This window comes from Leptolyngbya sp. CCNP1308, assembly GCF_034932455.1.
GTDB lineage: Bacteria > Cyanobacteriota > Cyanobacteriia > Phormidesmidales > Phormidesmidaceae > Nodosilinea.
Genome location: NZ_JAYGIH010000073.1, coordinates 340,433 through 397,074 on the forward strand (window position 1 = coordinate 340,433; position 56,642 = coordinate 397,074).

The following is a 56,642-nucleotide window of genomic DNA, read 5'->3' on the forward strand; positions in this document are numbered from 1 at the left end:
GCAGCTTGCCCTCGGTGCCCAGGGCGATCGCCCGCGCCTCCCGGTGGGCCAGCATGGCTCGCCGCCCCCCTAAAGACTGGGCGCTGGCCCGCACAAACCGCTGCCACCCCTGGGCCGAGCTGAGCCAGATGTTGGCCTCCTGCAAAAAGCGGTTGCGCTGGGCGATTAGCTGGCTGTAGCGCGATCGCTCCTGGTTCGACAGCTTCACTTTAATCGGCACAATCTGAAACGGGGCCAGGGCATCCCCAGATAAATCTGCCGCTGACTTGGCGTAGACCACTGGCCCCAGCAAATGGGTGAGATCGTCGTGGCGACCATCGGCGCGATCGGGAGTGGCGGTCAACCCCAGCCGGTAGGGCGCGATGGAATATTCAGCAATCACCCGGTTAAAGTCGCTGGGCAGGTGGTGGCACTCGTCGCAGATCAGCAGAGCGTACTGGTTGCCCAGGCTCTCAGCGTGGATGGCAGCACTGTCGTAGGTAGCCACTAAAATTGGCGTGCGATCTTTAGATCCCCCGCCTAAAAGCCCTACCTCCAGATCGGGAAAGGCGGCCTCCAAATGGGCATACCACTGGTGCATCAAATCCAACGTAGGCACGGTAATTAACGTGGGACGAGGCGTGGCCTGCATGGCCATCTGAGCCAGGTAGGTTTTACCGCTGGCGGTGGGCAACACCACGACCCCGCGCCAGCGCTGGTCAATCCACGCCTGGAGGGCTTCTTTTTGGTGGGGATAGGGCTCTAGGCTCAGCCGGGGATCAAGATCCAGCGGAGCAAAAGTCTGGGCCTGGTCATTGAAGGAGATCTGCTCGGCCCGTAGGGTTTCGACGAGGGAGCGGTACTGCTGGGCGGGAATGCGAAATTTCTCAATGCGATCGTCCCAGTGGGCGAAGTCTACCCAGCTTTTGCCTCGTGGCGGTGGATGCAGAATCAGGGTGCCGCGATCGTAGGTGAGGGTGGGTGTGCGCCCCATGGTGGTTGATGGTTACTGGAGCTATTGTAGCGGGAGACTAAACGGAAGGATTCTGGAAAGCTACAATTCAGGCAGTTGACGGTTAGCGAGGGCCATCGCCATGACTGTTACCTCCACCTCAACGGTTGACCCTAGAGCAGTTCTTAACGCTGTCCTACATTGAAGAGTCACCGGCTTGGGAATTTGTGTAGGGAGAGGTCAGCCAAAAACCGATGCCCAGTGGAAAACACAGTCGGATTCAATCGCGGTTGGTTGGTGTTATCAATAACGCCGTTGATTCGCCCGATGAAGCCCTGACCGAACTGCGCTGTACCATTGGTGAGCGCTCCATAGTGCCAGCTATTGCTGTGCTGGAACAAAGCCAAATCCCCGCTGACGAGAATGGTGAGATTGTCAGCACTGGTGTCAACGTCGCTCCAGATTGGATCACCGAGATTCTTTCTCCCCAGCAGAGCCAGATGAAGGTGACTCGCAAAATTTTGCCCAGCCTGTGCCACGGAGGGCAACTCGGCTGGCTGATCGATCCTGAAGAACGGGTGGTGCTGGTTTACCACCCCGATCGCTTGCCCGAAGAATAGACTGAAGATGCTGCGTTGCCAGGCTTAACAGGAATGTCGTTATCGTTGACCCCAGAGCAGCTGTTTAGCTGGCTCCAGATCAACCGTCGCTGAGATCCTAAGGACGAGGCGATCGCGTCCCCATCGATCTACCCCCTTACCCTCGCAGCTCCTCTGTAACTGCCGCCGGGATGTATTGCAAGCAGTCGAGCCGGTTGGCGGGCATGGTCAGGTAGAGCACGTCACCGTCGGTCAGGGTTACGTCGAGCAGGTCGTAGCCGTGGAGCGTGCGATTGGCCGACTCGATGTAGAGGGGTACCAGATGCGCTGTCTGGGCCACGGTCTGAATAGGTTGGTTGTAGAAGGGATGGTGGGGGGTGATTAGCGTTGCGATCGCCACCCACAACAGATCCCCAGACATGCCGTTGCCCAGGATTCTTCCCCCGAGGGCCGCAGCGGCAAAGGTAGGTGCCGCCAGATCCATGGGGCTGAGCACCTGGTCAAACTCAAACACCTGCTGCACCTGCTGGGCAAACTCGGCGTCAAAGATGCGCACGACGGCGGGCACCTGGGGGCCAATGCTGCGGGCCGTCAGGGCAATTTCTAAATTCACCGTATCGTCGCTAGTGACAACGAGCAAAGCCTGGGCCGAGGCCAGGTTCACAGTTTCTAACGTAGAGGTCAGGTTGGCATCGGCGATGATAACCGGAATTTTGAGCGCCTTGACCGCAGGCAGGAAACGGTTGCTGACATCTTGCTCAATCACGGCGACCTTGTACCCGGTCTTGTGCAGGTGGATGGCCGTGCGATAGCCCACGCCCCCCAGCCCGCAAATAATGTAGTGGTGCTGGCGGGGCATGCGGGCCACGCTCCACAGGCTTTGAAAGTGGGATCCCAGTATGAAATCGTTGAGCAGGGCGTAGCAAATGCCGATCACCCCCGCCCCTACCAGCATCATCACCGCGGTGAAGACTTTGATGCTAGCTGAGGAGTCTTCGGCCACCTGTTCTTGGCCCCCGGCTCCGGTGATCATGCCCACTGAGAAATACAGGGCATCGACCCAGCTGGTGTTGAGGTCGTGCCACAGGTAGGTGAAGGTGGCGAGACCAATGGTGATCAGCAGGGCCAAAATCACCAGCAGCGTGGCGCGGGCGCGGCGGCGACCGTGGTCGAGGGTGACCAGCAGCCGTTGCCAAAACTGAGCCACATGGCGAGATTTAAGGATGGGCTGCTGGGGTCGGGTGGCTACTACGATGCGATCGCCCCCCTGCAACACCTCCCCCGTTACCACCGCCGTCACCAGATCGATGGGGCGGCGGGCCGAATGGTAGTGAATTAAGAGCTGCGATCGGTTGTCCCACAAGGTCTTTAGCGGCTTGCCATGCCAGGGGTGGGCGGCATCGATCACCTCCTCGTACATCGGCCAAGTCAAGTCAAACAGGCGCAGTTGCCCGATCGCCCGGTTGCCCCGCGCCGCAAAGGCAAACAGCGGTGCCGCCAGCGCCGCCGAACTGAGGCTGACATGGTGGGGCAGGGTGTGGTCGAGGCGCTCCCCCAGGCTGATGTTAAACAGCCGATTGATGATGCGAATATTGGGGTTGAGAATGCGCGCCTGGGTCAAAATCGCCAAATTCAGGGCGTCGTCAGAGGTAGCCAGCACCAGGGTGTGGGCCTGGTGAATGCCGGCTTGGGTGAGGGTAGCGGGCGATCGCAGCTCCCCCACCACAATCTCGCCCACTACCTCTGGCATGGGATGGTAGCTAATGCCCACCACCTGCGCCCCCTGCTGCCGCAGCAGACTAAAAATCCGCAGTCCCGTGCGCCCCAGCCCACAGACAATGATCTGGGGCCGTTGCAGCGAGGGCAATTCCCGAGGGGTTAAGGATGTTACGGCCATTGCCAGCAACCACAGATACTACGATCTGTTGTCGAGGCTGACGGCAGAGACCGCTGTAGCTTAGGTCACGTTGTCTTAAAAGTTTGGATGGTGAGGATAGAGATAAAGAAATGAATTCAAAATTGAAAATGCAAAATTTTGTAAGTCCTTCGGACTGGCTTTGCCTACGCGCAGCGTCTCCGGAGGAGAAACTTTGCATTTTGCATTCTTCACCTTTCTCACCCGCTCACTCACGCTTCCGGCGGATCTCCAATCTCCTCACTCTTCCCCCGTACCGGCGGCAGCTTTTCCACCAGGCCCATCTCAAAGGCCGTGTCGGGCAGGTCACCCGCAATATACTTCCCCGGTTCAAACACGCGACCGGGGGTAAAGCACATCTGCCGCAGCTCCACGATCTCGGTATTTAAGAACATGGTGCGAGATAAGCGTCGTTCGAGGCCCATAGCTGTCTCCTATTCGTCTAGCTGCCAGAGTTCGCGGTTGTAGTTTTCATCCAGAATGCGCTTGGGCCGCAGAATGAGAATCATTTTGCCCAAGATCGGGGTTTCAATCGGGCTGGCTGACCAAACCAGGGCCAGCTGATCGCCCTCGGTGGTGAGAAAATAGCCGTCGTCGTCCCAGGTGCGATCGCTGCGATCGACCACCACCAGCACCGTGTCATCGGCGGCATCGGCAGGGTAGTTGGGCAACTGCCGGGCCTGGGTGAGAATCCCCACCGGGTCTTCGGCCCGAAAGATTACCTGCCAGCCGGGAACCGCGATCCAGGCGCTGGCCCCGTTGGCGCTGACCATGCTGAAGGGTTCTTCCGCCACCACCACGGGTACGGCTTTGAGGTCATCCACCGTCAGCGGCATCTGCCCCACCACGGGGATCATGCGCGGTAGCTCACTTTCGGTTTCGAGCCGGTAGAGGGGCAGCCGGGGGGCGGGGCGGTCTTTGACGACCGTAAAGTCGGTCAGCAGCTTTTCGATGTGCTGGCGGGCGGTGGGGCTTTGGGCAAAGCGCAGGCCCTGGGCAATCAGGCGCGATCGGTCTTGCAGGTCATCGTTTTGGCGGGCCAGCTTCCAAAAGTGGTAGGCGATCGCATCTCCCGGCCCATCGCCAAAGCCCTGGGGCTTGTCTTTGCGGTAGGCATATTCTTTGATTGGCTTCACCAGATCGCGCACCTCCTCAGAGTCGATGCCGTGCTGACGAATGAAGTCGGCGGTGGCGGCGCGATCGCCCTGGGAGAGCACCCGCAGTTCGTAGAGCGCGTCGCTGCCCCGCTCGGTAAAGTGGGCCACGGTCGCCTCCGCCACCCCCGCCTTAAGAATGGACTGGTAGACCTGCTCCGCCACCATAATCTGGTTCTGGTGGATGGGCTCAAAGCCGGTTTCTTCAAAAATTTGCTGGGGGGTGTACCGCGCCTTTTGCAGCGCCTGGCAGCCCTGGGCCCAGGTGACCCAGGTGCCCTCTTTACGCCGCAGCCGCAGCAAAACATCCTGCACCGCATCGGCATCGGGGGGAGATGAAGAACCAGGATAAACCATTGCCATTGCCACGTGAATACTATCAATCTCCCTGACTCTATCGCGGATGGCTGCCCTTCACCGCTACCGGCAGATAAAACTCACAGGGAAATTTGGGGTTGACGACGGTACCCCCCTTAGGTCACTATTGTTGATGCGCTCAGCGAAAAAGTTGGCGCACAAGGGGCTATAGCTCAGCTGGTAGAGCACTTGCATGGCATGCAAGGGGTCAGCGGTTCGAACCCGCTTAGCTCCATATTTCAAAATCTGTTGTCCATTGTCCATACTCGTCTAGCTAACCGATGTTTCAGCTGAAGCCCAGGTTTCAAAGCTTTGAAGAGTATCTGGCCTACGACGACGGCACAGAAAAGCTATACGAGCTTTTTAATGGAGAATTGATTGAAGTGCCGCCAGAGTCGGGCTTTAACGTTGAGATCGCTAACTTAATTTTTGCCACACTCTTGCCCATAGTTGGCCCCCGGCGTCTGAGGGGACATGGCCTAGAGCTGGAAGTGCGTGGCGAACCCAGAAACCGCTATTCAGACTTTACGGTCATTCACCCCGAGCAAGTTGACCCACTGAAGCGGCGCAACACCCTGCGCCTCTCGATGGGGCCACCGGTCTTGGTCATTGAAATTGTGAGCCCAGGGGAAGTGCAGCGCAACCGAGACTACGTGGCTAAGCGCGGGCAGTACCAAGACCTGGGCATTCCTGAATACTGGATTGTTGACCCACAGAGGGCAACCGTGCTGGTGTTAGCAATGAGGGATGGCGTCTACGAAGAGTCTATGACGTTGAACGGTGGCGATCGCCTGCAATCCCTCCAACTGGGCGCACTCGATATCACAGCGACAGACCTCTTCACCGCCGCCGCTACCGAAAACTAAGGCTAGAACACTACTGCCGCAGGGCAACCAAAAGAAAAGGGATCGGCGGACGTTCCGCCGATCCCTTTATTGCTGGTTTAGAACAGGAGGTCTAAGAACCTAAAAGGTATAGCCTAGACCGACAGAGCCATTGACCTGAGTGGTGTCGTAGAACGATACGTTGACACCACCATTAGCGACGATGCGATCGGTGATGCGGTAGTCAACCCCACCGGTGAGCATAGGGCCAACCGAAGTAGAGCCTTCGGTAGAGACCGACAGGCCACCGCCCAAGTAGGGTAGCAGACGACCGTTGTCGGTAACGGCGTTGAAGTCGTAGGTCACGGGCAGCAGGAAGACGGTTTCACCATCGTCGCCATTGAAGTCGAGGTCGCTGATGACGCCGGGGCGCACCGAGATGTTGTCGGCTACAGTGACCTTGCTGTTGATCGAGAGGCCAATGTCGTCACTGATGCCGACGCCTGCGCCGACGTAGTTGTAGTCAGTGCTGGCGTCTTGGGCGTTAGCGGCCATGGGCATGGCAGCGAGGGAAGCAGCGGTGAGACCTAAGGCGATCGCAGCGATAGAACGGGTTTTCATGGTCATTCTCCAAATGCAAACTGTGTGTTGTTGACTGTCTTTTGTTGAGAAGCCCACCCAAAACGGCCAATGCGATTTATGAGTCGATGCCATTAGGTCGGGATGGGTCTGGCAGAGAAGCGGTTGTCTTCGCTTTCGCCATGACACTGTTGTAACGCTGGAGCCTAGGTACCCCTTAGCGAAGCCATGACACTTTGTGTAGTGGGTGACACTGGCCTAACAGTTTACAAACCGCTCCAAGTTTCTCAAACTCTTGCCTGGCAGGGGATTGCAGCGTTGTCGAAGGATCTGAGGGGCGATCGCGGCCCATCCAGAACCTCACCGTTTCAGCGTTTCAGCAGGCAGGCGACCCAACTGGCACAGCCAACTGGCATAGCACCCCCCAGGCAACCGGGCCTGTCCGCACGCTTCAATCGGCTAACTAAGAGTCAGCGATACAGGCAATCCATGGTCGCAAGAGCGATCGACCCGCGATCGCAGGACTTGGCGGGGTTTCCCAACCTGAGGCTTCCGCAGCCAGGGGGATGAACAAGATCAGGGCGATCTAAGATTAGCCCTGGCTCTGGATCGCCGCGTTGATCTGGTTAAAGATTTCCTCAAATAGCTGCAGGGGTGCACCGCCCGGAATCAGCAGGTCATTCATGATGAAAGAAGGGGTGCCCTGGAGCTGAAGCTGCTCGGCTAGGGCGAGGTCTTGCTCAATGGCAGCGGTAGCTTCGGCACTGGTGCGATCGCGGTTGAACTGATCCATATCGAGCTGCATGGCCTCGGCCAGCTCAATATAGAGATCTTCGCCCAAACGGTTTTGGTTAACAAACAGGCCGTCGTGGTAGAGCCAAAACTGCCCCTGCTGCTGCGCCGCCCAGGCCGCCTTCGCCGACGGCATCGCCTCCGGGTGAATCTGGGTGAGAGGGAAATGCTTGTAGACGTAGAGAATCTCGTCTTCGTGGTTGCCCACAAACTCTTTCATGTAGCCCGCCGCCACCGTGCAGTAGGGGCACTGAAAATCAGAAAACTTAAACAGCACAATCGGCGCGTTGGGGTTGCCCTTCGTGGGCGAAGCGCCAATTAAACTGGCGCGATCGGTGGAGGTGATCACCTCGGTGACAATTTCCTGGTGGGCCTCGGGGCTAGCGGGTGGGCTGGCCTGGTTGCGCCGGGGCACCAGCAGCAACAGGGGAATTGCCATCCCCACCAGCAGCGCACCAATGATGCCCCACAGCAGCAGTTTGGATTTGCGCAGCCGCGCCAAGAGCTTATCCATGGGCTTCCTTCCTGTGCTAGTGCTGTCCCCATCATGCCGTTCTGGGGGTAGCCTAACCAGCTTTTTTTGGCAGAAACCTCACCTATCGTTTGCAGGGCAGCGGCGGCGGGGCCGATGGGTCAATCGATTGCCACACAATGTCGTGCAGGCGGCGCTTGGCCCGCGAGGCCCGCTGCCGCAGTGCTGCTTCTCTGGTGGCGGGCTGCCCCTCGGCGGACAGCCAGGCGCTGATCTGGCTCCACGACCAGCCGCGCACGGTGCGGAGGTAGAGCAGGCAGGTACCGGCTGGGTCTTCCTGATGGAGCAGGTGCAGCGCCTGGTAAAGCAGGTCAAGCTCTTCGCTGAGCATCTGCTGCTGCATTAGATTCAGCCGATAGTCGGGCAGCACCGCCTCCATCACCTGGGGGTCAGTGGCGCTGGTCCGGTGCTTGCGCTTGCGTTCGTAGATGACGTGAAAGGCCGTGGCCTTTAGCCAGGCGTAGGGGTTGCGAATCACCTCGCCGGTCTGGAGCTTGCGCTTGCCTCGCAGGTAGGCCTCGTGCAAAATTTCGTAGGCTTCGAACTGAGCCTCAAGGTGGTACTGCTGGAGGGTTCTCTGAATCGCACTCAGGATGGGGTAAGCATGGGGATTGTCTTGGCCAAGAATTTCACTTAGCGCTTGATCGAACACGTCTGGGGCTGGAGCATCGGCGGGGAGGCGGAACTCGTTAAAACCACTGGTGTCGTCAGGTTGGCTCATATTCCCTAGGGCGTTAGGTAGCGGCATCACTCACTCTTTAAGTGATATAAACTGCTCCACTGTGACAATTTGAATTGCGGAAACTAGCGTCAAAAATAGTCTTTAAAAAAGTTGCCCTTGACCTGTCACAAGCCGAGGGCAAAGGTCACTAATACTGGTGGAGCAATCTCCAGACCCCCGTTGGCCCCGGCTTCGTGTCTGGTGCGCTTAGAGACGCCCGGACTGAGCAGCGGGCGGCGGGCTGAGGCGATCGCGCCGTTCGGCCAGGGGCAGGGGCGGTCTGGGCACCCCAGTTGTTTAGTTGCTTTCTCAACGGAGGCACGCGAGGAGTATGACCCTAGAACACGCGACGGCACCCTTAGACCATTCACTGACGGCAGACGATCTAGGCACCGCCCTAGTCGCTCTCCTAATGAACCGAGGAGAGCATCCCATCGCCGATCTCAGGCAGGCGCTACAGCAGCACCGCGCTACGCTGATTGACTACTGCACCCTGGCGCTTCAGCCCCGCCTGTCTGCCAACGACGAAACCCGCCTGGGCGCAATTTTAGACCAGGCCATCGATGACCCCTGGCTGAGCTTTTGGCTAGACGAGGCCGATGGCTGGGTCGGCGAGCACCTCCAGCTTCTGCCCACAGAGGCCCTGCGCCAGCAGCAGAGCAAGCTGCGGCGCACCCTCAGCCAAACCTGGGTAGATACCTTTTGGCACGATTTGCAGCACCGCACTAAAACGCTTCAGACCTACCTCAAGCGGGTGGGGGTTTACAGCGGTGCCATCGACGGCATTATGGGGCCTACCACCCAGCGCGCGGTAGAATCTCTCAAAACGGCGTACCCCGACGGGCTTCCCCTGGGGTACTTATAGAGATAGGCACAGGGATAGGCGCTATGGGTCAGCAATCGGTAGGTCGACAGCGGCTACGGATAGATTTGGGGGCAGGTTTTCTGCTGGGGGCGATCGCGCTGGTAATGGCCCTGGGTTTGATGCTGGGGGCCAGTGGCGCGATTGCATCCCCCGCCCCGCCAGAAACCATTGCCGTCCATCTGGGCACCGCAGCGGGCGACTTGCGATTTGAGCCCAGCCAGCTCAGCTTTAGGGCGGGCCAGCGCTACCGCCTGGTGCTCGACAACCCTAGCCCCGAGAGGCATTACTTCACCGCCAAAGACTTTGCCGACGGCCTCTGGACTCAGAAGGTGCAGGCGGGCGATGTGGAAGTCAAGGGAGCGATCCACGAGCTGGAACTCAAGCCAGGGGCGATCGCCGAGTGGGTGTTTGTGCCCGAGCGCCCCGGCGTCTATGAGCTGCACTGTGCGATCGCAGGCCATGCCGAGGCCGGTATGGTAGGACAGATTGAGATCGTGGCTGCGGGTTAGGGGTACCCTTTAAATACAGGCATCAGGAGCACGCTAAGGGCCGTGGTTTAATAAATTAAGCCGTTAGGTTGCGGCGCACCGCCGCCCTTCGCCTCATCAGGGCCATCGCGTCTGTGCTACCCCTCAACCGTCAGCGGAGATGACTTTTCAAACCCCTGCGGGCACCACCACGCTGTCCCGTCGCCTCACCATTCAGGCCGCTCTCAATCAGGTGGTGTCCCAAGAGGCCCACCGCAACGAACTCCAGCTGTCCTACGTGCGGATGGGGGTGTTGCTGATCTCCCTACTGCTCGACGTAGCGGTATTTTTGTTTCCCCAGGTGCTGTTGGGCAAAGACCACGTGCCGCCCACGGTGATGATCATTAGCCTCTGCGCCAATCTCGTTGCCCTGGGGCTAGTGGTGATTTTGCGCCAGGGCCTGTCGATGGAGGCGCTGCACCGCTGGCAGGTGATCATCCCCATTTTTGACAATTTGCTGCTGTGGGCCTTTATCACCAATATTTGGCGGGTGCTAGGGGCTACCCAACCGCTGATTGTGACCAACGTGGTGGCTTTTTGCAGCCTGGTGGCCGTATCGGGGGGGCTGCGGCTGAGTCGCCGCGCGGCGCTGCTCACCTCGCTGCTGGCCTTGGGGAACTTTAGCTATGCGGCGGTGCTGTTTCAACTCAACCTAGCCCTGGCTCTGTTTGCCGGCATTACGGTGTTTGGCACCGGCTATTTAGGTATGCGGATGGCGGTCATCGTGCGCCGTCACGTCAAAAATGAGTCTGGGCGCATGCTAATGGCACAGTTTTTACCCAAATCTATTGTTGAAGCCGCCTTCGAGTCGCCATTAGAACTGCTCCAGCAGTCCCAAAAGCGCGATGTTACGGTGGTGGTCACCGATCTGCGCGAGTTTACCCACTTTGCCGAAGCCCTAGAACCCCAGGCGGTGCTGGATTTTCTCAATCGATACCAGGGGTTGCTCGCCACCATTGTGGAACACCACGGTGGCTGGGTAGATAAATTTATGGGGGACGGCATGCTGGCGGTCTTTGGTGCCCCTGACCCGCTCGAAAACCACGCCCGCAGTGCCCTCACCGCCGCCACCGCCATGGTGCGGGAAGTGCCGCAATTTTCTCCCCTGGCCATGGGCGTGGGCGTGCATTCTGGCCCCGTGGTGGCGGGCTGTTTGGGCACCAGCGGTCGTCTTGAGTTTACGGTGATTGGCGATACGGTGAATGTGGCGGCCCGGCTCGAAGCCCTGACCAAAACCTTAGGAAACGGTGTGCTGGTGAGCGATGCTACTCGGCAGCGCGCGGGGACTTGGCCCTTGCAGTCGGTGGGTCTACACCCCATTCGAGGCCGCGCTCAGGAATTAGAACTTTTTACCTTGGCCTAGGAATCTGCCGCCCTAGGGGCCTATGCCCTCAGATAGAGGTTGTTGACATAATATTGTGGCATTTCTAAGGGTAGGGCATTTAGCCTTTTGCTAGCTCAGTTACGATTCTGTAGCTATAGCAAGAGCAAGTCTGATTGAGGCATTTTTCATTTCCCAGATGAACGTATGAACGTTTTTAGGGTTTTTGGATGTCTTATATTGACGTAACTATAGCTATGCAACGCTACGGAAATCCTGACAAGACAAGCCTTGCCAATATTGTTGAACCCGTAATGCCTCCGGACTTTCCCGATGACTCCTTCGCCATCCTGGCTGTAGACGACTCTCCAGACAATTTGTTCCTGATCGAATCGATTCTGGATGACCCCGACTACCGCATGACCTGTGTGGAGAGCGGCCAGGCTGCGTTAGAGGTGGTTCGACAGGCTCCTCCCCCCGATCTGATTTTGCTCGATGTGATGATGCCCGGGCTCGACGGCTATGCCGTGACCCAAAAGATTCGCAGCGACGCTACGCTGCCCTATATTCCTATTTTGCTGATTACGGCCCACGACCAGTCGAGCCTGGTGCAGGGGCTAGATGCCGGGGCCGACGATTTTATTCGCAAGCCGGTGGATGTCAACGAGCTGCGGGCCAGGGTGCGATCGCTGCTTCGCCTCAAGCGCAGTATGGATGGCCAGGCCAGCATGCTGCGCCAGCGGGATGACTTTGTGGCCCGCCTCACCCACGACCTGCGCACCCCCTTGGTGGCCGCCAACCGCATGCTCAAGCTGTGCCAGGGGGATGCCTTTGGCCCCATGCCCGAAGACGGCAAAGAGGCGATCGCCACCATTATCGACAGCAACCGCCACCTGCTCGGCATGGTCAACACGCTGCTTGAGGTATACCGCCACGAGGCCGGCCATAAGGCGCTGACCCTGTCGCCCGTCAATCTCTTGAGTCTGGCCGAAACTGTGGTGACGGAGCTAACCCCCATTGCCGCCGAGAAATCGCTCACGGCTGTGCTGTGTCGGGCTGACCGGGTAGATGCCCCTCGTACTGCTGTCTCTGCCGCTAACGGCACCGGCACCCCAGATGGATTCCCTCGGGGAGAGGGGCTGCCGAACGATGATGCGTTTACCGTAGCGGGCGACCATTTAGAACTGCGCCGGGTGATTACTAACCTGATCGGCAACGCGATCAAATTTACTGACACTGGCAGCGTCACCGTCACGGTGGGCAACGCACCGCACCTGCCGCCTGAGGTTGAGGTGGCCAGTGGTTATGCTCGCGATCGCCCCTGGGTGTGGGTATCGGTGACCGATACCGGCATCGGTATTCCCGACGACGAGCAGCTGGGGGTTTTTGAGTGGTTTCGCCAGGGCAACCACGCCCGCGCGGGCCATGGTCTGGGCCTGCACCTGTCCCAGCGCATTGCCAGGCTCCACGGTGGCACCATTGCCCTCACCTCTGAAGCGGGCCAAGGTAGCTGCTTCACCCTTTATTTGCCTCAGCCCGACAGCGTTGGGTGAAGGAATTCCTTAACCCACAGGGGTTTGCCTTGCCGGGGGTTAGCTAGGATGGGACTACCCTCCCATCTATTCAGGGCGACACTATGCGCATCGGGCTACCCAAAGAAATCAAGGATCAGGAATTTCGCGTCGGTTTGACTCCAGCGGCGGTGCAGAGCCTCTGCCAGCGAGGGCACCAGGTGATGGTGCAAACCGCCGCCGGAGCCGGGTCGGGCTTTGGGGATAGCGACTATGAGGCCGCCGGGGCCACCCTGGTTGCCGACGCGGCCACGGCCTGGAGCCAGGACATGGTGGTCAAGGTCAAAGAGCCCCAGCCCTCGGAGTACGGCTTTTTTCGCCCAGACCTGATGTTGTTTACGTATTTGCACCTGGCCGCCGAGCGATCGCTCACCGAAGCGCTGATGGCCAGCGGTATTGATGCAATCGCCTACGAAACCGTCACCACCGCCGACGGCAGGTTGCCCCTGCTCACCCCCATGAGCGTGATTGCCGGGCGGCTGTCGGTGCAGTTTGGGGCTCGCTATCTGGAGCGTCAGCAGGGCGGGCGGGGCGTGCTGCTGGGGGGCATACCCGGCGTGGCCCCCGGCACCGTGGTGATTTTGGGCGGCGGTGTAGTCGGCACCGAGGCCGCCAAAATGGCGGTGGGCCTGGGGGCCAGGGTGCAAATTATCGATCTCAACGTCGAGCGGCTGGCCTATCTCGAGACCCTGTTTGGTTCCCGCGTTGAGCTGCTCTACAGTAGTTCTGCCCAAATTGCCGCCTCCGTACCCCAGGCCGACCTGCTGATCGGCGCGGTGCTGGTGCCCGGTCGCAAGGCTCCTACCCTGGTTTCAAGGGAACTAGTGGCCACCATGCGCCCCGGCTCGGTGATTATCGACGTAGCTGTGGATCAGGGCGGCTGCATCGAAACCCTGCGCCCCACCTCCCACAGCCAGCCCACCTACGTTGAGCAGGGGGTGGTGCATTTTGGGGTGCCCAATATGCCCGGTGCTGTGCCCTGGACGGCCACCCAGGCTCTCAATAACGCCACCCTGCCCTACGTGCTCAAGCTTGCCCACCACGGGCTAGATGCCCTGGCTCTCGATAGCGGGTTGCAGGGCGGGCTAAACGTCTCTGCCGGAAAACTGATTCACCCAGCTGTGCGCGATGTTTTCCCCGATCTGGCGACTCAACCGGCTGCCCCTCTGGCGGCTATTTAGCGCCTGATCTAGGGTACGAATCATCACATTGACGGCTGCGCAGGGAAGGGGATGGCGGCCCACCTGGGTTAGTTTACGATCGCACTGCCGTGGGCGCGAGGGTCGTCATTGACAGCGCTCTGCCGCGACAGAAAATCCCCCTCAACCTCCGAAGCGCGGCCAAAGGTCTGCTGGTGGGGCAGGGGAGCCTGGGCGATCAGCGCGTCGAGGTTGTCGGTGAGAATTTGCCGGGGCTGTTCGCCAACGGCGGTGGCGATGGGGTGGGCGTCAGCTCCCATGTAGACAAAGTGGGGAATGCCTTCGACCCGATAGGCCAGCATTTCGGGCAGCCACTTGTTGTTGTCGATGTTGAGCATGACAAAGTTGACGCGATCGCCGTACCCATCCCGCAACTCGGCCATATCGCCTGCCATCGCCTGACAGCTGGTGCACCAGTTGGCGTAAAACTCCAGCAGCGTGGGCCTGCCGTTGGTCTGGGCCACCTCGTAGGGCACGGCGCTGGTGGCCAGCTCGGCCAGCGAGGGCGTGGTTGACTGGGTGCGAATGCCCAACACCATGGCGATCGCCAGCCCAATGGCCGCGATCGCGACCACCAGATTGCGGGCGCGGCTGGTCGGGAGTTCCGTAGGGCTAGGGGAATGGTCTGGCATAGGACAATGGCAGTCTCAGCATGGGATGAGGGCGGGATAGCTTGACTCTCCGGTTAGGATAGAAGCAGCCCGCTAGTATTTAGTGTAAAAGAATCGGGGTGTAGAGGCGGCCATGAAAAAACGGGTCAAGCTAATTTTCCCCAAGCGATCGGTGCACATGCCGATTACCTACCGACTGGCTAAAGACTTTAATATTGCCGCCAACATTATTCGCGCCCAGGTGGCCCCCAATCAGATAGGCACCCTGGTGGTCGAGCTATCGGGCGACATCGACCAGCTCAACGACGCCATCGACTGGCTAGAGGTGCAAGATATTGAAGTGTCGAGCGCCAGCGGCGAAATTGTTGTGGACGAAGACCTCTGCGTCCACTGCGGCCTCTGTACCGGGGTTTGCCCCACCCGCGCCCTCACCCTCGACCCAGAGACCTACCGGCTGACCTTTGCGCGATCGCGCTGCATCGTCTGTGAGCAGTGCGTACCCACCTGCCCCGTGCAGGCCATTTCCACCAATCTCTAGCGGCCCAGGCGAGGCAATTGTCATGAAACAAGACCGCACCCTGCGTACCGTGCTCCAGAGCCACTGGCTCTCCTGGACGCTTTTGATCATGGCCTATGCCACCTACGGCGGGTTTTTGCATCACGGCAAGACGTCTCCCCTCGGCTGGGCCGTCAGCGGCCTGCTAGCGATCTGGGGGGCCTGGGCCATTACCCTAGGCTGGCCTAGAATGCGGCAGCTGCTGCTGCTGGGCTTTCAGTCTGATCTGGGATATTTCGTCATGGCGCTTACCATTGCCTCGCTGGCGGTGGCTGCCGTCAGCCAGTTTCAGCGGTTTGCCTACTTTCTCATGCTGATTGCCGTGTCGCTGCTGGCCCGAGTTGACAATTTAATCGCCGGATTTAGGGACGTGGTGGCATTCTTTTGGCTGTCGGCCCTGGCGCTGCTGGGTTTAGCCATTAGCTGGCTCCCTCTGCTGTTGCGATCGGCTACGCTCCATGGCGCGCACCTTTAATCCCCTGATCCCATACCCATAAATATCGGATTACCCCAATCGCAGCGACCCAGAATCGTAATGGTGCCCACCGTCTCGGTACCCCATGGCTGTGTAGGATGGTTAACAGCTCCTTGCCGACTGTATACAATAGCGCCCTGCCGGGCAGATGCTCTCTCTCACAGGACGTATGAACAGGGCTGGGGAGCCATAGTTCTTTTGACGCTAGCTAGAGGGTTAAGGTATGACGGTGGCCACCACGCAATCGATTCCGGCTTTTTGCGAAGGCATTCAGCACTTTGGGGAGCTGCTTCCCGAGTTTGCGGCCTACGGCCAGTCTGCGGCGATCGCCCCAGACCAAACCGCCATCTCGTCCCCCAGCGACCCAGAAGCGGTCTACCAAACCCTGCTAGCCGCCGACGCGCTGCGCTACCTCACCCTGCAAGTCACCGCCAGCAAAGAGTCGGGCCACCCTGGCGGATTTGCCAGCATCACGGAGGCGATCGCCTCTCTGGTCATGCTGGGCCACAAAAATATCATCACCGAAGTCGGCCACCACGCCCCCGGCTTTTACAGCAACGTGTTTTTGGATCGATCCCTGGAGACTATGGGCATTGAGACCGTGCAGCAGCTGTGCGATCGCTTCCGCGAAACCCACGGGTTGCTAGGCCACCTGTCCGGTCAAATCCCCGGCCTGCTCAACCCCGCCGGGCCGCTGGGCCAGGGGCAGCACTTCGCCATGGTGGGGGCCAAGCTGCACCCCGGTGTCCTGTTCCCCGTCACCATCGGCGACGGCGGCTTGGGCGAGCCCTACATCATGAGCAGCTTTGGCCACTTCAACACCGCCTACCCCACCGTCACGAATTTCCTGCCCATCCTGGTGTGGAATGGCTTCAGCCAGGAACACCACAGCATGGTCTCCACCAAGTCCAACCAGGCCATGGTGGATTACTGGCGCGGCAACGGCTTCCGGGAGGTGGTGCTGGTCGACGCCAAAGATTTTGACGATGCCGACCAGCCTGGCGACTACGTAGACAGCACCGCCTTCTCCTTTCCCCAGCGGTTTGCCTTTACCCAGGCCGTGCTCGAAGCCACCGACAAAGCGGCCAAGCTGGCCCTGGGCGGCACCCTCACCGTCCTGATTGTCAAGCAGCTCAAGGGGGCCGGTGTCCACAAGCGCGGGGCTCAATCCCACAACCTCTACCCCGGCGACTCGCTCCAGCGCGACTACATCGTCAGCGCCCTCACCACCCGCGCCCTGCACCCCGACGCCTGGGCTCTGGTGCGCACTAACTACGAGCGCGCTATGGGCGGCCCCGGTGCCAAAACAGCGGTGACAGAATCGGTGCTGCCCCTGGCCGACCTGGGCAACCTGCCCCTCAACGAGTTCCCCGTAGGCGGCGATAAGCAGGTGGCCACCACCGCCATGGGGGCCCTGGTGGGCTACGTGGGCCAGCAAGATACGCAATTTGTTGTCACCAACGCCGACGGCAACGCCGCCTCGGGCATCAACAATATCAACCAGGCGCTAAAGATCATTCACCCCACCACCGACGCCACCTATTTTCAACAGCCCCAGGGTCAGGTGTACGAACCCCTCAGCGAAGACGCCTGCGCCGGGTTTGCCGCCGCCCAGGCCCTCTTCGGTGCCCGCACCCTCTGGTGCTCCTACGAATCCTTTGCCATCAACGGTTTGCCCATATGGCAGACCGTCACCCAAGCGATGGCCGAGCTGCGTCGCCCCACCCCCTCTACCATTGCCCTATTTACCGCTGGGGCCTTAGAACAGGGTCGCAACGGCTGGACCCACCAGCGCCCCGAAGTCGAAAACTACTTTGCGGGCATGATGCGCAACGGCAACGTGTATCCGATCTTTCCCACCGACGCCAACAGCATTCAGGTGTGCTACGACTGGGCCTTGACCACCCGCAATAAGGGTGTGACCATCACGGCTAGCAAGTCGCCGCTGCCCGTTCGCACCACCTTCGAGCAGACCCGCCGCGCCCTGGCCGAGGGGGCAGTAACGTTGGCCCATACCCCCGGCGACAAAACCCTTGTGTTTGCCGTGATCGGTGACATGACCCTGATACCCGTGTTTGAAGCCGCCGAGCAGCTAGCGGATCGGGGCATCGGCAGCCGCATCGTGTCAGTGGTCAATCCGCGCCAGCTCTACCGCCCCACCGATGTCGCCTGGGACATGTGCTCTGAACCCGACAGCAATTTCTTAGACGATGCCGGATTCGAGCGACTCTTCGGTGGCGACGTGCTGATTGGGGTGACCGGTGGCTCTAGCGCTATGCTAGAACCTGTCATGCTGCGCAGCACTGCCCCCCGCGATACCTTCTGCTGGAAACGCGGAGAAACCACCGCTAGCGCTGGCCAGATTATGGCGCTTAACGGAATTACCGCCGACAACTTTGTGGCTAGGGCTACCGCTCTGCTGGGCTAGGCATGATCAGCGAGGGGGGAGGGCGATCGCCCTCCCCCCTCGCTGAGTTAACTATGGGTTTTCCCAAATCCCAATTACTCAGCAGCAGGCTCTGCGTCCTGGGCTCGAATGAAGTCGAGCACCTCCGTCGAAGGAAACAGCCGTACCTGCTGAAGCTGGGCATCCAGCTCAGGATCGCTGTTGCTGGTCATGGTAGCCAGCAGCCACTCTAGCGAAAGCACCTGTACCACGATATCGTCAGCGGCTTCGGCGTTGGACTCCCCGTAGCGATCGAGCAGGGTCTGCAAATCGTTGCGCGAGAAAAACATCGGCAGCGAGGCCTGGCCGTCTTGGTTAATGGTGAGGTAAGGGCCGTCGGCACCCTGACGGGCGATGAACAACGGCACCCCTTGAAAGTTTGACTGGAGCGCGATCGCCGTATCTAGCTCATCGCCAATGGGAAGATACAGCAGCGGCACTTGCGCTTCATCGCCGAGGACTGTTTCTTGGTATAGGGTACCGAGGTCCACCAGAGCTACCTCAGCGCTGGGATCTTCTTCTCGGGCGCGGGTCAAAAACTCTTCGGCCGCCTCACCATCAATGAAAACTACGGGCACTTTCACTTCCTGATCGTCGACCTCTGCAGCGGCAGTCAGGGGCTGACCGTCAGAGTTCAAAATCACAAAGACCGGCACCTGTTCCAGTTTATCGACAATGGCCTCTTCACCCAGGGCTTCAGCGGGTAGAGGCATCGCTAGACCACCTCCCAGCAAGCTGCCACTGACCAAGGCGGTCAACAGGGGAAGGGGCCGTAGAAGGGCAGAAAAGAGGTGTCTCATAGGATGTTTCGTCGTAGCGTAACGGCAAAGGGGCAGGCAAATTGATCGTCAATATCACTGACTATAGATACTACAGACAAGAAGTCTCTGGGATAGCTCCCTGTGACAGTCCTACTATCTGCCTAGGGCAAACCACTATACTCAAAATCGGGATGACAGGATTCGAACCTGCGACATCCTGCTCCCAAAGCAGGCGCGCTACCAAGCTGCGCTACATCCCGTAGACCAACATGTTCATCAGTATAGCCTGCTTTTTTGCCGGTACAGCTGGTTCATGCTCAGACGAATGCCGTTCCTTTCCATGCAGGTTTTCTATGGCTACCCCAGCCTATCGCCTCGATCAGCTGCCGGGGCTCAGCCCCACCCACGCCCAGGGCATGACCCAGCTAGGCTTAACCAGTACTGAACACCTCCGTCGCTATGGGGCCACCGCAGACCACCGCCAAACCCTGGCCAAGAAAATGCAGGTGCCCCTGCGCTACGTCACCAAGTGGGTCATTTTGGCTGAGCTGGCCCGAGTGCCTGCGGTGGGTTGTCAGTTTAACGGGCTGCTACTGCACGCCGGCATTATCTCTGTGGCACAGCTAGCCGACTCTACGGCCCAGGGGCTTTACACTCGCCTGCGTCGGCTGCATGTGGCCACCCTCCAGCGCAATGACCTGTGCCCCACCCCTGACCAGGTTAGCCTCTGGATTCAGCAGGCCAAAGCCCTCGCTCGCTCCGCCTAGGTCAAGGCAGCAGGCTCAGCATTTTGCCTAGATGATTTTTCGATCCACACCCATCTCTAGGGCTTAGTCGGGATACCAGAACATGCCCTTAATGCCTTCAGGGTCGGGCATAAAGCCTAGACCTTTGTAAAACTCAACCACCTGGGGGTCAGCAAACAAGGTGACGTTGCTGATGTCTTCGCTGCGCAGTTTTTTAATGAGCTGGCGCATGAGTTCTTTGCCTAGGCCGCGCCCCTGAAAATCGGGATGTACGACCACATCCCAAATGGTGGCGTTAAAGGCATGGTCAGAGGTGGCGCGCGAAAAACCGACGAGGCGGCGGCGAGCACCGCGCTGCTCCCACATAGTAACGACTAGGTAGCTATGCTGAATGGCTTTTTTAACTTTGCGAATGGGGCGGCGGGCCCAGCCTACGGCGTTACACAACTCTTCGAGTTCGTAGAGATCGAGGTCGCGATCGGTGCTGAACACAATCGTCGACCCTTCACCCTGCTCGGGCAGAGCATCTAAGACAGTACCCGCCGACCTTGTTTCCCCAGACGCAGCGCCATCAGATCCGACAAAAAGACTTTTCCAAAAACCCATGCAGGCCCTGTCTGATAATGAAGTGGCACAACGTTCAGCAGTATAAAGTAAGCCCCCCCTTGGCGCAGCACATTGGCTGCGGCTAAGGGTTAGACTTAAGGTCTGAAGACTATTTACTCATAGTATATCCCCATAAAATCCCTATGCTTCTGGCAAGACTGGAGATTTATGTGGGTCGTTGTAGGGTGGGTTGGCGAGTGGGGGTGGTGACGCGATCGCAGCCTTAGCAAGACTATCGATGTAGCCCCTCAACGATACATCTAAACCCCTCTGCCCTAGCACTTAGGAGGTTTCCCCGACGACAGCCTCCGCCCAACGCGTTAGGACGGAGGTTAGATTCTCGCTTTGGATAGGGTTTCCTGATGCGGCAAATGCTAACGTTACCTCCATGGAGTTCCATCCTTCCCACCATGGCCGCTGGCTTAAACCCCTCAACGGTTGAGCTGTTGAAGCGCTTCAACCGAGCTTTTCCGCAATTTTATGAACAGTTTGTGAGCAGCGAGATTCAGCTGCAAAATCTGCGTTTGGCCTACCAACTCTACAAGCAGCGCAAGGCGGTGCTCGACATCAAGCCCGAAGGCAACAAAAGCGCGCTGCACTTTGTCTACCGCAACCAGTCATTTTTGCTGAGCGACATTTTTGGGGTGCTGGCGGCCTATGGACTGACTATCCACAACCTCAGTCTCTACGGGCAGATATATCCGCCCATGCTGGTGTTTATCAAGCTGGTTGTGTCTCGGGGTGGCAAGGCCCTGAGTCCGAAGACTACCGAAAATGTCTGCAGAGCCATTCAAGAAACGCTGGCGGGGCATTTTGAAGTAGAAGAAATGCTGACGGTGGAGTTCAATCTCAATGCCGGGCTCGAACGCGTAGAGACGGAGTTCTATGTAGATCCGGTTTTTCATCTGCCGGCGCTGCTGATTGAAGCCGACAACCAGCCGGGCCTCTTCTACAAAGTAATGTACGCCATCTGGCAGGAAGACCTGCTAGTCGTCAATGCCAATCTGCTGGTCTGGCGGGGGCGCACCCGACTCATTCTCTACTTGCTAGGCCCCAACGAAAGCCTGATTCCAGACTATCTGGGGCAAAAAATTGCCGATGGCATGCGCTACCGCCTGATGAGCTAGGGTACGATGGTCAAAGACCGGTCTAAGATGCCATTGCCCATGGCCCTGATCACCGTTTTTGGTGTCCCCCACGCCTACCGGCTCACTACCGAGGGCGCAGCCCCACCCCTAGTTTTTATTCACGGCTGGCTGCTCAGCCAGCGCTATTGGCAGCCGATAGTCGATGTCCTAAGCACCGATCACCCCTGTCTGACTTACGATTTGCGGGGCTTTGGTGAGTCGAGCTACGGCCTCGATCGCTACGACCCAGACATCCCTGCGGTAGCCCAAGTCTGGGGGGCTTCAAACTCGCCCTACGGCCTTGGGGCCTATGCCCGCGACCTAGCCGGGCTGCTAGAACAGCTCAACCTCGGCCCGGTTTGGCTAGTGGGTCATTCGCTTGGGGGCAGCATAGCGTTGTGGATGGCCCACTGCTACCCCCAACAGGTGCAAGGGGTGGTGTGTCTCAACGCAGGCGGTGGCATTTACCTAGATCGCGAATTTCAGCAGTTTCGCCAAGCAGGACGGTCTATCGTCGGCTGGCGGCGGCCCTGGCTTGGTCAGATCCCCCTGCTGCCGCTGCTGCTGACTCGCATGATGGTGCACCAGCCGTTGGCCTACCACTGGGGCCGCGATCGCTGCCGCGATCTGCTCCAGGCTGACCCCCAAGCGGCCCTGGGCGCCCTACTAGAATCGACCACCGAAGCCGAAGTGCATCTGCTGCCCAGACTGGTAGCTTCCCTTGAGCAGCCAGTCCACTTTATTGCGGGTTGTCAGGATCAAGTCATGAACCTGCGCTACGTCCACCACCTAGCAGGCTATCGCCGGGCAGCTCGCCACGGCAAAAGTCCGGTGATTGAACTTGAAAACTGCGGCCATCTGGCCATGCTAGAACAGCCCCATAAAGTCACCCAAGCGCTGCGAAGCATTCTAAAAACCCCTTTACTTCAGCCTAAAAAGAGCTGAACACAACCGAGGGAAATATCATCAATTGTGATGGGGCTAGGGTGAAGTGATTTGCCATTGCCCGCATAGTTCCAAAAACCAGATACAAAACAAAAGAGATGCCGACGACTGGCCGTGTTTCGTCTCGGCATCTCTTCTGGTTCGCTCCTCACACAACTTGAATTATAGGCTGACCCTGGAGGAATGTCACCCCCTAAAATCGGTTTGATTGAACAGTTTTACTTATAGGGCTTCGCCCCCTGGCCTGTTCGGTGAGCGATCGCCGGGTCAAGGAGCCCTAGCAAGGTGGCAAATTGAACCGGCTCACCAAGCTGAACTGACAGGAAAATCCAGAGGAAGGTTCCGTACAATGTCGCCGATTCGCTAGAGCCGTTACGAGAAATTACGGGATCTCTGTATTACTATTGGATGGTTTACGTAAAGTTCACGATGACAAATTTACGAAACCCTGATCTGTTTCAGGGTTTCCCCTTGCTAAGGGGCTGTCTGAACTGGAGGGACTGTCTGAACTGGAGACTCAACGTTTCCAGCAACGGGGCCAATAGACGGCAGTCATAACATTGCCTATCCCCAAGGGGGTGGTAATCTACCCTGGGGCTGTTGCCGACGTTGCCCACTTATCCTGAGCGATCGCACCTTTATCCTTTGCCCTATGGTCACGGTTTGTACCGTTTAGCCCAGCTATTGCTATGCAATCATCCCCTCGCTCTGACAATGCCCGACCGTTCTTGACCTGGCAACGCATTACCGACTGGGCCCATGCCCACTATCGATCCAGAACATTTAATAAAGATGAGCGCATCCCCGCTCGATCTGGACTGCTGTACCTGGTTGAGCGGGGCTCCGTGCGCCTGGTGGGCAGCGCCCAGGGGGCTGAGACAGCTCCAGAGTTGGCTAACCCAGAATTGGATGAGCCCGGCGATGACGACACCACCAACGGGTTAGCGGTCGGGTTAAGTGAAGAGGCGTTTTTGGGCTTTGTCGGGGCCGGTCAACCCTTTGAGATTGTGGCTCAGTCGCCCTTCCTGCTGCAGAGCTTTGCCCACGTCGATCAAACCACCGTGATCTGGCTGTACTGGAGCGATCTCGACAACTGGCCCCACTTTCGGCGAGAGGTGCTGGATGCCTTTCGCTATCAGCACCAGCGCAAGCTGCTGTGGCTGAGCACCCTGGGCCAGCGGCGCACCATCGATCGACTGCTCGGATTCCTCACCCTGCTGATTGAAGAATTTGGTGAGCCCTGCGAGTCGGGCTATTATCTGCCCTGGTCTCTCACCCACGCCCAAATTGGCAGCGCCATTGGCTCCACGCGGGTGACCGTCACCCGGCTCATGGGCAAACTGCGCCAGCGCAAGCTAATTCATATCTATAAAGACGGTTTGATTGCGATTCCAGCTGACCCTGCCACCATCCGAGAGGCATAGCTGCTAGTCCTTAGGCAAGCGCCTTCTAGGGACTGAGGTTAAGGGGTTCTGCCGGTGGAGTAGCAGGCGTTGCGGGCTTAACGCCGTTCTTTTCGGCCCCATTTTTTTCGGCGCCGGCAGGCTTAAAGTTAAGGGGCAGGTTAGTAAACTGCGGCAAAATCTCGGTTGTAAAGGCGGCAGCAGCCTTAGATCGGTAGCGATTGGGGTTAAAGATCACCGACAGAGTCCGGTTGACGACCACGGCGTCAATCTTGGCCCGATGCAACACCCCCATCTGCAACTCTTTTTCGATCGCGGAGTTCGACACAAAGGCCACCCCCAGCCCAGACTGCACGGCGGTTTTAATCGCCTCAATGGAGTTGAGCTCCATCTCAATTTTGAGGCGGCGGGTTTCGATGCCGCAGCGGGTCAGCACCTGGTCAATCACTTTGCGAATGGTCGACTGCGAGTCGAGGGCGATGAAGTGCAGCTTGTAGAGGTCTTCCCGCTGAATCACCGCCTGGCTTGCCAACGGGTGATACATCGGCATAATCAGTGCGAGTTCGTCTTCGGCATAGGGCACCCTTTGTAGAGAGTCCTGTAGTTCAGGAGGGAGTTCGCCCCCAATAATCGCTAGGTCTACCTGGCCGTTGGCCACACTCCAGGCGGTGCGGCGGGTGGAATGCACATGGAGCTGCACCGCAACATCGGCATATTTTTGCCGAAACAGGCCAATCATTCGGGGGAGTAAGTAGGTGCCGGTGGTTTGACTCGCGCCGATGATCAGGGTGCCCCCCTGCAAATTTTGCAGATCTTCAATGGCACGGCAGGTTTCTTGGCATAGACTCAGGATGCGATCGCCATAGCTCAGCAGCAAATGCCCAGCTTCGGTGAGCTGTGCCCGTCGCCCTCCCCGATCAAACAGTGGTACATCTAGCTGGCGCTCTAGGTTTTGCACCTGAAGGCTGACCGCCGGCTGAGACACATACAGACTGTCTGCCGCTCGTTTGAAGCTGCCCTCCGCTGCAATGGCCTTGAGAATGCGCAGCTGGTCGAGGGTAAAGGGAAGGTCAGACATGGGCATTAACCCTAATGTACGATAAGCCTGGGCTGCCAATAAATCATGATAGTAATACAGGCCGCTCCCCGTGGTGCCGCCGCACCAGCCCTGGGTAAACTAATGACCCAAGCTCATGCCCCTTACGACTGGTGCTGTAATTAAGTCTGCCATCCCTAGATTACTTGGTTCGGGACACTCAACACCAAAATTTAGAGCGAGACCCCAAAGGATTTATGAAACGTCAGGTGATCCAGAATGTCCTGAATTTACCCGGCATCTCTGGGATGGCGCTGATTGACGGACGTAACCGCCCCTTCTTCTTTGGGCCAGACATTAGCCTCAACTCGCAGCAGCAGGATGCCCTCGCCCAGGGTATTCAGCAGGTGGTCGAAACTACCCCGGCCCATTTCGACACCTTTACCTTTCGCTTTGCCCATCAGCTGGCCCATATCTACAAGCTCGATCAGGGCCTGATTTTGCTGGTGCTGATCAACGACCAAATGCCCCTGACCGACTATCGCACGGCCATTGGTCAGCTCAAGGCCACTCTGGTAGAGGCCCCCCACAATGCAGTGCCGACCTTTCGGCTGCTGGCTGGCTGCGTCACCCTCGGCAGCTCCGTTGGCGCCGCCGAGATCCCTGCCGCCGAGGCTCCTCAGGCTGAGCCAGCCGCCTCCAATCGGGGTACTCTAACGCCAAGCTGCCGTGAGGTGATTGAGAGCCTCAACCACCTCAGTGAGGGTGCCACCCAATACCTGGGAACAACCATGGTGATCAACACCTGGAAGCAATCTCGCCCGGCCCACCCCTGGCTAGAACAGTTTGAGGTTCAAAAAGATGGTCACTTTACTGTTGCTGCCAATAGCGAGATATCGCTGACGGCAGAACAGCACCAGTGGGTCAAAGACTGGGTGACGGCCTTCCTAGGGCGCGGCGGCCGAACTATCCGCAATTTTCAAACTCTGGTTGCGGGTCAAACCCTTACCCCTCAAGAGCAGTTGCTTTTGCTAGGCCCTCCGCCCAGAGCCTAGCTAGGCGCAGCCTAGGCAGGCCTGGCTTCCAGGGCCACCGCTACCCGCTCGGCTATTTCCCCTATTCCTTAACCCCCGTTGCAATCCATGGCCAAAACCGTCCGCCTAGAGCCCATTGCCCAAGAAACCTCCGTTGAAACTAACGGCAACCTGCTGTCGGTGCTGCTGAATAAAGATCTCGATGTGCTGAAGGAGTGCGGCGGGCGCGGCATGTGCGCCACCTGTCACATCTATGTGCAGTCGGGCATGGAGGCTCTGACCCCGATCAACCGCCGTGAGCAGCGCACCCTAGAGGTGATTACCTCCTGCAAGCCCAATTCGCGGTTGGCCTGCCAGGCACGGGTAGTGAGTAATGGCGTGGTGGTCGAGCTACCGCCGGGGATGTACGTCAATTCTCTCCAAGACATTGAAGCACTGATTGGCCGCCGGGCTGACCAAGATCTGCTGCACCCGATTACGGGGGAGGTGCTAGTGGAGCAGGGCAAACTGATTACGCGATCGACGATGGCCCAGCTCGAGAGCACCGCTAGCTTTAGGGTGGGTGAGTTCTTTAGCCAGAGTAAGGATCTGTAGGCGGGGGCCAGTGGTCAGAGATAGCGATGCCGAACCCCAGAAAACATCTGTTATGGTAAGGCAATGCCGTAGTTGAGTTTTATACCAACCCCCCTATGGACCCTGCCCCTTCTCTGAGTGCTCGCCATGAGCAGGTGCTTCAGGCCACCATTCGTCACTACATTGCCACGGCAGAGCCGGTCGGGTCACGGGCCTTAGCTCAGGAATATAACCTGCGGGTGAGCCCAGCTACCGTGCGCAACACCATGGGCCTGCTGGAGAAATATGGGCTGCTCTATCAGCCCCATACCTCGTCAGGGCGCGTGCCCTCTGACTTTGGCTATCGACTCTATGTAGACCGGTTGATGTCGCCATCGGCTCGGGTGGGTCGCCGGGTGGATGCGGCGCTGTCAGAAGAGCTGGACTGGATGGGCCGCAGCCTAGAATCGCTGCTGAAGGAGGCCACCCAGATTTTGGCCCAGATTAGCGGTTACCTGGCCCTTGTGACCGTGCCCCAGGCCAATACGGTGCTGATTCGCCACATTCAGCTGGTGGTGGTGGAGGGAGGCCAGGTGTTGATGGTGGTGCTGCTCGACTCATTGGCGACCCAATCGGTGGTGGTACAGCTGCCAGCGGTGCTGGACTCGGCCACGTCAAAGGCTGCTGCCGAACCCGGTCGCCGAGATCTGGAGATCTTGTCTAACTTTTTGACCCACCACCTGCGGGGGCGGCCCCTGGCCGATGTGACTGCCCTCAATTGGGGCGATCTTGACGCCGAGTTTGAGCATTATGGCGTACTGCTGTGCCAGGCGCTGGGAGATTTGGCGCAGCGATCGCAGGCCGCCGAGACACCCCAGCTGGTGGTTAGCGGCCTGGCTGAGGTGCTGCGCCAGCCCGAGTTCTGCGATGCTCAGCGCATTCAGGCGATTGTGCGCCTGCTAGAAGAAGACCAGTCACAGCTGTGGCCGTTGTTTTTTGCCACCCCTCCCGTGGCCACCCAAACCCTGAAGGGCGTAGACGTTAAAGTGTGGATTGGAGCTGAAAACCCGCTAGAGCCCATGCAGGGCTGTGCCCTGGTGGTGTCTAACTACACCCGCCACGATACCTCCGTTGGCAGTGTGGGGGTGCTAGGACCAACCCGTATGGTCTACGAGAATGCCGTGGCCGTGGTTAAGGCGGCAGCCGATTATCTATCCACTGCCCTAAGCGAATAGGGATATCCCTGGGAGCAGCCCAGACCGGGGAGCAAGCGCCGTGATTATTACAGAACTACTGGCTATCTTGTCGATCGCGGCGGCGACGGGGCTGCGGCTAGCGCTGCCGCTGCTGCTGATTGGCCTGATGTCTGGCCCTCAACTATGGTCAAATGTACCGCTGCTGTCGCGGCTGCCTCCAGCCCTGGTGCTCGGGGTACTGGTGAGCTGGTCGATGGCGGAGCTGATGCTTTCTAAGAGCCGTTACAGCCAGCGGTTTTTTCAGGGGTTGGAGCTGATATTAAGCCCTGGGGTCGGCGCTCTGGCGGGGCTGGGGGTGGCCCGCACCTTTGGCCTAGAGGGTTGGATCTATCCGCTGATTGGACTGATCAGCGCCCTACTGGCTCTGGTAATTCAGCTGTTGCAGATGGGGCTGTTTTTTCGCCCCCGTCGCCCGCCCCTGTGGAGCTTTTTTGTGGTTGACGGGCTGTGCATTGTGCTGGCCGTACTGGCCTTTGATGCCCCCAACCAGGGGGGCATTATTGCGCTGCTGCTGCTGTGGCTAGTGATTCGCACTTCGTACCTGTGGCAGCACTGGCCCCGGCGATCGCGGCCCTAGAGAATACCGACAAAATGCAGCGGGCCGTGCCCACTGACCAGCTCTAGCAGCAGGGCCAAGAAGCCCACCATAGCCAGCCGCCCGTTCCACACCTCGGCAACGGGGGTGAGCCCCCAGGCCGATCGCTCTTGGGGGTAGATTTTGACTTTTTTGTCGGGCTGCACCACATCGGAGAAGAGCTGGCGGGGAGCCTCTAGCGCCTCGGTGACCATATCGGCCATATCGGCGATAAAGCGCGGATGGGTGTTGAGGGCGGGCACGCGGTGAAACCCGTGAATACCGGCTTCCTCGGCGATTTCGCGGTACTCGATGTCGATCTCTTGCAGGGTCTCAATGTGCTCGGAGACAAAGCTGATGGGGACGACCACCAGGTTTTTGACCCCCTGCTGGGCGAGCTGCGCGATCGCATCTTCGGTATAGGGCTGGAGCCACTCCACTGGCCCCACCCGGCTCTGGTAGGCCAGGGTGTGGGGGTTGGGGCGATTGAGCGACTTCATAATCAGCTCGGTGCAGTGCTCGATCTCGCGCTGATAGGGGTCGCCGGCTTCTTCGACGTAGCTGACGGGCACCCCGTGGGCGCTAAAGAAAATGTGGGCTTGGTCGGGGTGTTCCAGCTTGTCGAGTTCTTGGGCGATCAGATCGGCCATGGCCTCACTGTAGCCGGGGCGATCGTACCAGGAGGGAATAGCGGTGTAGACAATGCGCTGGAGAGCCGGATCTTCGAGCCACAGCCGCTCTAGCAGGCGAAAGCTGGAGCCGCTGGTGCTGATCGAAAACTGGGGATACAGGGGCAGCACCACCAGCTTTTCGACCCCGTCGCGCTTGATTTGGGCGACGGCCTCTTCGGTGAAGGGGTACCAGTAGCGCATGCCGATGTAGATATTGGCCTCGGTACCCTGATCGGCCAGCACCTGCTTGAGGGCGTCGGCCTGCTCTTCGGTGATGCGGCGCAGGGGCGAGCCACCGCCAATCTGCTGGTAGTTGGCCTGGGACTGTTTGGCCCGCGAGCTAGAGATCAACCAGGCCAGGGGACGCTGCAGCCAGGGAAAGGGCAGGCGAATAATTTCTGGATCGGCAAACAGGTTGAACAAAAAGGGGCGCACATCATCGGGCTGCTCTGGCCCCCCCAGATTTAGTAATAAGACCCCAACACGACCCATGGCACTGTAGTGGCTCTAAAGTAAGTACTCATACCCCAATTATTCTACAAGCTGGATGAACGGTTTCCGACGTTAATGGCTTCCCCTGCTGCTTTAGATGGCGCGATCGCAGCGCTCAACACCCGCCTCAAAGCCGCCCGCCTGGGGCTCCAGGTCGAGCGCCGAGGCGATCGCCTCAGCCTGCGGGGCACCCTGCCCCCCCGCCCCGACAGCGCCAAAACTCGGCCGCACCAGCAGCGCATTCCCCTCAAGCTGCCCGCCACCCCCGCCGGGCTGAAGCAGATCGAGCGCGAGGCCAAGGTGATTGCCGCTCAGCTGATTGAGCGCCGTTTTAGCTGGGCCAACTATTTATCTCCGGCGGAAGAATCTCCGCCGGAGACAGTGCCCCTGGCGGATCGGGTGGCCCAGTTTGAGGCTCACCTGGGGGCGCGCCCCGCCGTCGATGTCGCCGCTCTGGCCTCGCGCAAAACCACCTGGGACAAGGCCTACGCCCCCTACCTCAAAAAGCTGGTGGCCCATGGGGAACAGCACCCCCAGCAGCCCCTCGAAGCGGCCCTTGTAGCTGTGCTAGAGGAGTTTTCGCCCCACTCCCGCAGTCGTCAGGTTGCCTTGACCGCCTTTAAAGCCTTTGCGGATTTTCAGGGGCTGGCGCTGCCCGAAGACGTTGACAAGCTGGCTGGCACCTACGGCAACAGCAAGGCCAACCGCCGCCATCTGCCCTCCGATGAGGTGATTGTGGAATGGTGCGATCGCATTCCCAACCCGGCCTGGCGCTACGTCTATGGGGTGATGGCCACCTACGGCCTCCGCAACCACGAAGTCTTTTTCTGCGACTACCAGGCCCTGCGCCAGGGCGACCCAGAAGGCCGCATTACGGTGCTCGAAACCACTAAAACCGGCCTCCACGATGTCTGGCCCTTCTACCCAGAATGGATCGAGCGCTTTGACCTGCGCCAGGGCAGCCTACCGCCGATCAGCACCGATCTCGCCTATACAACCCTCCAGCGCATTGGCCAGCAGGTGGCGATTCAGTTTAAGCGCTATGGGGTGCCGTTCTCGCCCTACGACCTGCGCCACGCCTGGGCGGTACGCACCATTCACTTTGGTCTGCCCGACACCGTGGCGGCCCGCATGATGGGGCACTCGGTGGCGATTCACAATCGTACCTACCACCGCTGGATTACCCACCGCGATCAGCGAGCAGCAGTGCAGACGGCTCTACAGCGAGGCCCCCGGCAGCCCCCCCTGTAACCGAGGCAAGTAGAGAAGATCAAGACTTGACGATATGCTAAGAAAAAGTCTAAGCGATTCTTTAACTCTAGGATTGGTTATCAGGCGGGTATAGCCGTAGAGGAATAGTGGTTAATTTTGTTGCTTGTAGTGAATCCACTCCGTCTGCTGACCCGTAACCAGCGCATAGAGCGTACGGGCAGACGCTAACTGGTTTGGCCTCAGTCTGGGTTAGCTCGGTTACTATATCTCAGCATCGGCAGCATCTACTGTTCTAGCTATGCCCCACCGATGAAAATTTTACTTGTTGAGGATGATCCCTCTACCCAAGAACTTTTAGCCTTCCACCTCACTGCGGCGCGCTACACCGTAGAACAGGCCGTTGACGGCATCATCGCCCAGGAGCTAGCCGCCCTGTGGAACTATGACCTGATCGTGCTGGATGTGAATATTCCTCGGCTAGACGGCATTAGCCTATGCCGTCACCTGCGGGGACAGAGGGTGTCTACCCCGATCTTGATGCTGACGGCCCAGGCGGGCGACGAGGATGTGATTACTGGGCTAGACGCCGGGGCCGATGACTATGTGACCAAGCCCTTTGAGGTCTCTCAGGTGCTGGCCCGCATTCGCGCTCTGCTGCGGCGGGGAGTGCGGGCTACGACCATACCGTCGCTGACGTGGGGGCAGCTGTGCCTCGACCCCACCCTGGCCCAGGTGACCTACAGCGGCCAGGTGGTGCCGTTAACCCCCAAGGAATACAGCCTGCTGGAGCTGTTTTTGCGCCATCCCCAGCGGGTGTTTAGCCGCAGCACCATTCTCGACCACCTGTGGACCATTGACGATTCGCCCACCGAAGGGGCGGTGACCAACCTGGTGAAGGACCTGCGCAACCGACTCAAACGCAGCGGCGTAATTGAAAACGTGATTCAGACGGTGTACGGGCTGGGCTATCGCCTTCGCGATCTGCCGCCGAGTCTGGTGGGGCTAGAGACCGCAACGACAGAGCATTCGAGCCCCAATGGCGCCCAGGGCGCTAACGGTAGTGCCCCGGTCGAGCGGCTAGAGCCGGCCTTGGCAACCACGCCAAAGAGTAACCCCCTAGAGGCGATCGCCGCCCGGTTTCAGGCCTCGATTCAGCAGCGGCTGGCGGTGGTAGAAGCGGCGGTGCGATCGCTCCAGGCGGGCGAACTGCCCTCCCAGCAGCGGGCCATTGCCCAGGATGAGGCCCACCGGCTGGCCGGGGGCCTGGGCACCTTTGGCTATGACGAAGGCTCAACCCACGCCCGCCAGATTGAGCAACTGCTGGGCGATCGCCCCCTGCAAACCACAGAAGTTAACCAGCTCTCGCGCCACCTGCTCGACCTCAAGCAGACCCTGGCCCTGGCCCCTAAGCCGCTGGAGCCCGCCCAGGCGATCGCGTCGCTGACTCGCCATTGGGGGGTGGCGCTGGCGGTGGAGCCCAAACTGCTCAATCAGCTCCAAATCGATGCGGCTAGCCACGGCTGGCACCTGGACGGGGCAGCCAGCCTGAGCGAGCTTCTACAGGCCCTGGCCCAGGGGCGGGCCGAGGCAGTGATCCTCACCCTAGACCAGAGCGCCCCCCTGGCCGAAAAATTAGCGCCCCTGCGAGAGGTCAAGCATCGGTTTCCCCAACTGCCGGTGCTGGTCTTGACCTGCCACGACAGTTTAGAAGAGCGGGTGCAGGTGGCTCGCCTCCAGGGCGATCGCTACCTGGTGGCACCGGCTACCCCCAACCAGATTTTTGACACCCTAGACCACCTCTTGCCCACGACCCAAGCGCCCGAGTCGCAGGTGATGGTGGTTGACAACGACCCCGTCACTCGGGGTGCCATCACCGAGCTGCTCACCCCCTGGGGGCTGCAGGTCACCGAGCTGGGCGACCCCAGCCAGTTTTGGGAGGTGCTGCGCCAGGCCCAGCCTGACCTGCTGCTGCTGGCGCTCGAAATGCCCACCTTTAGCGGCATTGACCTGTGTCAAGTCGTGCGCCAAGACTCGCGGTTTGGCAACCTGCCCATCTTGATGGTGGCAGCCCATCCCGACACGGTGACGGTGCGCCAGGTGTTTGAGATGGGGGCCGACGACCTAATTGGCAAGCCCATCGTGGGGCCAGAGCTGGTAACGCGGGTGCTGAGCCGCATTGAGCGATCGCGGCTGCGCCAGCAAATTGAGCAAATGCGCCACCGCCAAGCCCTCTACTGGGCGCAGCAAGACACCACCGACCCCCTCACCCAGGTGGCCAACAGCCTGCACTTCGATGCCTTTTTGCAGCAGCAGTGGGAGCGCCACTGTCAAGACCAGGCCCCGATCTCGCTGATCCTATGCAGCCCTGACAGCCTGCGCACCTACTATCAAATCTACGGCCAGCAGGCGGGCGATGCGGCCCTGCGCCGCATCGCCCGCACCCTACACCGCACCATCAATCCCAACATTGACCTGGTGGCCCGCTGTGGCGACGATGAATTTGCCATTGTGCTGCCCAACACCAACCTGGACGGGGCCCTGCGAGTGGTCTCGCGCCTGCAGCAGGCCGTGACCGATCTCAAAATTCCTCAGCCCACCCCCGCCGGGGGTGATTACATTACCCTCAGCTTGGGGATCGGCGGGACTACGCCCACGGGCAGCCTCTCCAGCGATCTGCTGCTAAAAACCGCCGACCAGGCTTTAAAGGACGCTAAAGTGCGCGGCGGCAATACGTTCTGCCTGTACCCAATGTGCTGAGTTAGCCCGATCTCGCCATGACGTTTTCTCTGCGCAATCTGCTCATCGTTCCGTTCTTGCTGCAGGTAATTGGCATTACAGGGCTGGTGGGCTATCTGTCGTACCGCAGCGGGCAGCGGGCGGTGCAAGATATCGCCCGTCAGATGATGACAGTAACGGGGCAGCGGGCTGAGGAAAACCTCAATGCCTATCTGCAAACCCCTCGCTTTGTGGCCCAGACCCATGTCTATCTACTGGAAACCGGGCAGATAGACAGCACCGACCTAACCGCTCTAGAAGGTCACTTGGTAGCCCAGCTGAACCTGTTCCCCGAGCTGACCGGCATGGCCATTGCCAACGAGGCCGGGGCGTTTCTGAACGTAGCTCGCCAGGCTGAACCGGGCGTGTTCTCCCTGCGGCAGCACAATGTCACCGTGGTCGATAACCGGCTCTACCGCTATCGGGTAAATGCCGCTAGCCAAACTAAAACGCTGCTGCCGCCCATTAGGCAGGGCTACGACCCCCACCGCGACCCGCCCGACAACCCGTGGTATGCAGCCGCCCAGGCTAGCCCTGAGGGGCTATGGCGGCTGGTGGTAAGCCTAGAGCGAGGGGACGATCGGCCCCGTCTGGTGATGGTGCGGTTTATGCCCTTCCAAACTCCCCAGGGTGACTTTGGCGGCGTCTTTAGCAGCGGCATTCTGCTAACGCAGCTGGGGGAGTTTTTGCAAAGTCTGATCCCGAGCGAGGAGGGGCAGCTTTTCTTAATTGAGCCCGACGGCAACCTGGTAGCCACCTCAACCGGGGATCTCCCTTTTGATCAGCAGCCCCGCGCCGATCCGGCACAGAATGTGGCGCTTCAGTCTCGCCGGCTGGCGGTGAGCCAAAGCCGCAATCCCCTCACCCGGGCGGTAGCGGCCAGCCTGATTGCCGACTACGGCAGCCTTGAGAATGTGCGATCGCCGCGTTTTTCTCACCTTCGCTTTGGTCAAAAGCAGTATTTTGTGCAGACTACGCCGCTGCAGGGCGACCTCAACTGGCTGCTGGTCACCGTGGTGCCCACCTCTGAGTTCATGGGCGACATCTACGCCAACACGGCCCGCACGGCCCTGCTCTGCGCCCTGGCACTAATCGGTTCGATCGGGCTGGGAATTTGGACGGCGGAATACATTACCAAGCCGATTTTGTCGCTGCAGCGAGCCACCCGGGCGTTGACCAACGGCCAGGCCGTTGTGCCCCCCACCCAGCCCAGCAATATTCAGGAAGTGGAGGCCCTGCGCGAGGGGTTTGACCGCATGGTGGGCCAGCTAGTGTCGTCGTTTCACGCCCTCAAAGACCGCGAAAATACCCTGGCCACCTTCTTAAACGGGGTGCCCTTGGCCCTGAGCGTCCATGACCAGACGGGGCAGATGCTGTTTCTCAACGCCAAGGGTAAAGAGCTGTTGGTCAACGGCATTACCGACGCCGATGCTGGGCGGCTGGCGGAAACCTACCGGCTCTATCGGGCCGGCAGCAACGAGCTGTACCCCACCGATGAACTGCCGGTGGTACGCGGGCTGCGTGGTGAGACGGCCTACACCGATGACATTGAGGTCGATACCGGCGATCGCCGCATTCCCCTAGAGGTGCACACCATTCCGGTGTTCAACAGCCTGGGGCAGGTGCTCTACAGCATCCATACATTTCAGGACATCACCGAGCGGCGGCAGGTAGAGCGGTTTCGGGTTGACTACCAGCGCGAGCTGGAGCATCAGATGGCGCAGCAAATGGCCTCCCTGGCGGCCAGTGAGGCCACCCAAAAGGCTTTGATCAATGCGATTCCTGACCTGCTGATGCGGCTGAGCCGAGAGGGTCGCCCGCTGGAGATCTACAACCCAGAGGCGGTCAACTGGCTGGGCGATGGCCCCCCAGGGCCGGTCTTTGACCATCGCAGCCGCCTCTACGAGAAGAGCGTGTACGAGAACCTGCCCGCCGCTATTGCCCAGGAGCGCCAGCGCTGCGTTGAGCTGGCCCTGGCCACGGGCACCATTCAGCGGCAGGAGTACGAGTTTGTCTCGGGCGGGCAGATGTGTTACGAGGAAGCGCGGATTATTCCGGTGACCCAGGATGAGGTGCTGGTGGTAGTGCGCGACATCAGCGATCGCTACCGCATCGATCGCCTCAAGGATGAATTTATCTCCATCATCAGCCACGAGCTGCGCACGCCCCTGACCGCCATTCGCGGAGCCCTGGGCATTTTAGAGTCGGGGGTGCTGCACAACCGGCCCCAGAAGACCCAGCAGATGCTGGGCATGGCCCTCAGCAACACCGAACGACTGATTCGACTGGTCAACGATATTCTCGATCTAGAGCGGTTGACCTCGGGCCGCATTGAGCTCAACCTAGAGCCCTGCCGCCTAGATGAGCTGATGGCGCTGGCGGTCAACGGGGTAGAGTCCATCGCCCTGGAAGCCAAGGTCACCCTTCAGGTCGCCGCTCCCGCCGCTACGATCAGGGCCGCCCCCGACGCGGTAGTGCAGACCCTCACCAACCTGCTGGGCAACGCCATTAAGTTTTCTGAAGCAGGGAGCAAAATTTGGCTGGCGGCAGAGCTGGTTTCTCACCCCAGGACTAAGGCTGACCTCAGTGCCCCCCCGGTAGCTCTGCCCGCTTGGGTGCAGATCTCAGTCAAAGATCAGGGGCGGGGCATTCCGGCGGAGCGCCTGGAGATAATTTTTGAGCGTTTTCAGCAAGTGGATGTGTCAGATTCGCGCCAGCGGGGGGGCACTGGCCTGGGGCTCGCGATCTGCAAACAGATTGTGGAACAGCACGGCGGGGAAATCTGGGTAGAGAGCCAGGTGGGCCGGGGCAGTACATTTTTCTTTACGCTGCCGCTGAGGGAGCCATGAGCAAACGCATTTTAGTCATCGACGACGAACTGGACATTCGCGAGGTGGTCTGCCTGTCGTTGGAGGAGTTTGGCGGCTGGCAAACCGCCAGTGCCGGATCGGGGCGGGAGGGCATTCACAAGGCCTCAGCCGCCCCCTGGGACGCGATCCTGCTGGATGTCTCAATGCCCGACATGGACGGCTTTGCGGTCTACGCTCAGCTCCAGGCCAATCATAAAACCCAGGCGATCCCGGTCATTTTGCTCACGGCTAAGGTGCTGACCAGCGATCGCGATCGCTTCTGCACCCTAGGCGTAGCTGGAATAATTGCCAAACCCTTTAACCCTGTAACGGTGTGGCAGCAGGTGGCCCAGATCTTAGACTGGGCCACCTGACCGTACAGTTCAGGGCCGCATTGAGGAGGCGAAGGGATATTCGCCGACATTCGGTCAAGAGCAGCGACCGTTGGCCCCTAGGCTGGGGTAATCATCAGTACCAGGGCTTTTTTGTCGAGGGCCTGGACTTTACCGGCATCGCCGATATCCTTCACGATTCTGTCGAGCAGCTCTCCAGCGCGATCGCGGTGCTGGTGCTCACGCCCCCGCAGGCGCACCAAAAACTTAACCGAGTCTCCCTTCGACAGCCACTCGACCGAGCGCCGAATGCGGAGCTGGTAGTCAGACTCACCCACGTTGGGGCGCAGCTTGACCTCTTTCAAAGACGGCTTAGAGCTTTGCTTCTGCCGCTTACTCTGCTGGTACTGAAGCTTGCCGTAGTCCAAAATTTTGGCCACAGGGGCATCTTTGCCGTTAGAAACCACCACCAGGTCAAGTCCTGCATCCTCGGCGATTGTAAGCGCCTCGCGAGTTTCCATAAGACCCCGGTTTTGGTTCTCTTGGTCGATCAAGAACACCTGAGGTGAGCGAATTTGCCGGTTTACCAGTTGCGTCTTAGAAATAAGTCGTTCCTCTCAAAATTCGACAGCTGGCCGGGGCGATGGCTAAGGACAGACGTGACCTCAGGGCTGCTTGGCCTAGCAACCATACACCTAGAAGGGTATTGTCCATCAGAATAACAATAGAATAGCCTAGCTTTTGAAGCGGTGTTGTGTTGAAATATCCGGTCTTAACAAAACAGTAAATGTCCGGTTGAGTCAGGGTTTGACCCCGCTACTCTGGGCCTTACCGCAGAGTTCCAGCAGAATCCACAGAGGAGGCCCATGGCCGTATATTTTGCCACCGTCGCCCGTGGGCTAGAGGCCCTAGCGGCCACTGAGCTAGAAGATTTGGGGGCTCAGCAGGTCGAGCCGGGGTTTTGCGGGGTGGCCTTTGAGGGCGACCTGGCCCTGCTGTACCGAGTCAACCTCTGGTCGCGGCTGGTCTTTCGGGTCTTGGTCAAGCTGGCCGACTGCCCCTGCCGCGATGCCGAAGATCTCTACCAGGGCATTCAGAGCATCGACTGGCGGCCCTACCTAACCCCTGACCTCACCTTTGCCGTCGATGCCACCGGCAAAAACCGCAGCCTCAACCACAGCCACTTCACCGCCCTGCAGGTGAAAAATGCCGTGGTCGATCAGCAGCGGCAGCACTGGGGCGATCGCTCTACCATCGACACTCAGCACCCCGAGGTGCGGCTCAATGTCCACATTCAAGACGACATGGCCACCGTTAGCCTCGACAGCTCGGGCAGCAGCCTGCACCGCCGTGGCTATCGCCCTGCGGTGGGGGCCGCCCCGCTCAAAGAATCCCTGGCGGCGGCGCTGGTGAAGCTGACGGACTGGCCCGGCGACGTGCCGCTGCTCGACCCCCTCTGTGGATCGGGTACGCTGCCCCTGGAGGCCACCATGGCGGCGCTCAACATTGCCCCAGGGATTTTTCGCGAAGAGTTTGGCTTTCAGACCTGGCCCGACTTTGATGGCGACCTGTGGGATGGCCTGTGGCAGGAGGCAGAATCAGCGCGCAAAGCCGATTTGGGCACCTGGGTGGGGGGGTGCGATCGCGACCCCGACATCATTCACCAGGCCCACCTCAATGCCCAGCGCTGCGACCTGGCCGAGCAGATTAACTTTTGGGCCGCTGACCTGGCTGACCTAGAGGCTCCCGCCGACAGCGGCTTTTTGCTGTGTAACCCGCCCTACGGCGAGCGGCTGGGGGCCGACGCCGATTTAGGAGCCTTCTACAAACTGCTGGGGAACGTGCTGAAGCAGCGCTTCAAGGGCTGGACGGCCTTCGTGCTCAGCGGCAACAAAGCTCTGTCGCAACACATAGGGCTCAAGTCGGCTCAGCGGGTGGCCGTCTACAACGGCACGATCCCCTGCCAGTGGCTCAAGTACGAACTGTACTGAGCCACTGACAGCGAAAAGATGGAGCGATCGCCTCCTAAGACAGCACCCTAGCCAGCAGGTAAAGCATAATAGCGCTGCTCAATGAGGACGCCACCAGCCGAACGCCGTTGTAGCGAATTAATCTGCGCAGGCCAGTGCTATCTGAATAGCCCTGGCGATCGAGTCGGCTATGCACGGGCACGGCAAAAATGAGGCTAATGGCCATAATTGAGGCATTAAGCCCCAGCAGCACCAAGACCCAGCCCAGAGGCACCATGGCTGGACGCATAAAAACCAGCAGCAAAGTACTCACCATCAGCAGGCTATAGGGCATGTAAATGCTGAACGGCAGCCGCCGCTCATACTCTTGGTGAAAGGGCACAAATTCCCCCGGCCCCACCCAGCCAAACAGGGGATAGGACGAAACTTGGGTATACCAATGCAGCGCATTATTAAAAAATGTTGCGAAAACTGCCACGACAAAAACTGTCAATTCCGTGTTCATGATCCTTGAAATCCTTAGGAATAGTGAGCAAAAGAAACTGCCAGTCGAGGCTGTCGAGCGAGTAGACGCTGCTACTGCCCCATGCCCCAACTGTTTGACTGATTCGATAGCGTTCCGAAACTTAATGCGCTGGCAATGCGGCTTTAGAGCGGGCGAGTGGCAATGCGCCGCAGCAGTTCATTGAGAGTATGCTGCTCTGACGGCGTTAGGGCCGAGAAAAATTCGTCTGCCGCAGCTATGGAAGCCTGCTCTGCGGCCTGCAATCGATCGCGGCCAGCCTCTAAAAGATGAATGTTATAGGCGCGGCGATCGCTCGGATGAGGCCGCCGTTCCACTAGCCCCTGAGCCTCTAGGTTGTTTAGCAGCGTCACCATCGTGGCTTTATCAACCCGCAGCTTGTCGCCTAAGCGCGCTTGACGAGTTGGGCCTTCACCAGATATCACCTGAAGAATGCCTACCTGGAGCGGGCTCAACCCCAGCGGAGCTATGGCACGGGCATAGTACTGAGCACCGAGGTCGCTAACCCAGTGGAGGACAAAACCTGTCCAATGCCCCAAACATTCTGGCAATGGCTCCCAATTCAGGGGAGATTCTATAAAGGCAGATTGAGAGCTAGACCCAACATCTAGCTCACCGCTCGCCTGAGCCGTTGGTGAAGAATCCGAAGCGTTTTCCATGACAAAATTTGCTTGTTGAATAAACGTTAGCACAAAAAACGTTTATTCAACAAACAAACTCCTGGCAGCTAAGCTCTGGATGAAGTCAGCCCGTAACAAGCTCTGGTGTCTACGAGCCATCGACGACCGCTGTGCGAGGCGCAGCTTGCCCCCTGGCGCTTAGCTCATCCAACGTGTGGCCCAGCTTGTCGGCAATGCCTTCGATCCAGGCTTCGTCTTGGCGGGTGTAGCTGCGGGGGGCATTGGCCGCCAAGATCAGCGCCCCACCCTGGCCCATAGGCTGGCAGATCACGCCCTGGGTATTTTCGGGCAGATAATCAAATTCCACCCGGCCTGGGTAGATCTTGAGATTCACCAAATACACCGCTTTGCCAGTCTCTAGCACCCGCTTCAAAATTGGGCCGGGAGTGACTTCGGCTTTAGGGGCTAAGATGCCGCGTCGCAGCAGGGTTTTGCCCTGGCGGAAGGCGACGACGGATCGCGTGACGGTGTTGGTGAGCAGCAGGTGAGAAGCCCAGGCCAGTTCGGTTTTGGCGGCATCGGTTAGAGCCTCATCTAGCTCCAACCCCTCTTCGCCAATCAGGGCGACAGCTTCAGGTAGAGTGGGCTGTACCCGCTGCCACAGCAGGCCAGTCAAAATCAGCAGGGCGCTGAGAATCACCCCCATCACATCCGATCGCGCCTGGGATTCAGTCAGGGCAGGGGTCAGCACTCGATTGAGCAGCAGCAGAGTACCGCCCAAGCCGCCAGCTACCAGCGGCAACAGCCGCAGCACTCGGTTGGGGTCATTTTGCGCCATTGATAAACCTGTCCCCTGGGGATGCCTTTTCCTTAATTTTAAGGGGGTTTAGACTTCTAGTGGTGGACGAGAACAGCAGGGTGCAGAGAACTGAATCCCCTGCACCCTGCTGACGGCATGGGCTAGTTATTGCAGCCGCAGCCGGGATGGCCGCAGCCTGCAGACCCTTCAGGGTGGCCATCGGCGCAGGCGTCACTGCAAAAATATTGGCCCTCTTTTTCTAAGGCCTGGCTGGTGTCAACAACGCAGAGACAAGAGTCGCAGGCGCATTTCATCTGGGTAACGGTGGTCATGGCAAGTTTCCTCTTGGGCTAGGTGAACTAAACTGATGTTCAAATACCTGAACACCTGTTCATGGATCAACCATAACATATGAACAAGTGTTCATGGGTTAAATGGTTGCTATTGCTCGCTGTGATGTTTGGGATAGGTCCTTAAATCATGGCTATTCTTCAGAAGCGACTGGTATGGCTGGCGATCGACTATCTATTGATGACCTCCCCTGCAACCACGCTGGCCCGTCGCCCGTGGCAGAAATTTTGAGTGTAGAAAAGGCCCAGCGCATGGCCGAGTTTTTTGGCGTGCTGGGCGATCCCAACCGCTGGCGCATTCTGTCGGCTTTGGCCCTAAGCGAAATGCGGGTGGGGGAACTGGCCGCCGCCGTGGCCATGAGCGAGTCAGCGGTGTCGCATCAGCTGCGGATTTTACGCGCGGCACGCCTGGTCAGCTACCGCAAGCAGGGCCGCAACGTGATCTACTGCCTTAAGGACGATCACGTCTTCAATCTTTACCGGGAAGCATCGGATCACTTAGATGAGCCGCCGGAGGAGTAGATGGGTGAATGGTGGACAGATAGGTGACCTGTTTTTAAAACTTTGAACCCCAAATTCTGAACCCGAAACCCTCCCCACGGAAACGGTAGACTGAGGTATTGCCGGGTTGTCGTACTGCTATGACCATTTCTCCCCTTGCCCAGAATGCTGCCACTCAGCCGCTGCTGGCGATCGCCCAGGCCACTCGCCAGGCGGCTCAAACCCTAGCCAGCCTGTCTGCTGAGGCCAAAAATCGCGCTATTGAGGCCGTGGCTACAGCCCTGGAGGCCAATGCCGATCGCATCGTGGCGGCCAACCAGGCAGACTGCGAAGCCGCCCTGGCCGACAACCTGGCTAAGCCGCTGTACGGGCGGCTCAAGCTAGACGGGGTGAAGCTGGCGGGGGCGATCGCTGGCGTGCGCGACGTGGCCCGCCTGAGCGACCCGGTGGGGACGGTACAAATTCATCGCGAGCTAGACGAGGGACTGGTGCTCAAGCGGCTGACGGTGCCCCTAGGGGTGCTGGGGGTAATCTTTGAGTCGCGCCCCGATGCGGTGATGCAAATTTCGGCCCTGGCGATTAAGTCGGGCAACGGGGTAATTCTCAAAGGGGGCAAAGAGGCGGTGCGATCGTGCACGGCCCTGGTGGAGGCCATTAAGCAGGGGCTTGAGCATGCTGACATAGACCCAGCGGCGGTGCAGTTGCTCACCACTCGGGAAGAAACTCGCGCCCTGCTAGATCTGGAGGGCTATGTAGATTTGATTATTCCACGCGGTTCCAACGCGTTTGTGCGGTTTGTGCAAGAGAATACGCGCATTCCGGTGCTGGGCCATGCCGATGGCATCTGCCATCTGTACATTGACAGCGAGGCCGATGTAGAGCAGGCGATCGCGATCGCCCTCGATGCCAAAACGGCCTATCCCTCGGCCTGCAATGCGATCGAAACCCTGCTGATTCACCAAGACATTGCCGCTCAGGGCTTGCCAATGCTGGCGACGGCGCTGCGGGCGGCCCAAGTGGATCTGCGAGGCGATCGGCAGGCGCGGCAAATTGTGCCCGATTTAATTCCCGCTACAGAGGAAGACTGGGCAACGGAGTACAGCGATCTGATTTTGGCGATCAAAGTTGTGGATTCGGTCGAGGAGGCGATCGCCCACATCAACACCTATGGGTCGCGTCATACGGAGGCGATCGCCACCCGCAACCCCGCCACCGCCGCCCACTTTATGGATCGCGTCGATGCCGCCGGGGTCTACCACAACTGCTCGACCCGCTTTGCCGATGGCTTTCGCTACGGCTTTGGGGCCGAGGTCGGCATTAGCACCCAAAAGATGCCCCCTCGCGGCCCGGTGGGGTTAGAGGGGTTAGTGACTTACAAGTATCAGCTAGTCGGCGCTGGTCACGTTTCTACCACCTACAGCGGCAGCGACGCCAAACCCTTCACCCACCGCGATCTGGCCTAATTGACGCTCCACAGAGTCAGGGAATACTTTCTAGCGGCGACGGTGGGAGAGCCTAAGGCCACTAATTTCCCAACGCCTCGTCCAGCACCTGGCGGGCTAATTCTGCCTGGGCTCTGGCTTCTTTGAACCGCAGGTTGCTCTGGGCAAACGACTTTAAGATCTTGAAGCCATCCTTCAGTTCGGTGAGCTGAGCTTCGGTCATCGGGTCATCGGTAAACAGCAGATCCACCAGGTCACGTACCTGGTGGGCCTCATCGCGGGAGGACTGCACCTTGACCTTGAGCGTAGCCAGCTGGTTCAAAACCTGAATGGCCTCTACGACGGCGTCTTCTTGCTGCTGCACGGATTCTGAGGAGGTAGGGGGCTGCACTTCTACGAGTTGCTCAACGCTGAAGCCATCGGCCAGGACGGTAGGCAATTCGCCATCGTCAAGCATGGCCATGAGCTGATCCATCGCCTTATCGCGAGCTTTGCGAGAGTCTTTACCCGATACCGTCAAAACGACATCTGGGCTTTGGGCCAGGGTGTATTGAACCATTATCGTAGGTCGCATGTACTATACCAGTATACGCGACCTGGCCATGGAACAGACAATTTATTCTTCCATGCCCCCCTGCACTACCGCCCGCAGCCGTTCGTGCAGCTCTGATCTATCGCGGCGGGGCACAAAGGGCTGAATCATGTCGGCCTGGTGCCAGAGGGAAGAGGCCTCGGCGGGCAGCGGGCGAAAATTGGGGATGCCGGGGATGCTGGCAGGGGCGATCGCTGGTTCATCTGAGGCTTCAAGATCTGGTTGACTGGGTTCAGATCCTGCTGTGTTCGCCTCTGGTGGCGAATCGGTTGCAGCGGCGCCGGGGAGCACTGAGCTATAGGGTTCAGAAGGCCCGAGGGATGCGTCAACCTGCGGCGGTTGATCAGCCCCCGACCCCAGGCTGGTCGGTGCGATCGCCGGCAGCGCCCGGCGAATAGATGAAGGCTCTGCGCCATCTCCGTAGCCAGTGGGGCAAAGCAGCGATTGGCCTAAGATAATAGATTCAAACTCGCGGTTGAAGTGGCGAATGGGCTGCCCCCGTCGCTGCCACAGCTTGAGAATTTGGTCGATAGAAATAACTTTATAGCGCCCCTGATACAGGGCTTCGGTAATAGCGTGGCTAACCCAAACCGCACCAAAATCTTCTAGCCAGCCGACAATCATGGCTTCGGTCGGGTAATCTTCGGCATCGAAGCTGTAGCTGGTGAGCAACTGATGAATGGGCTCAACATCTGGAATGTTGTTGGGGTGAGTCATAGTGGTTTGCCTACGCGTTAACCCACATCGGTCAGATCGCTGGAGTAGTCATGCTTCTTCAGCTTAATCTTAAGCCAGGGCAAAGACTACCATCGTAAGGTTTATTACCGTTCGCAGGGCCAGGGGCTACTGCACTATCACATCGCTGGGGGTATCGGGGGGAGAATCGAAAGGAGCGGTGCGCCCCTCCCAGTCAAAGCCGCTGATGCGAAATCCTAAAAATCCGGTCTCTTGGGTGGGGCTGTAGGTCAGCAGCAGACCATAGGCTCGACGACGGTATTCAAAAATTAGATTGCTGTCGATGATGCGGCCGCTATCGACGTTGAGAGAGGTCTGAAAACCGGCTAAAAAAGGGCCATAAAGTTGTTGAATAATGCCCCCAGACAGCACGTTTTGGTCCACTGTTCGATCAAACAGAAAGGGAGAGGTATCGCCGCCAATCAGGGTGCGGCTAAAGCCAATATTGAACTGGGTATAGTCGAAGGTTCTGCGCCGCAGGCGACCCAGCTGACCCGCCAAAACGACTCTGGTTTCCAATGTCTCCTGAAGGTCATTGCTGGTGTAGTAGGTGGCTCCGCCCCGCAGCCCGACCCCCAGCACCAGGTTGGGCACCAGCGGTCGGGGAGAATATCGCAGCCCCTCGGTGGGAGTCGCCGGTAGCGGTTGCCCCTGCCACAGCAAGAAGTTGCGCGTGAAGTTGGCGCTGCTCTGAAAGCGAAACAGGCTGGTCAGGCCGATGCCTTCCCCAGGGTCTAGAAGATCGGCTCGATCGGTGTTGGCGGTAACGTACTGCCCAGAGACCTGATAGGTGAGGTCAATGCCGCTGTTACCTAGGGCTATGACCGGCGACTCCAGCAGAGCACCGATGGTATTTTGTACATCCTGAAACCCTAGGGAGCCGTTGAAGAGGCGATCGCGGTAGCTGTACTCCAGGTTGAGGCGGTGGGTGCCAAGCAATTGCCGGGCCCGAAAGCTGGCCCGCAGCCGCTCGCTGAAGTTAGCCAAGTCAAACCCCGCTAGGCTCAGGGCACCTGTGATCTGGGTGCGTGGCCCCACCGGCCCATCCACCCGGGCGGCCAGACCAAAGTTGGCGGGGTCAGCAATGTTGTAGTTGGAGTCGCCCAGCCAGCGAGAGACAAAAAACTGAGGCGCAATGGTAAGGTTCAGAGGCCCCGCTATATTCAGCGGAATAGGCGCTTCGACATACAGCCCGCCGCGATCGCGGCCATCAATACCAATGCCCGTCGGCAGCGGATTTAGGGCTTCCGCAGGCAGCTGCCCCCGGGTGAGGATAAAGCGATTTCTAAACAGCGGAATTGAGAGACCCTGGTTGAATACCAGGCGAGGGTTCTCAAAGACCAGCTCTTCCTCGACCTCGTTGAGCGGGGTGAGCCGCACGCTATTGGCCCTAAACTCCAGCTCAGGGGGCGAGAAGGGATCGTTCGTCAGCCGCACCTGCTCGGCGTACCAACCATCGGCATCAAAGGACAATTGCCCGGCCTCAAACCGCAGTCGCTCAATGGTGCCCTGCTCCGTCCCCACTAGCAACCGAGAATCACCCGTGGCCAGGCCAATGCCGCCGGGGCTGGTAGCCTGGGAAATGGATGGCTGACTTTGCAGACGATAGTCAAGGGGCAGATTGGCTCCCTGCCCTAGACCAGCCGAATCTGTGGAAAAGTCGTCTTCTAGGGTTGACACCTCTAGCTCGCCTCGGCTTTCGGTGATGGTACCGGCACCCTGCAACAGGTTATAGGTGGCGGTTTCGCCTTCAATAATTTGGTTGTTGCGGTTAAAAAAAACGTTGCCCTCGGCTCGCAGATGGCGATTGACCAAGTTGGCCCAGAGGCGATCGGCGGCCAGCTGACCGGTGCCAAACTGCACCAGTACATCGCCGGTAGCGGTCACAATCTGGCGAAGGGGTTCAAACTCTTGGCGATCGGCCCGCAGCAAAATAGAGCCCACCCCTGCGGCGGGCAGTTCTGTCTCGCCGGGCACATCGGTGTCTTCCAGTTCAGAGCTAGCAGGTTCGGAGTTTTCTGGCTGAGGGTTGGCAAACTCACCGCTTTCAGGCTCAGCTGGCGCAGGGTCAAGCGGTTGCGAATCTACGTCAACCGTCCCCTCACGGCCCTCGGTAGGCGACTCAGCGGGGTCTAGAGGTATTGTGGCGGGTTCGGCCACTAGAGGCTCGGAGCCATCATCGGTGGCTAAAAGCAGCGGCGAGAGCTGGCTCACCCCACGCCAAGATACGGCCCCAGCTGCGGCACTGTCAGCTGGGGCGATTGACCCAAGGCCAGGCTCCGCCAACGCCATTGTCTGCCCCCCTAGCCCTGGCTGGGAGGCCGCTACCGCTGAAACCAGCACGATGTCGGCTGATTGTGGGGGCGAGGGCACAGCGGGCAATATAAGCGGCAGAGGCATGGGCTGGCATCACCAACGCAAAAACAAAGCCCGACAAGCGGGCTTAAGCAGGCCATTGTCACCAGACCACAAAGTCTTGATAGGCAGACCTAGGGCACAGACTGGCGGCCCATAATGGTACCGCCAATTCTCAGACTACTTTTAGCGGTGGAGGTTCCAACGGGTGATTGAGATGGGCAAGCCCCGAAGCAACCTCCTGGGCTTGCCATCAGGTAGATATCAACCTGCCACCAGGGCCGAGCCTAGTCTATATCTTGGCGACCGGGGTTGCGAGAGGGGTCGCCGCTCAAAAAGCCAAATATGAATAGCGAAACAAAGAAGGCGACTACGAGGTAAACCACAATCTTGAGGGTGAGCATGAGTTTAGATCTCCAAACCGGTAGCAGAGTGGGCCCAAGACCTGCCCCAAACAGCAGCCACATTCCAGTGACGGAAACGGCCCCGGTGCAGGACTAAGCTGGGTCTATCATATCGCCAAACGTTCGCCTATCCGACGGCTTTGCTTAATCTACCAGAGCGATCGCAGCCAGGCCCACGCCATTCGCAGCCAGGTTTCAAGCACGTAGAGCACCCAGTCTAACCCCCGCAGCACGGCGACCAGAGGCGGGTCAACGTAGTTGACCTGGGTGACTTTGACATCTAAAGCCTCGAGGGAAGCGAGCTGCTGCGGCCCAGCCCCCTGGGGGGGGGTAGCGCTAAGGGGCAGATCGGAGGGGACGGATTCAAGAGGCCGTGATCCGCGACTTGGGACGTTGGCGGAGCCTGGCCTTTGGTCAATCGCACCCCCATAACCATTTTGGGTCTCTAGAGCAGAGTGATGAGGCCCTCTAGCGGCTACGGCCACCGCTACAGATGTCGCTACCGCCAGCTCAACCGATGTCGTCGCTGGCAGAATTCTCAATGCAGGTCGCCCCCAGAAACGAGGCGGATGGTGATCGTGGAGGTTTTCAGACTCTAGGGCACCAAAGGCCTCGAGTTGAGGCCTTTGGTGCCCAATGGCGCGATGCGTGGTGCGTCTGTGGAGGGCGATCGCAGCGGTCATCGCCGGCTGGCTGGCTTCGCCAAATAAGTTAGTGGCCGCTGCCAGGGGGCTAGTTTGCAGCCACCGCAGGGCAGCGGGCACCCATCTCAGGGGGGGCAGCACCGCCGGATTGGTCTGAGGAAGGGGCAATCCGGGCTGCTGGAGCTGGGAATCTAGGGCGTAGCGGCGGCGCACTCGAGCGTATTCTGCCAGCATCAGCACTAGGGCTTGCGACAGCCGCTGCTGCTGATCCTCAGTTAGCCCAGCAAAAATTCCGTTGTCAACGGTCACTAGCACTAGCTGCCGAGTCGTTAAGTCTGAGGCAATACCGCGAATGGGTTCATTGACAGGCACTAGATGCCACTGTCCGCGGGTTAGCACAGCGCCAGCCTTCGACTGCTTGAGCCATGGCCCATGGACGTTGACCAGCTGTGGCCCGTCAGACCGCACTATTTGCCCGTGATCTACCGGCGGTTGAATGACTGACAGCAAGGCGCGAATCGGCGTGTCTACTGCTACCAGTTCTGGAGGGAGTGCCCCGGTGAGTCTAGCCCAAACCGGCTGCCACGGACGGGTGGCTTGCAGCCGCCGAGAGCCCATTCTCAGCCCCTGCACCGCTGCATAGAGGGGGTAAGCAGCCACTTGCAGTCCCCAAACCGCCGCCGTACGCCCCTGCCGCAGCCACTGCCCGGCGCTGCGGGCCACCTGCCGATATCCCGCCACCAGGCGACCTACGGTCTGGCTTTGAAACGAGCGCGACGAAGTCGCCATAACTCTGCCTACACTGAGGAGACTGCTTTTGATCATACCGGAGCTATGCCCCCCGCCACCGTTCTCCCTATACTGCCGCCGCAAATTTTAGCCCCCCTCGATCGCCTCCGTCATCTGAGCCAACTGGATGTGTTGGGTACCTGGCACCGCTGTCCTGAGGCTGGAGAGAGCCTGGATGTTCCCTTTGGCAGTGCCTGGAAAACCTGGCCGCTAGCAACGCTAAACGATCGCCACCATATCGCCTGGCCCCAGGACAAAGTGCCCCTATGGCTGCACCAGCGATTTACCTGGCCCGCCGACCTCAACGGCTATCCCCTAAAGGGGCTAACGGCACGGCTGGCCCTGCGCTGGTGGGCCGACCAGGCCGATATTTTCGTCAATGGCGAACTGGTGCAAACGGGAGATATTTTCGACTGCTGGACACGGATTGTGTTGACGGACTGCGTTGTGCCGGGAGAATCGGTGGATGTCTCCCTGAAACTGCTGAGCCCAGGGCACGACGAAGGAGCACTGGTGCAGGCGGAACTGGTGTTTGAAGCCATAGAGGGCGACTGCCCTGAACCCAGCTTTGTGGCCGACGAACTGGCGGTGCTGGCCACCTATCTGGCCCAGTTCGAGGCTGAGAAACTTGATATTCTCGCTGGGGCTCTCGGGGGGATTGACTGGAATGGAGTGGGCGATCGCCCCCACTTCCACACCTCCCTTCTGCTCGTGCGGGATGCCCTGAAACATTTTTCTCCCTGGCTCAAACAGCGCACCCTCCACTGCCTGGGCCACGCCCATTTAGATTTAGCCTGGCTCTGGCCCGTGCCCGAGACCTGGAAAGTTGCCGAGAATACGTTTCGCTCGGTGCTGGCCCTGCAACAAGACTTTCCTGAATTGACCTTTACCCACTCCTCCCCAGCGCTGTTTGCCTGGCTAGAGCAGCACCGCCCTGAGCTATTTGCCACCATTCAGCAGCAGGTGAAAGCGGGGCGCTGGGCGATTGATGCAGGGCTGTGGGTTGAGCCTGATCTGAACTTGCCGGGGGGAGAGGCGATCGCCCGACAGATTCTCTACGGCCAGCGCTACTGTGCCGAGAAGTTTGGCGGGGTGAGCGCGATCGCCTGGCTGCCCGACACCTTTGGCTTTTGCTGGCAACTGCCCCAGTTGCTCAGCCAGGGCGACATTCGCTACTTTGCCACCCAAAAACTGCGCTGGAATGACACCAACCCTTTTCCCCACGACCTCTTCCGCTGGCAGGGGCTAGACGGCACCGAGATTACAGGCGTCACCCTGCCCCCCATCGGCACCGACATCACCCCCGTCGATATGGCCCAGTACGCCTGCCAATGGGAAGCCAACACGGGGTTTGTCGAGGCCCTCTGGCTCCCCGGCGTTGGCGACCACGGCGGCGGCCCCACCCGCGACATGCTGCTCAAAGCCCAGCGCTGGGCCGATTCCCCCTTCTTTCCCACCCTCACCTGGGGCCACGCCGCCTCCCTCTTTGACAAGCTCACTGCCCCGTTGTCTTCAATTCAAAATTCAAAATCCAAAATCCAAAATTCTCCCAATCCCACCCCCTCACTCCCCCACCCCCCCACTCCCCGCCTCCCCCCCTGGCACGACGAACTCTACCTCGAACTCCACCGGGGCTGCTACACCACCCACGGCGACCAAAAGCAGTACAACCGTCGCTGCGAAGACCTGCTGTTTCAGGCGGAACTGTTCGCCTCCATCGCCGCGATCTACGGGCTTCAGCCCTATCCTGCCGCCGAGCTAGAAACTGCCTGGAAGCAGGTGCTGTTTAACCAGTTCCACGATATTTTGCCGGGGTCGTCTATCCCTGAAGTATTTGAGCAGGCGAATGCAGAATGGCAAGCGGCTTTGGAGATGGGCGATCGCATTCTGCAAACCTCTCTCCAGTCTCTTGCTGAGCATTGTCCCATCCCTTCGCCTCGGCATCCTGACGCTGTGCCCGTGGTGCTGTTTAACCCGCTGAACTGGGCGCGCAGCGAAGTGGTGGCGATCGCGCTGCCTTCTGCCTTAGCTCAAACGTCCTGGCAAGCGCAGGATGCCGAGGGCCAAACGCTACTCACCCAGCCTGAACAGACTGACTCTCCTTCGCTCTTGGTCTACGTTCCCGCTATTCCCTCTGTGGGCTATCGCCTGATCTGGCTAATTCCTGCTGAGACGGCCCCACGCAATCCAGCCCCCGCCGAGTGGATTTTAGGGAATGCCCACCTGCAAGCCACCATCGACCCAGCCACGGGCGGCATCGCCAGTCTGCTCCAAAAAGCCACCGGCACCGAAACCTTCCACGGCTGTGGAAACCAGCTCCAGGCCTTCAAAGACGAGGGCCAGTATTGGGACGCGTGGAATATTGCCCCTGATTACCAAGACCATCCCCTAGATGCGTTTGTGCTCAAAAGTATGAGCTGGATTGAGTACGGCCCCGTGCGGCAGACCCTCCGGGTAGTCCATCGCTTCAATCAGTCCACCATCATCCAAGACTACCGTTTGGAGGTAAATTCCCCCGTGCTTGTGGTTCACACCGAGGTCGATTGGCAGGAAACCCAGGTAGTGCTGAAGGCGGCGTTTCCGCTGATGGTGTCGGCCGCTGAGGCGACCTACGAAATTCCCTTTGGGGCGATCGCCCGCTCGACCACTCCCGCCACGCCCCAAGACCAGGCCAAGTGGGAAGTGCCCGCCCTGCGCTGGGCTGACCTCAGCGATGGGGAACGCGGCGTGAGCATTCTCACCAATTACAAACACGGGTTTGATGCCACATCCAATCAGCTGCGGCTGACGCTGCTCAAGGCTCCGGTGTGGCCAGATCCGGGGTGCGATCGCGGCCACCAAACCTTCAGCTACGCCATTTATCCCCATGCCCACAGCTGGCAGCACGCCAAAACTGTGCAGGCCGCACGCAACTTCAACCTACCGATTCAGCCCTGTGTGGTGTCATCCTCTGCCTTGGCTGTGGACGCTGAGTCCTCCGCCAGCTTCCTCGATTTAGGAGACACTGCGTTTGTGCTATCCACCTTCAAACAGGCAGAAGGAGCGGCAGATCAATACATTCTGCGCGGCTATGAAAGCACAGGTCTAGAGACGTCTCTAGCGATTCAGGGAGCTATTTTAATCAAGGTGACGGGACAAGTAAATTTGCTAGAAGAACCCTATGAAGCGAAGGGATGGCATGAGGTAGCTCCCTGGCAGATTGTCAGTCTGGCGTTGTCCGTTAGCCCAGCTCGATAAGCTACCCAAAAAGTTTTTGCAGGTTGCTCCCTAGCCATTGCCCGGAGCTATCCCAGTCACCAAAGCGCTGATCGCCGGGGTGATAGCTTGCAGAACGGGCGACAAAATCACTACCGAGGCTGCCGCGATCACAATAGTAGTCGCTAGGCGCATCACCTGATCTGAGGCATTTTGATAGGTATCAAACTTAAAGTTAAGCTTTTCAACATCGGTTTCTACTCTGCCGATATCAGTCTTCACGTTGCTGATATCAGTCTTCACGTTACCGATGTCGGTCTCTACTCGGTCGAGTCGCTGGTTGATCTGCCGCAGCTCTGACAAAATCTGCTGCTGAAATCCATCGGGTGTTTCGCTGGCCTGCATCACCTGATCCAGTGGGTGGATAGTTCTATCATACCTAAGGCTTTACGGTACCAGGACAGTGCGCGGGATTAAGGTTTCCGCCCCAGGGTTGGTGCGTAGCTTACGGGCTTGGGCCAGCAGTTGCCAGGCCTGGGGTGACAGTGCGCCGGGGGCCAACAGAGAGAGTCCAGCCGCGACCTGGCGCTGGCGTAGGGCAACCAAGCCCCAGTGCAGGTGCAGGTATTGGCCAATGGCAGCAAGGGTGGGGATGCGATCGCGATACACCTCATTCACCCGCCCATAAATGCGTTCTTTGATAGTCAAATTCAGCGCCATACGGCGGCTGAGCGACATTTTTTGCTCGTAGCCCCCGGCCCAGATGGTGCGGTAGGCCAAGCACTCATTGACAAACAGCGCATCGCCAAAGTCGGCTAGCTTTACCCAGGCGTCGATATCGTCGTAGTTGGTGGTCATGGTCGTATCCCAGCCGCCTGCCTGCAAAAAAGCGTCACGGCGGGCCGCCACCTGGGCCGGGGTGCCAAAGGGCACCTGATCCATCAGCATGCCGTAGTGGATGGCGCTCTGGGGAATGAAGAACACCTGGCCGGGGCCAGTAGCGGGGGTGCGGCGAATTTCGGTGCCGTGCTCGTCAACCTGAATGGCCTGGCAGGAGCACAGGACGGCCTCGGGATGCTGGGCGATCGCCGCTGCCATCTTCTCAATGCAGTCGGGGGCTAGATAGTCGTCGTCGTCGAGAAACTTGACCCATTCCCCGCTGGCGGCAGCTACGCCATTGTTGACCGTGGCCGCATGGTTAAGGTTTTGGGGATTGCGGTGATAGACGACGCGATCGCCCAAACTGCGCACATACTCCTCAGTGCCGTCGGTGGAGGCATCGTCAGCGACAACGACTTCGCAGGGCACGGTTTGGTTGAGGCCGCAGGCGATCGCCCGCTTCAGCAGCTCCAGTCGGTTGTAGGTGGTAATCACCAGGCTAAATTTCATCGCTGCCTTCTCCAGGTCGACCTACAGGGCTAGCATTCCCTTGAAAGGCAACGACTGACCAAGGCTTACGACAGCTTCAGCACCGCCATAAAGGCTTCCTGGGGCACATCAACGGTACCAACAGCCTTCATGCGCTTCTTACCCTTGGCCTGTTTTTGCAGCAGCTTTTTCTTGCGCGAAATATCGCCGCCGTAGCACTTGGCCAGCACATCTTTGCGCAAGGCCGGAATACTCTCGCTGGCAATAATCCGGCTGCCGATCGCCGCCTGAATCGGGATCTTGAACTGGTGGCGAGGAATTAGCTCCTTCAGCTTTTCGACCAGAGCCTTGCCCACGTAGTAGGCCTTGTCGCGGTGGACGATAGAGGCCAGCGAATCCACCGGGTCGCCGTTGATCAGCACGTCGAGCCGCGACAGGTGGTTTTCTCGGTAGCCAATCAGGTGGTACTCCATGCTGGCGTAGCCCTTGCTGCGCGACTTCATCTGGTCAAAAAAGTCGGTGACGACCTCGGCCAGGGGCACTTCGTAGATCAGGGTGGTGCGGCCCTGGGCCAGGTACTTCATATCTTTGAACTCGCCCCGGCGAGTCTGGCACAGCTCCATCAGCGCCCCGACATATTCTTCGGGGGTGATCATGTCGAGCTGCACGTAGGGTTCTTCGATCTTTTCGCGGGCCTGGGGGTCGGGCAGGGTGCTGGGGTTGTCAATTTCGAGCACCTCACCCTGAATGGTGGTCACCCGGTAGATTACCGAGGGCGCGGTGGTAATCAGGTCGAGGTTATACTCGCGCTCTAGACGCTCCTGCACAATTTCCATGTGCAGCAGGCCCAAAAAGCCGCAGCGGAAGCCAAAGCCCATAGCGCTGGAGGTTTCGGGCTCGTACTGGAGGGCCGCATCACTGAGGCGCAGCTTTTCGAGGGCTTCGCGCAGTTCTTCAAACTGGTCAGACACCGTGGGGAACAGCCCGCAGAAGACCATCGGCTTGGCCTCGGCGTAGCCTGGCAAGGCCTCTGTCGCCGGGTTCTGCACCAGGGTGATGGTGTCACCCACCCGGGCATCTTCGACCGCTTTAATGGAGGCGGCAAAGTATCCTACTTCCCCCGCATGGAGCTGATCCACCTGAATCTGGGTGGGGGCCAGCACGCCCAGTTCATCAATTTCGTACTCTTTACCCGAGGCCATCAGCCGCACTTTGTCTTTGCGACGAATGCTGCCATCCATGACGCGGAAGTAGACAATCACGCCTCGGTAGCTGTCGTAGTAGCTGTCGAAAATCAGCGCCCGCAGGGGTTGATCGACGGTATCGGCGGGGGGCGGCACCAGATAGACGATGGATTCTAAAATTTCGTCAATGCCAATCCCTTGCTTGGCGGAGGCGAGAATGGCACCGCTACAGTCGAGGCCGATAATGTCTTCAATTTCCTGCTTGATGCGCTCGGGCTCGGCCCCAGGCAGGTCAATTTTGTTGAGAACGGGGATAATTTCGAGATCGTTTTCTAACGCCAAATAAACATTGGCCAGGGTTTGGGCTTCGACTCCTTGGGAGGCGTCGACTACCAGCAGTGCGCCTTCGCAGGCGATCAGAGAACGCGACACTTCGTAGGAGAAATCGACGTGCCCTGGGGTGTCGATCAGGTTGAGGACGTAGTCTTTGCCGTCCTGGGCTTTGTAGTTCATGCGGGCGGCCTGGAGCTTGATGGTAATGCCCCGCTCCCGCTCTAGATCCATGCTGTCGAGGAACTGGGCCTTCATTTCGCGATCGCTAACTGTCCCGGTGCGCTGCAACAACCGGTCGGCCAGAGTCGATTTGCCGTGGTCAATGTGGGCAATAATCGAAAAATTGCGAATTTGAGAGACGGGAACCTCTGTCATACAAGGCTTATCCAGCGGCAGTAGTTTACAGACTTTAATATTGTAATCCCTCGTTTGGCGAATGCTCGGGGGAGGCAGGTGGGAGTGGATGGGTAGGTGGGTAGGTGAGTAAGTGGGTGGCAAAGATAAGGAGATAGGGAAGATGAAAGGAGTTAGACTTGTTATGTCAAGAACTTCAGACCTAATCCTGCGGTCGTTCTGGGCGCTAGGGCTAAACCTAACCCACGCCAGGGCTTAGACTAGAGATAGATTAAATTCGTCCCCTACCCGGCAGTTAGGCCACCCTCTATGCAACACTCTGCCTCTCCTTCCGGCGAACGGTCGGCGGAAAAAGTCGACCTCTCGGTACAAATTGATAAAGACCTGCTCGACCAGGTTACCCACCTTTCTCCCGACCCCAGCAAGGTGATCGATGTTGCCCTGCGCCAGTGGCTGCGGGGCGATCGCCGCTACGAAGACGACCTAGTGCGTCACCTGCCCCGCAATCCGGCTGTGCCCCCCAAGGGCGAGTGGAACGACTAGGGAACATCAGGGTTCAAGGTTTAGGGTGTCAGGTTTAAGGCTGGCTCTTTAACCTTATACCTGGCACCCCAAACTTTTCTGATTCCATCTCAACTAGAGCCATCCGTGCGATCGGTTGGTTAACATGGGAGCGTTCTGGCCTCGTACCCCTATGCGATCGCGACCTCCTCTCCCGGCCTTGGCTGCCACCAGCCCGGCGGATGCTATCTCCGCCTGGATCATGGTGCTCAGCCCGGCGGCGGTGGTGGAGTCGATTCAAACCGTGGGGGTTAAAGCGCTGCCAACGGCGCTGACGGCTAACTGGGTGGGGCGATCGCTAGCCGAAATTGTCTCCTTTGCCACCCCCCAAGCCCTGGGTCAGGCGCTCGAAAGTTTGGCTACCCACCACGAACCAGTACAGCTGCCGGGGCGCTGTCCGTTAGGATCCCACAGCATTGATGTGCAGTGGGTGCTACAACCACTCATTGGGCTCAATGGCGAGCTGTTTCGCATTGCCGCTACGGGCTACCTGGCCGACCTGCATGGTTTAGGGGGCATTCCCTGGCTGCAAACCGTGGCGGGCTCGGCGGCAGTTTCGGAGAGTTTGGCTGGGGCCTGTGCCCAGATGCAAACCTATTCGCCCCGGCTCACCCAAATCACCCGCAATGTGCGCTGGACGCTCGATTTAGAAATTATTCGCCAGCAAACCGTTGAGGGACTGGGCGATTTGTTTGGGGTGAATCGCTGCCTGGTGTGCAGCTGCGACGCTGCCCCCAATACAGCTCCTGAAGCCGCTACGGTAGCGGCTGAGCACACCCGAGCGGGCGATCTGCCCAGCTGGCAGGGGCAGGTGTGGCGGCTGGCCGAAACCCCCTGCCTGAGCATGGCGGCCCAGTCGTCGGTGGCGGTGGTGCCGCCTCGGCAGCCCGCTGACCCGTCTATTGTGGCGGTGGCCACCCGCTACCAAAGCACCATCAACGGCTTCATTGTGCTCCACGATCGCCCCGATCGCTCTTGGTCAGACATCGAGCTAAATTTGCTCACTGACTTGGCCGATCAGGTGGGAACGGCGATCGCCCACGCCACCCTATTTGGCGAAAGCCACGCCCTGGCCATCAAGCTGCAGCAGGCCAACGCCAGCCTGATGGAAAAGCAGCTTGAGTTTCAAGCAGCCCGTCGCCAGGCCGAAGAAGCCCGCCAGCAGGCCGAAGAAGCCTCGCGCCTAAAAAGTGAATTTCTGGCCAACACCTCCCACGAGCTGCGCACCCCGCTCAACGGCATGATCGGCTTTCTCAGACTTGTGCTCGACGGCATGGCCGACGACCCCGCCGAACAAGAAGAATTCATCGAAGAGGCCCACAAGTCAGCCATTCACCTCTTGCAGCTGATCAACGACGTGCTCGACATCGCCAAGATCGAAGCGGGCAAAATGCAGATTGATATGGGGCCAATTAGCCTCAAGGAGCTGCTGGCCGATGTGGAAAACTTTGGCTCTACGGGAATGAGTATGCTGATGTAGTCGATACTATACCGAGTCGTTATGGTGCCTCTGCTCACGGAATTACTAGGTCTATCTGGTGTTGATGTCGAGTCTTATGAGGCCACTGAGGACAGCT

52 protein-coding genes, 2 tRNA genes and 1 pseudogene (1 of these 55 cut by a window edge) are annotated in these 56,642 nt (G+C 59.1%); 29 read left to right on the top strand and 26 right to left on the bottom strand.

The genetic code is table 11. From position 1 onward, the window contains the following. Nucleotides 1-973 carry the 5' portion of a DEAD/DEAH box helicase family protein gene (locus VB780_RS18275; RefSeq protein ID WP_323352609.1) on the bottom strand. 521 nt of this gene lie to the left of the window's left edge, so only the first 973 of its 1,494 coding nucleotides appear in the window; its start codon is at nt 971-973; its stop codon lies beyond the left edge, outside the window. Between the two features lie 203 nt (nt 974-1,176). On the opposite strand from VB780_RS18275, the pseudogene VB780_RS18280 reads away from it, so the two are divergent. Next, nucleotides 1,177-1,551: pseudogene (locus VB780_RS18280) on the top strand (Uma2 family endonuclease); the annotation flags it as partial. A gap of 136 nt (nt 1,552-1,687) precedes the next feature. On the opposite strand, the gene VB780_RS18285 reads toward VB780_RS18280, so the two are convergent. The 3 genes from VB780_RS18285 to VB780_RS18295 all read right to left on the bottom strand — a co-directional run bounded on the left by VB780_RS18285 (nt 1,688) and on the right by VB780_RS18295 (nt 4,956). Further along, nucleotides 1,688-3,427 (bottom strand): NAD-binding protein, encoded by a 1,740-nt coding sequence (locus VB780_RS18285; RefSeq protein WP_323352610.1) that lies wholly within the window; start codon nt 3,425-3,427, stop codon nt 1,688-1,690. A gap of 230 nt (nt 3,428-3,657) precedes the next feature. Next, nucleotides 3,658-3,870, bottom strand: coding sequence for a hypothetical protein (locus VB780_RS18290; protein ID WP_190755667.1), 213 nt, complete (start codon nt 3,868-3,870; stop codon nt 3,658-3,660). A gap of 9 nt (nt 3,871-3,879) precedes the next feature. Then, entirely contained in the window at nt 3,880-4,956 is a 1,077-nt protein-coding gene (locus tag VB780_RS18295) for a RuBisCO accumulation factor 1 (RefSeq protein ID WP_323352611.1), read from the bottom strand. Nucleotides 4,957-5,118: 162 nt separating this feature from the next. On the opposite strand from VB780_RS18295, the gene VB780_RS18300 reads away from it, so the two are divergent. Beyond that, a tRNA-Ala gene (locus VB780_RS18300) sits at nt 5,119-5,191 on the top strand. 46 nt (nt 5,192-5,237) lie between these two features. Continuing rightward, nucleotides 5,238-5,822: a Uma2 family endonuclease gene (locus tag VB780_RS18305; protein ID WP_323352612.1), complete on the top strand. Its 585-nt coding sequence runs from the start codon at nt 5,238-5,240 to the stop codon at nt 5,820-5,822. 99 nt (nt 5,823-5,921) lie between these two features. Here the strand turns inward: VB780_RS18305 and VB780_RS18310 are convergent, their stop codons facing one another. The 3 genes from VB780_RS18310 to VB780_RS18320 form a co-directional block, all read right to left on the bottom strand. After that, a complete protein-coding gene (locus VB780_RS18310; protein ID WP_323352613.1) occupies nt 5,922-6,401 on the bottom strand; it encodes a hypothetical protein in 480 nt (159 codons plus the stop codon). Nucleotides 6,402-6,951: 550 nt separating this feature from the next. Further along, on the bottom strand, nt 6,952-7,665 hold the full coding sequence (locus VB780_RS18315; RefSeq protein WP_323352614.1) for a DsbA family protein: 714 nt from the start codon (nt 7,663-7,665) through the stop codon (nt 6,952-6,954). 82 nt (nt 7,666-7,747) lie between these two features. Further along, nucleotides 7,748-8,431, bottom strand: coding sequence for a hypothetical protein (locus VB780_RS18320; RefSeq protein WP_323352615.1), 684 nt, complete (start codon nt 8,429-8,431; stop codon nt 7,748-7,750). Nucleotides 8,432-8,735: 304 nt separating this feature from the next. On the opposite strand from VB780_RS18320, the gene VB780_RS18325 reads away from it, so the two are divergent. From VB780_RS18325 to ald, 5 genes are all read left to right on the top strand, one after another. Beyond that, complete coding sequence (locus VB780_RS18325) at nt 8,736-9,269, top strand: peptidoglycan-binding domain-containing protein (protein WP_323352616.1); 534 nt, start codon at nt 8,736-8,738, stop codon at nt 9,267-9,269. Nucleotides 9,270-9,292: 23 nt separating this feature from the next. Continuing rightward, on the top strand, nt 9,293-9,778 hold the full coding sequence (locus VB780_RS18330) for a plastocyanin/azurin family copper-binding protein (RefSeq protein ID WP_323352617.1): 486 nt from the start codon (nt 9,293-9,295) through the stop codon (nt 9,776-9,778). Nucleotides 9,779-9,917: 139 nt separating this feature from the next. Beyond that, the gene (locus tag VB780_RS18335; RefSeq protein WP_323352618.1) at nt 9,918-11,159 is read left to right on the top strand and encodes an adenylate/guanylate cyclase domain-containing protein; all 1,242 of its coding nucleotides are present in this window, start codon (nt 9,918-9,920) and stop codon (nt 11,157-11,159) included. Between the two features lie 272 nt (nt 11,160-11,431). Continuing rightward, on the top strand, nt 11,432-12,670 hold the full coding sequence (locus VB780_RS18340) for a hybrid sensor histidine kinase/response regulator (protein WP_323352619.1): 1,239 nt from the start codon (nt 11,432-11,434) through the stop codon (nt 12,668-12,670). A gap of 83 nt (nt 12,671-12,753) precedes the next feature. Beyond that, a complete protein-coding gene (gene ald, locus VB780_RS18345; RefSeq protein WP_323352620.1) occupies nt 12,754-13,869 on the top strand; it encodes an alanine dehydrogenase in 1,116 nt (371 codons plus the stop codon). 68 nt (nt 13,870-13,937) lie between these two features. Here the strand turns inward: ald and VB780_RS18350 are convergent, their stop codons facing one another. Further along, nucleotides 13,938-14,519 carry a thioredoxin family protein gene (locus VB780_RS18350; RefSeq protein WP_323352621.1) on the bottom strand — a complete coding sequence of 194 codons (582 nt, stop codon included), beginning with the start codon at nt 14,517-14,519 and terminating at the stop codon, nt 13,938-13,940. A gap of 112 nt (nt 14,520-14,631) precedes the next feature. On the opposite strand from VB780_RS18350, the gene VB780_RS18355 reads away from it, so the two are divergent. The 3 genes from VB780_RS18355 to VB780_RS18365 all read left to right on the top strand — a co-directional run bounded on the left by VB780_RS18355 (nt 14,632) and on the right by VB780_RS18365 (nt 17,957). Then, nucleotides 14,632-15,036, top strand: a complete 405-nt coding sequence (locus tag VB780_RS18355) for an NIL domain-containing protein (protein ID WP_323352622.1) — start codon at nt 14,632-14,634, stop codon at nt 15,034-15,036. Nucleotides 15,037-15,058: 22 nt separating this feature from the next. Further along, a complete protein-coding gene (locus VB780_RS18360) occupies nt 15,059-15,529 on the top strand; it encodes a hypothetical protein (RefSeq protein WP_323352623.1) in 471 nt (156 codons plus the stop codon). A gap of 223 nt (nt 15,530-15,752) precedes the next feature. Beyond that, complete coding sequence (locus tag VB780_RS18365) at nt 15,753-17,957, top strand: phosphoketolase (RefSeq protein WP_323352624.1); 2,205 nt, start codon at nt 15,753-15,755, stop codon at nt 17,955-17,957. A 74-nt stretch (nt 17,958-18,031) separates the two neighbouring features. Here the strand turns inward: VB780_RS18365 and VB780_RS18370 are convergent, their stop codons facing one another. Both VB780_RS18370 and VB780_RS18375 read right to left on the bottom strand, forming a co-directional pair. Beyond that, the gene (locus VB780_RS18370) at nt 18,032-18,775 is read right to left on the bottom strand and encodes a Tic22 family protein (RefSeq protein ID WP_323352625.1); all 744 of its coding nucleotides are present in this window, start codon (nt 18,773-18,775) and stop codon (nt 18,032-18,034) included. A gap of 147 nt (nt 18,776-18,922) precedes the next feature. Beyond that, nucleotides 18,923-18,996: transfer RNA gene (locus VB780_RS18375), tRNA-Pro, on the bottom strand. Nucleotides 18,997-19,089: 93 nt separating this feature from the next. Here VB780_RS18375 and VB780_RS18380 point away from each other — a divergent pair. Continuing rightward, nucleotides 19,090-19,503 (top strand): DUF4332 domain-containing protein, encoded by a 414-nt coding sequence (locus VB780_RS18380; RefSeq protein WP_323352626.1) that lies wholly within the window; start codon nt 19,090-19,092, stop codon nt 19,501-19,503. A gap of 63 nt (nt 19,504-19,566) precedes the next feature. On the opposite strand, the gene VB780_RS18385 is transcribed toward VB780_RS18380, so the two are convergent. Continuing rightward, entirely contained in the window at nt 19,567-20,088 is a 522-nt protein-coding gene (locus tag VB780_RS18385; protein WP_323352627.1) for a GNAT family N-acetyltransferase, read from the bottom strand. Between the two features lie 410 nt (nt 20,089-20,498). Here VB780_RS18385 and VB780_RS18390 point away from each other — a divergent pair, with 410 nt between their 5' ends. From VB780_RS18390 to VB780_RS18400, 3 genes are all read left to right on the top strand, one after another. Further along, nucleotides 20,499-21,215, top strand: coding sequence for a hypothetical protein (locus tag VB780_RS18390; protein ID WP_323352628.1), 717 nt, complete (start codon nt 20,499-20,501; stop codon nt 21,213-21,215). 39 nt (nt 21,216-21,254) lie between these two features. Beyond that, nucleotides 21,255-22,160 (top strand): alpha/beta hydrolase, encoded by a 906-nt coding sequence (locus VB780_RS18395; protein ID WP_323352629.1) that lies wholly within the window; start codon nt 21,255-21,257, stop codon nt 22,158-22,160. Between the two features lie 689 nt (nt 22,161-22,849). Then, entirely contained in the window at nt 22,850-23,584 is a 735-nt protein-coding gene (locus tag VB780_RS18400; protein ID WP_323352630.1) for a Crp/Fnr family transcriptional regulator, read from the top strand. A 25-nt stretch (nt 23,585-23,609) separates the two neighbouring features. Here VB780_RS18400 and VB780_RS18405 read toward each other — a convergent pair whose 3' ends face one another. Next, nucleotides 23,610-24,641, bottom strand: coding sequence for a LysR family transcriptional regulator (locus tag VB780_RS18405; RefSeq protein ID WP_323352631.1), 1,032 nt, complete (start codon nt 24,639-24,641; stop codon nt 23,610-23,612). A gap of 215 nt (nt 24,642-24,856) precedes the next feature. Between VB780_RS18405 and VB780_RS18410 the strand changes: the two genes are divergently transcribed. The 4 genes from VB780_RS18410 (at nt 24,857) to VB780_RS18425 (ending at nt 28,018) form a co-directional block, all read left to right on the top strand. Further along, nucleotides 24,857-25,654 carry a hypothetical protein gene (locus tag VB780_RS18410; RefSeq protein ID WP_323352632.1) on the top strand — a complete coding sequence of 266 codons (798 nt, stop codon included), beginning with the start codon at nt 24,857-24,859 and terminating at the stop codon, nt 25,652-25,654. 87 nt (nt 25,655-25,741) lie between these two features. Next, complete coding sequence (locus VB780_RS18415; protein WP_323352633.1) at nt 25,742-26,227, top strand: 2Fe-2S iron-sulfur cluster-binding protein; 486 nt, start codon at nt 25,742-25,744, stop codon at nt 26,225-26,227. A 95-nt stretch (nt 26,228-26,322) separates the two neighbouring features. Continuing rightward, nucleotides 26,323-27,420, top strand: a complete 1,098-nt coding sequence (gene hrcA / locus VB780_RS18420) for a heat-inducible transcriptional repressor HrcA (RefSeq protein WP_323352634.1) — start codon at nt 26,323-26,325, stop codon at nt 27,418-27,420. 40 nt (nt 27,421-27,460) lie between these two features. Beyond that, the gene (locus tag VB780_RS18425; protein WP_323352635.1) at nt 27,461-28,018 is read left to right on the top strand and encodes a DUF4126 domain-containing protein; all 558 of its coding nucleotides are present in this window, start codon (nt 27,461-27,463) and stop codon (nt 28,016-28,018) included. Here the strand turns inward: VB780_RS18425 and hemH are convergent. Continuing rightward, a complete protein-coding gene (hemH, locus tag VB780_RS18430) occupies nt 28,015-29,178 on the bottom strand; it encodes a ferrochelatase (protein ID WP_323352636.1) in 1,164 nt (387 codons plus the stop codon). The genes VB780_RS18425 and hemH overlap by 4 nt on opposite strands. Before the next feature lie 75 nt (nt 29,179-29,253). Between hemH and VB780_RS18435 the strand changes: the two genes are divergently transcribed. From VB780_RS18435 to VB780_RS18450, 4 genes are all read left to right on the top strand, one after another. Then, complete coding sequence (locus VB780_RS18435) at nt 29,254-30,429, top strand: site-specific integrase (protein WP_323352637.1); 1,176 nt, start codon at nt 29,254-29,256, stop codon at nt 30,427-30,429. A gap of 270 nt (nt 30,430-30,699) precedes the next feature. Beyond that, nucleotides 30,700-33,147 (top strand): response regulator, encoded by a 2,448-nt coding sequence (locus tag VB780_RS18440; RefSeq protein WP_323352638.1) that lies wholly within the window; start codon nt 30,700-30,702, stop codon nt 33,145-33,147. A 17-nt stretch (nt 33,148-33,164) separates the two neighbouring features. Next, complete coding sequence (locus VB780_RS18445) at nt 33,165-36,014, top strand: ATP-binding protein (RefSeq protein ID WP_323352639.1); 2,850 nt, start codon at nt 33,165-33,167, stop codon at nt 36,012-36,014. Beyond that, a complete protein-coding gene (locus tag VB780_RS18450) occupies nt 36,011-36,388 on the top strand; it encodes a response regulator (RefSeq protein WP_323352640.1) in 378 nt (125 codons plus the stop codon). Before VB780_RS18445 ends, VB780_RS18450 begins: the two co-directional genes overlap by 4 nt. Nucleotides 36,389-36,465: 77 nt before the next feature. Here VB780_RS18450 and infC read toward each other — a convergent pair whose 3' ends face one another. Continuing rightward, entirely contained in the window at nt 36,466-36,951 is a 486-nt protein-coding gene (gene infC, locus VB780_RS18455) for a translation initiation factor IF-3 (protein ID WP_323352660.1), read from the bottom strand. A 261-nt stretch (nt 36,952-37,212) separates the two neighbouring features. On the opposite strand from infC, the gene VB780_RS18460 reads away from it, so the two are divergent. After that, nucleotides 37,213-38,337, top strand: coding sequence for a THUMP domain-containing class I SAM-dependent RNA methyltransferase (locus tag VB780_RS18460; RefSeq protein WP_323352641.1), 1,125 nt, complete (start codon nt 37,213-37,215; stop codon nt 38,335-38,337). 34 nt (nt 38,338-38,371) lie between these two features. Here VB780_RS18460 and VB780_RS18465 read toward each other — a convergent pair whose 3' ends face one another. The 4 genes from VB780_RS18465 to VB780_RS18480 form a co-directional block, all read right to left on the bottom strand. Beyond that, nucleotides 38,372-38,794, bottom strand: a complete 423-nt coding sequence (locus tag VB780_RS18465) for a hypothetical protein (RefSeq protein ID WP_323352642.1) — start codon at nt 38,792-38,794, stop codon at nt 38,372-38,374. Nucleotides 38,795-38,964: 170 nt separating this feature from the next. After that, on the bottom strand, nt 38,965-39,498 hold the full coding sequence (locus tag VB780_RS18470) for a MarR family winged helix-turn-helix transcriptional regulator (protein WP_323352643.1): 534 nt from the start codon (nt 39,496-39,498) through the stop codon (nt 38,965-38,967). A 109-nt stretch (nt 39,499-39,607) separates the two neighbouring features. Continuing rightward, complete coding sequence (locus tag VB780_RS18475; RefSeq protein WP_323352644.1) at nt 39,608-40,297, bottom strand: cofactor assembly of complex C subunit B; 690 nt, start codon at nt 40,295-40,297, stop codon at nt 39,608-39,610. A 122-nt stretch (nt 40,298-40,419) separates the two neighbouring features. After that, the gene (locus tag VB780_RS18480; protein ID WP_323352645.1) at nt 40,420-40,590 is read right to left on the bottom strand and encodes a metallothionein; all 171 of its coding nucleotides are present in this window, start codon (nt 40,588-40,590) and stop codon (nt 40,420-40,422) included. Between the two features lie 270 nt (nt 40,591-40,860). On the opposite strand from VB780_RS18480, the gene VB780_RS18485 reads away from it, so the two are divergent. Together VB780_RS18485 and VB780_RS18490 are read left to right on the top strand one after the other, a co-directional pair. Next, entirely contained in the window at nt 40,861-41,130 is a 270-nt protein-coding gene (locus tag VB780_RS18485; protein WP_323352661.1) for a metalloregulator ArsR/SmtB family transcription factor, read from the top strand. Nucleotides 41,131-41,249: 119 nt separating this feature from the next. Further along, on the top strand, nt 41,250-42,572 hold the full coding sequence (locus tag VB780_RS18490; protein WP_323352646.1) for a glutamate-5-semialdehyde dehydrogenase: 1,323 nt from the start codon (nt 41,250-41,252) through the stop codon (nt 42,570-42,572). Between the two features lie 61 nt (nt 42,573-42,633). Here the strand turns inward: VB780_RS18490 and VB780_RS18495 are convergent, their stop codons facing one another. The 5 genes from VB780_RS18495 to VB780_RS18515 all read right to left on the bottom strand — a co-directional run bounded on the left by VB780_RS18495 (nt 42,634) and on the right by VB780_RS18515 (nt 48,070). Continuing rightward, nucleotides 42,634-43,110, bottom strand: coding sequence for a hypothetical protein (locus VB780_RS18495; protein ID WP_323352647.1), 477 nt, complete (start codon nt 43,108-43,110; stop codon nt 42,634-42,636). 57 nt (nt 43,111-43,167) lie between these two features. Next, the gene (locus tag VB780_RS18500; protein WP_323352648.1) at nt 43,168-43,860 is read right to left on the bottom strand and encodes a hypothetical protein; all 693 of its coding nucleotides are present in this window, start codon (nt 43,858-43,860) and stop codon (nt 43,168-43,170) included. A gap of 126 nt (nt 43,861-43,986) precedes the next feature. Next, nucleotides 43,987-46,278, bottom strand: a complete 2,292-nt coding sequence (locus VB780_RS18505) for a DUF3769 domain-containing protein (RefSeq protein WP_323352649.1) — start codon at nt 46,276-46,278, stop codon at nt 43,987-43,989. 242 nt (nt 46,279-46,520) lie between these two features. Then, nucleotides 46,521-46,637, bottom strand: coding sequence for a photosystem II reaction center protein I (locus VB780_RS18510; RefSeq protein ID WP_323352650.1), 117 nt, complete (start codon nt 46,635-46,637; stop codon nt 46,521-46,523). Nucleotides 46,638-46,786: 149 nt separating this feature from the next. Continuing rightward, a complete protein-coding gene (locus VB780_RS18515) occupies nt 46,787-48,070 on the bottom strand; it encodes a hypothetical protein (protein WP_323352651.1) in 1,284 nt (427 codons plus the stop codon). Between the two features lie 45 nt (nt 48,071-48,115). On the opposite strand from VB780_RS18515, the gene VB780_RS18520 reads away from it, so the two are divergent. Continuing rightward, nucleotides 48,116-51,307 (top strand): alpha-mannosidase, encoded by a 3,192-nt coding sequence (locus VB780_RS18520; protein WP_323352652.1) that lies wholly within the window; start codon nt 48,116-48,118, stop codon nt 51,305-51,307. Between the two features lie 30 nt (nt 51,308-51,337). Here the strand turns inward: VB780_RS18520 and VB780_RS18525 are convergent, their stop codons facing one another. The 3 genes from VB780_RS18525 to lepA form a co-directional block, all read right to left on the bottom strand. Beyond that, nucleotides 51,338-51,670: a hypothetical protein gene (locus VB780_RS18525; RefSeq protein WP_323352653.1), complete on the bottom strand. Its 333-nt coding sequence runs from the start codon at nt 51,668-51,670 to the stop codon at nt 51,338-51,340. A gap of 42 nt (nt 51,671-51,712) precedes the next feature. Then, nucleotides 51,713-52,654: a glycosyltransferase family 2 protein gene (locus tag VB780_RS18530; RefSeq protein ID WP_323352654.1), complete on the bottom strand. Its 942-nt coding sequence runs from the start codon at nt 52,652-52,654 to the stop codon at nt 51,713-51,715. Nucleotides 52,655-52,719: 65 nt separating this feature from the next. Continuing rightward, a complete protein-coding gene (gene lepA / locus VB780_RS18535; RefSeq protein ID WP_323352655.1) occupies nt 52,720-54,525 on the bottom strand; it encodes a translation elongation factor 4 in 1,806 nt (601 codons plus the stop codon). Between the two features lie 288 nt (nt 54,526-54,813). Between lepA and VB780_RS18540 the strand changes: the two genes are divergently transcribed. After that, complete coding sequence (locus VB780_RS18540; protein WP_323352656.1) at nt 54,814-55,047, top strand: hypothetical protein; 234 nt, start codon at nt 54,814-54,816, stop codon at nt 55,045-55,047. A gap of 151 nt (nt 55,048-55,198) precedes the next feature. Beyond that, nucleotides 55,199-56,545, top strand: coding sequence for a histidine kinase dimerization/phospho-acceptor domain-containing protein (locus VB780_RS18545; RefSeq protein WP_323352657.1), 1,347 nt, complete (start codon nt 55,199-55,201; stop codon nt 56,543-56,545). Nucleotides 56,546-56,642: the final 97 nt, after the last annotated feature.

Bases quoted from the DNA above. Each gene is read 5' to 3' on its own strand.
- VB780_RS18405 (WP_323352631.1), bottom strand. From the start codon at position 24,641: ATGTCTGACCTTCCCTTTACCCTCGACCAGCTGCGCATTCTCAAGGCC.
- VB780_RS18315 (WP_323352614.1), bottom strand. From the start codon at position 7,665: ATGGATAAGCTCTTGGCGCGGCTGCGCAAATCCAAACTGCTGCTGTGG.
- hrcA (WP_323352634.1), top strand. From the start codon at position 26,323: ATGGACCCTGCCCCTTCTCTGAGTGCTCGCCATGAGCAGGTGCTTCAG.
- VB780_RS18545 (WP_323352657.1), top strand. From the start codon at position 55,199: ATGCGATCGCGACCTCCTCTCCCGGCCTTGGCTGCCACCAGCCCGGCG.
- VB780_RS18320 (WP_323352615.1), bottom strand. From the start codon at position 8,431: ATGCCGCTACCTAACGCCCTAGGGAATATGAGCCAACCTGACGACACC.
- VB780_RS18400 (WP_323352630.1), top strand. From the start codon at position 22,850: ATGCAATCATCCCCTCGCTCTGACAATGCCCGACCGTTCTTGACCTGG.
- VB780_RS18340 (WP_323352619.1), top strand. From the start codon at position 11,432: ATGCCTCCGGACTTTCCCGATGACTCCTTCGCCATCCTGGCTGTAGAC.
- VB780_RS18500 (WP_323352648.1), bottom strand. From the start codon at position 43,860: ATGACTCACCCCAACAACATTCCAGATGTTGAGCCCATTCATCAGTTG.
- VB780_RS18305 (WP_323352612.1), top strand. From the start codon at position 5,238: ATGTTTCAGCTGAAGCCCAGGTTTCAAAGCTTTGAAGAGTATCTGGCC.
- VB780_RS18505 (WP_323352649.1), bottom strand. From the start codon at position 46,278: ATGCCTCTGCCGCTTATATTGCCCGCTGTGCCCTCGCCCCCACAATCA.
- VB780_RS18330 (WP_323352617.1), top strand. From the start codon at position 9,293: ATGGGTCAGCAATCGGTAGGTCGACAGCGGCTACGGATAGATTTGGGG.
- VB780_RS18480 (WP_323352645.1), bottom strand. From the start codon at position 40,590: ATGACCACCGTTACCCAGATGAAATGCGCCTGCGACTCTTGTCTCTGC.
- ald (WP_323352620.1), top strand. From the start codon at position 12,754: ATGCGCATCGGGCTACCCAAAGAAATCAAGGATCAGGAATTTCGCGTC.
- VB780_RS18390 (WP_323352628.1), top strand. From the start codon at position 20,499: ATGGCCGCTGGCTTAAACCCCTCAACGGTTGAGCTGTTGAAGCGCTTC.
- VB780_RS18440 (WP_323352638.1), top strand. From the start codon at position 30,700: ATGAAAATTTTACTTGTTGAGGATGATCCCTCTACCCAAGAACTTTTA.
- VB780_RS18470 (WP_323352643.1), bottom strand. From the start codon at position 39,498: ATGGAAAACGCTTCGGATTCTTCACCAACGGCTCAGGCGAGCGGTGAG.
- VB780_RS18495 (WP_323352647.1), bottom strand. From the start codon at position 43,110: ATGGTTCAATACACCCTGGCCCAAAGCCCAGATGTCGTTTTGACGGTA.
- VB780_RS18410 (WP_323352632.1), top strand. From the start codon at position 24,857: ATGAAACGTCAGGTGATCCAGAATGTCCTGAATTTACCCGGCATCTCT.
- VB780_RS18350 (WP_323352621.1), bottom strand. From the start codon at position 14,519: ATGCCAGACCATTCCCCTAGCCCTACGGAACTCCCGACCAGCCGCGCC.
- VB780_RS18395 (WP_323352629.1), top strand. From the start codon at position 21,255: ATGGCCCTGATCACCGTTTTTGGTGTCCCCCACGCCTACCGGCTCACT.
- VB780_RS18355 (WP_323352622.1), top strand. From the start codon at position 14,632: ATGAAAAAACGGGTCAAGCTAATTTTCCCCAAGCGATCGGTGCACATG.
- VB780_RS18445 (WP_323352639.1), top strand. From the start codon at position 33,165: ATGACGTTTTCTCTGCGCAATCTGCTCATCGTTCCGTTCTTGCTGCAG.
- VB780_RS18295 (WP_323352611.1), bottom strand. From the start codon at position 4,956: ATGGTTTATCCTGGTTCTTCATCTCCCCCCGATGCCGATGCGGTGCAG.
- VB780_RS18370 (WP_323352625.1), bottom strand. From the start codon at position 18,775: ATGAGACACCTCTTTTCTGCCCTTCTACGGCCCCTTCCCCTGTTGACC.
- VB780_RS18450 (WP_323352640.1), top strand. From the start codon at position 36,011: ATGAGCAAACGCATTTTAGTCATCGACGACGAACTGGACATTCGCGAG.
- VB780_RS18365 (WP_323352624.1), top strand. From the start codon at position 15,753: ATGACGGTGGCCACCACGCAATCGATTCCGGCTTTTTGCGAAGGCATT.
- VB780_RS18360 (WP_323352623.1), top strand. From the start codon at position 15,059: ATGAAACAAGACCGCACCCTGCGTACCGTGCTCCAGAGCCACTGGCTC.
- VB780_RS18335 (WP_323352618.1), top strand. From the start codon at position 9,918: ATGACTTTTCAAACCCCTGCGGGCACCACCACGCTGTCCCGTCGCCTC.
- VB780_RS18510 (WP_323352650.1), bottom strand. From the start codon at position 46,637: ATGCTCACCCTCAAGATTGTGGTTTACCTCGTAGTCGCCTTCTTTGTT.
- VB780_RS18415 (WP_323352633.1), top strand. From the start codon at position 25,742: ATGGCCAAAACCGTCCGCCTAGAGCCCATTGCCCAAGAAACCTCCGTT.
- VB780_RS18520 (WP_323352652.1), top strand. From the start codon at position 48,116: ATGCCCCCCGCCACCGTTCTCCCTATACTGCCGCCGCAAATTTTAGCC.
- VB780_RS18525 (WP_323352653.1), bottom strand. From the start codon at position 51,670: ATGCAGGCCAGCGAAACACCCGATGGATTTCAGCAGCAGATTTTGTCA.
- VB780_RS18285 (WP_323352610.1), bottom strand. From the start codon at position 3,427: ATGGCCGTAACATCCTTAACCCCTCGGGAATTGCCCTCGCTGCAACGG.
- VB780_RS18385 (WP_323352627.1), bottom strand. From the start codon at position 20,088: ATGGGTTTTTGGAAAAGTCTTTTTGTCGGATCTGATGGCGCTGCGTCT.
- VB780_RS18540 (WP_323352656.1), top strand. From the start codon at position 54,814: ATGCAACACTCTGCCTCTCCTTCCGGCGAACGGTCGGCGGAAAAAGTC.
- VB780_RS18485 (WP_323352661.1), top strand. From the start codon at position 40,861: ATGGCCGAGTTTTTTGGCGTGCTGGGCGATCCCAACCGCTGGCGCATT.
- VB780_RS18435 (WP_323352637.1), top strand. From the start codon at position 29,254: ATGGCTTCCCCTGCTGCTTTAGATGGCGCGATCGCAGCGCTCAACACC.
- VB780_RS18325 (WP_323352616.1), top strand. From the start codon at position 8,736: ATGACCCTAGAACACGCGACGGCACCCTTAGACCATTCACTGACGGCA.
- VB780_RS18530 (WP_323352654.1), bottom strand. From the start codon at position 52,654: ATGAAATTTAGCCTGGTGATTACCACCTACAACCGACTGGAGCTGCTG.
- VB780_RS18290 (WP_190755667.1), bottom strand. From the start codon at position 3,870: ATGGGCCTCGAACGACGCTTATCTCGCACCATGTTCTTAAATACCGAG.
- VB780_RS18380 (WP_323352626.1), top strand. From the start codon at position 19,090: ATGGCTACCCCAGCCTATCGCCTCGATCAGCTGCCGGGGCTCAGCCCC.
- VB780_RS18515 (WP_323352651.1), bottom strand. From the start codon at position 48,070: ATGGCGACTTCGTCGCGCTCGTTTCAAAGCCAGACCGTAGGTCGCCTG.
- VB780_RS18475 (WP_323352644.1), bottom strand. From the start codon at position 40,297: ATGGCGCAAAATGACCCCAACCGAGTGCTGCGGCTGTTGCCGCTGGTA.
- VB780_RS18310 (WP_323352613.1), bottom strand. From the start codon at position 6,401: ATGAAAACCCGTTCTATCGCTGCGATCGCCTTAGGTCTCACCGCTGCT.
- VB780_RS18490 (WP_323352646.1), top strand. From the start codon at position 41,250: ATGACCATTTCTCCCCTTGCCCAGAATGCTGCCACTCAGCCGCTGCTG.
- VB780_RS18460 (WP_323352641.1), top strand. From the start codon at position 37,213: ATGGCCGTATATTTTGCCACCGTCGCCCGTGGGCTAGAGGCCCTAGCG.
- hemH (WP_323352636.1), bottom strand. From the start codon at position 29,178: ATGGGTCGTGTTGGGGTCTTATTACTAAATCTGGGGGGGCCAGAGCAG.
- lepA (WP_323352655.1), bottom strand. From the start codon at position 54,525: ATGACAGAGGTTCCCGTCTCTCAAATTCGCAATTTTTCGATTATTGCC.